Raw genomic sequence first — 41,154 nt, 5'->3', positions numbered from 1 at the left:
GTCTCCATGCGTTTGCCGCAGTCACGACAGCCAACACGTCTGAGCAAAACGCTGAGGCGCACTGCACGGCCGAGAATGGGCAAATCACGAACGACTCGCTCGCAATACTCGTGAGTGGTTGAACAGGGCTTTTGGCATCCACCACAGGAAGGGAATCGGGTGGTGTGGGGCGTCAGATCGATCTGTAGGGCATCGCCATCAGGCTTGATCGTGACGACAGAAAAGCCCTCCCAAAAAGGAAGGAAAGTATTAATATCGTGCATAAGAACGCCGGTTTTTTAGATGTGTTTGCTCGCACGAACATCATCAATCAAATCGGCGTTCTTGTTTCTGTGTTTCCCGGAATTCCGTGAAGAACCAAAAAAATGCCCCGCGCTTGGCGGGGCATTTTCATTCAGCGGCTGGCAATCACAGGCCGTCGAGCAGTGCCTTGTTGCGCACCGCGCCCTTGTCGGCGCTGGTGGCCAGCAGGGCGTAGGCTTTCAGGGCGGTGGTCACCTTGCGTGGGCGTTTTTCCGCTGGCTTCCAGCCTTTCTTGTCCTGCTCGACACGGCGCGCGGCCAGTTCTTCGTCGCTGACCAACAGATTGATCGAGCGGTTCGGAATGTCGATCAGCACCTTGTCGCCGTCCTGGACCAGGCCGATGGCGCCGCCCGCGGCGGCTTCCGGCGAAGCGTGGCCGATGGACAGGCCCGAGGTGCCGCCGGAGAAGCGGCCGTCGGTCAGCAGGGCGCAGGCTTTGCCCAGGCCCTTGGACTTCAGGTAGGAGGTCGGGTAGAGCATTTCCTGCATGCCCGGACCGCCTTTCGGACCTTCGTAGCGAATGATGACGATGTCGCCTTCTTTCACTTCGTCGGCGAGGATGCCGCGCACCGCGCTGTCCTGGCTTTCGAAGATCTTCGCGTTGCCTTCGAAGACGTGGATCGACTCGTCGACGCCGGCGGTCTTCACCACGCAGCCGTCCAGGGCGATGTTGCCGTACAGCACGGCCAGGCCGCCTTCTTTCGAGTAGGCGTGCTCGACGCTGCGAATGCAGCCGTGTTCACGGTCGTCGTCGAGGCTCGGCCAGCGGGTCGACTGGCTGAACGCGGTCTGGGTCGGGATGCCGGCCGGGCCTGCCTTGAAGAAGTGGTGCACCGCTTCGTCGTTGGTCTGGGTGATGTCCCACTTGGCGATGGCTTCTTCCATGCTGCGGCTGTGCACGGTCGGCAGGTCGGTGTGCAGCAGGCCGCCACGGGCCAGGGAACCGAGGATGCTGAAGATGCCGCCGGCGCGGTGCACGTCTTCCATGTGGTACTTCTGGATGTTCGGCGCCACCTTGCACAGCTGCGGCACGCTGCGGGACAGGCGGTCGATGTCGCGCAGGTCGAAATCGATCTCGGCTTCCTGGGCGGCGGCCAGCAGGTGCAGGATGGTGTTGGTCGAACCGCCCATGGCGATGTCAAGCATCATGGCGTTCTCGAACGCCTTGAAGTTGGCGATGTTGCGCGGCAGCACCGACTCGTCGTTCTCGCCGTAGTAGCGCTTGCACAGCTCGACGATGGTGCGGCCGGCCTGCAGGAACAGCTGCTCGCGGTCGCTGTGGGTGGCCAGGGTCGAACCGTTGCCCGGCAGGGCCAGGCCCAGGGCTTCGGTCAGGCAGTTCATCGAGTTGGCGGTGAACATGCCGGAGCACGAACCGCAGGTCGGGCAGGCGCTGCGCTCGTACTCGGCAACCTTCTCGTCAGAAGCGCTGGAGTCGGCGGCGATCACCATGGCGTCGACCAGGTCGAGGCCGTGGGAGGCGAGCTTGGTCTTGCCGGCTTCCATCGGGCCGCCGGAGACGAAGATCACCGGGATGTTCAGGCGCAGGGCGGCCATCAGCATGCCGGGGGTGATCTTGTCGCAGTTGGAGATGCAGACGATGGCGTCGGCGCAGTGGGCGTTGACCATGTATTCCACGGAGTCGGCGATGATCTCGCGGCTCGGCAGCGAATACAGCATGCCGTCGTGACCCATGGCGATGCCGTCATCCACGGCGATGGTGTTGAATTCCTTGGCCACGCCGCCGGCGCGTTCGATTTCGCGGGCGACCAGCTGGCCCAGGTCCTTGAGGTGCACGTGGCCCGGTACGAACTGGGTGAAGGAGTTGGCAATGGCGATGATCGGCTTCTTGAAGTCGTCATCTTTCATCCCCGTGGCACGCCACAGTGCGCGGGCGCCGGCCATGTTGCGGCCGTGGGTGGATGTTTTCGAGCGGTAATCAGGCATGGAGCACTCCGGGCGGCTAATCAGGTAACAAATGGGGAGTGAGCTTCTATTGACCTCTGGAACACTCAGAAATGGCCGTGTGTCCTGAAGCTGCCGATGACGCCGCGGGATCGCCGCGCGCCTCAGCCTGAGCTCATAAACCCGCCGGGGGATGACTGGCGATGAATCTCGCGATTCTACACCGCTGGCGCCAGGAAGGAATGCCGTGGCCGCTCTACGGCGTCGATTGCCTGGATATGGAAATGGGCAGCCGACGATCAGGGACTGGTTTAGACTCGCCGGCCTTCGATCACCTTCCAAATGGAGCTGGAATGTCCGCGACGCTGCGATCCTTGAGGTTCTACTTTTTTGTTGGCCTGGGGCAGGGCCTGCTGCTGATGTGGACCGTCCTTTACAGCGGCTTGTCCGGTGTCGCCATGGCCGCGCTGGCGGCTGCCCTGTTGATGGGCGGTGGGCTGCTGCAACTGCTGGCCGAGCAGCGACGCCAGCCGCGGACCTGGATCGCGATGCTGCTGGTGGCGTTGGGTGCGGTGGGGCTGGTGTGGGCCTGCAGTGGTCTGCCCTTCAGCCTTGGCGTGGGGGGCGGCGTGACAGCCGGCCTGCTGCTGATGACCCTGCTCGGTGCCACGCTGCTGCTGGGGCGTGACCATCTGTGGCGACGGCTGCTCGGCAACGGCGCCTGGGTGCTGCTGGCTCTGCCAATGCCCTGGCTGGCGCAGTGGCTGTTCAAGCTATGGATTCAGCACCGTCACCTCGACCCCTTCAAGAGCGGGTTGCTGTCCCTGGCGTTTTTTGCCGCGCCGACCCTCGCATTCTCCGGTGCCATGTTCCTCGGCTCTTTATGGCGCGCGCGCCGTCGGGCACAGGTCGCTTGAGCGCTGAGGCTTGGGTGAGGTGGTGGGGGCAATCGGTTTGGGCGCCCCTTGCCGCGTGGGGCAAGGGGCGTCCAGTCAGGCTCAGCTGTTAGGCAGCAGGCGGCAGGTGATGCTCTTGATGTAGCGGGTTTCCGGGATGGCCGGGTGCACCGGGTGGTCCGGGCCCTGGCCGCCGCGTTCCAGCAGCTGGATATTGCGGTCCAGGTGGCGGGCGCTGGTGAGCAGAATGTTCTGCAGGTCGTCTTCCGGCAGGTGCATCGAGCACGAAGCGCTGACCAGGATGCCGTCCTTGCTGAGCAGGCGCATGGCCTGTTCGTTCAGGCGGCGGTAGGCGCCTTCGCCGTTCTTCAGGTCTTTCTTGCGTTTGATGAAGGCGGGCGGGTCGGCCACGATCACGTCGAAACGCTCTTCGGCGGCCTTGAGTTCTTTCAGGGCCTCGAATACGTCGCCTTCGATGCAGGTGACTTTCTCGGCGATGCCGTTCAGGGCGGCGTTGCGTTCAACGCCATCGAGGGCGAAGCCCGAGGCATCGACACAGAACACTTCGCTGGCACCGAAGGCACCGGCCTGCACGCCCCAGCCGCCGATGTAGCTGAACAGGTCCAGCACGCGCTTGCCCTTGGCATAAGGCGCCAGGCGGGCGCGGTTCATACGGTGGTCGTAGAACCAGCCGGTTTTCTGGCCTTCCATCACCGGGGCCTCGAACTTCACGCCGTTCTCTTCCAGGGCGACCCACTCCGGCACCAGGCCGAACACGGTTTCCACGTAACGGTTGAGGCCTTCGGCGTCACGCGCGGCGGAGTCGTTCTTGAACAGGATGCCGCTGGGCTTGAGCACCTGGACCAGGGCGGCGATCACGTCGTCCTTGTGCTGTTCCATGGTCGCTGACGCCAGCTGCACCACGAGGATGTCGCCGAAGCGGTCGACCACCAGGCCCGGCAACAGGTCGGAATCGCCGTAGACCAGGCGGTAGAACGGCTTGTCGAACAGGCGCTCGCGCAGCGACAGGGCCACGTTCAGGCGGTGCACCAGCAGCGACTTGTCCAGCGCCAGCTTGGCGTCGCGCGACAGCAGGCGGGCGCAGATCAGGTTGTTCGGGCTCATGGCGACGACGCCCAGCGGCTTGCCGCCGGCGGCTTCCAGCACTGCCTGGTCGCCTGCCTTGAAGCCGTGGAGTGGGGTGGCGGCTACATCGATTTCGTTGCTGTAGACCCACAGGTGGCCGGCGCGCAGGCGGCGATCGGCGTTGGCTTTGAGGCGCAGGCTTGGCAGGGACATGACGTCGCTCCGGAAAAAAGAGCGGGAGTATAACGTGTTGCGCTCGCCGAGAGGCTGGCGAGTGGATATGCGGTGACAGGGCAGACCCGCCATGGATATCCCGCGCCTGGCCCGGCGTTGCCCCGAGGCGCCCGTTGTAAAGTTCCTGTCGGGTGGCCATGGGCGCCTTTTAAAGGGTTAGAATCGCCGCCTAGTCCAGAGTGCGTATCTATGTCCCAAGAGCTTTCCGCCGAACAGATTCAACAGGCCCTGCAAGGCATCAGCGTGCCGCCCCAACCGCAAATCATGGTGGATTTGCAGATGGAGCAGTACATGCCCGACCCTGACCTGGAAGTGATCGCGCGGCTGATCTCCCAGGACCCGGGCCTTTCCGGCGCCCTGCTGAAAATCGTCAACTCGCCGTATTACGGGCTGAGCAACAAGATCGCCTCGATCCAGCGCGCGGTGAACCTGTTGGGTAGCCGTTCGATCATCAACCTGATCAACGCGCAGTCGATCAAGGGCGAGATGAGCGACGAAACCATCGTCACCCTCAACCGCTTCTGGGACACCGCCCAGGATGTGGCGATGACCTGCCTGACCCTGGCCAAGCGCACCGGCTCGCAAGCGGTCGACGAAGCCTATGCCCTGGGGCTGTTCCACGATTGCGGCGTGCCGCTGATGCTCAAGCGCTTCCCCGACTACATGACGGTGCTGGAAGAGGCCTACGCCAGCGCGGGCCCCGAGAACCGGGTGGTGGACACGGAAAACCGTGTGTTCAATACCAACCACGCGGTGGTCGGTTACTACACGGCCAAGTCCTGGCGCCTGCCGGAGCATGTGACCAACGCCATCGCCAATCACCACAACGCCCTGGCGATCTTCAGCGACGAGTCTTCGCGCAACAGCCAGCTGAAGAACCTGCTGGCGATCCTGAAAATGGCCGAGCATATCTGCGCGTCCTACCGGGTGCTGGGCAATCAGGTCGATGATCATGAATGGAACAGCATCGGCCATCTGATCCTCGATTACGTCGGCCTGTCCGACTATGACTTCGAGAACCTCAAGGAAACCGTGCGCGAACTGGGCGCGCACTGATTCCCGACCACGTTATAGAGAACACGAGGCGCACATGCCTGAATTACCGGAAGTCGAAACCACCCGGCGCGGTATCGCGCCGCACCTGGAAGGGCAGCGCGTCAGCCGCGTGATCGTGCGCGAGCGGCGTCTGCGCTGGCCGATTCCGGAGGACCTCGATGTGCGCCTGTCCGGCCAGCAGATCGTCAAGGTCGAGCGCCGCGCCAAGTACCTGCTGATCAATGCCGAAGTCGGCACCCTGATCAGTCACCTGGGCATGTCGGGCAACTTGCGCCTGGTAGAGGTCGGCCTGCCGGCGGCCAAGCACGAGCATGTGGATATCGAGCTGGAGTCCGGCCTGGCCCTGCGCTACACCGACCCGCGGCGCTTTGGCGCGATGCTCTGGAGCCTCGATCCGCTCAATCACGAGCTGCTGATCCGCCTGGGGCCGGAGCCGCTGACCGACCTGTTCGACGGCGAGCGCCTGTATCAGCTGTCGCGGGGACGTTCGATGGCGGTCAAGCCGTTCATCATGGACAACGCGGTGGTGGTGGGGGTGGGCAATATCTACGCGACCGAAGCGCTGTTCGCCGCCGGCATCGACCCGCGTCGCGAAGCCAAGGGGATTTCCCGGGCGCGCTACCTGAAGCTGGCGATCGAGATCAAACGTATCCTGGCCGCGGCCATCGAGCGCGGCGGCACCACCCTGCGCGACTTTATCGGCGGCGACGGGCAGCCGGGCTATTTCCAGCAGGAACTGTTCGTCTACGGGCGTGGCGGGGAACACTGCAAGGTCTGTGGCACGGGGCTGCGCGAGATCAAGCTGGGGCAGCGTGCGAGCGTGTTCTGCCCTAAATGCCAGAGCTGAAAAGCATCGCGGGCAAGCCTCGCTCCTACAGAAGCAAAACCCTGTAGGGGCGAGCGGGCGGCGATCCGACTTGCCCGCGAAGGCGTCCAGCCAGGCGCTAAATTTCTCAAGCCTTGCCGGTGATCTTCCGGTACTTGGCCATCAACTCTTCTTCGGTCTCCGGGTGGGCCTCGTCCAGCGGGATGCAATCCACCGGGCAGACCTGCTGGCATTGCGGCTCGTCATAGTGGCCGACACATTGGGTGCACAGGTTCGGGTCGATCACGTAGATCTCTTCGCCTTGGGAAATCGCGGCGTTCGGGCACTCGGGTTCGCAGACGTCGCAGTTGATGCAATCGTCGGTGATGATCAGGGACATGGGGCACTCCGGCCAGGGCGGCGGGCCCAGGCATTTGAAAAACCAATGGCGCAATTGTGCCGCATTGGCGAGCGCAGTGCACGCGGGGCTCGATGGGAGGGGCGTTTGCAGGTCGACTGCGCGGGAGCTGGCGCAGGCTGCGCCAGCTCCCGCGGGGGTTATTTCTTGAAGCGCAGGGTCAGGGCGTCGGCCACGGCCGGATGCACGAACTTGCTGATATCGCCGCCCAATGCCGCGATTTCCCGGACCAGGGTCGAGGAAATGAACGAATAACGTTCAGACGGCGTGAGGAACAGGCTTTCCACGTCCGGCGCCAGTTGGCGGTTCATGTTGGCCAGCTGGAATTCGTATTCGAAGTCCGAAACCGCCCGCAGCCCCCGCAGGAAGACATTGGCGTTCTGCTCCTTGGCGAAATGCGCGAGCAGCGTGGAAAAACCGACGACTTCAACGTTCGGCAGATGCTTGGTGACCTCGCGAGCCAGTTCCACACGCTGTTCCAGGGGAAAAAGCGGGTTTTTCTTCGGGCTGGCGGCGACGGCGATGATCACATGATCGAACAGGCGCGAGGCGCGTTCGACCAGATCGCCATGGCCCTTGGTAATAGGGTCGAAGGTACCTGGGTACAACACTCGGTTCATCGCGTCGTCCTGGCGGGAGTCCGTTGGGGAGTCGGATGGTATCGCAGCCTTTCCGGTCGGCCAAGTCGCCTGTAACGGAAGAAAGCACTATAGACGACGAAAATAAGCGGCGTTTTCACCTGCTTTTCAGCCGTTCGGCCAGGGCCGTGGCCAGTTGCGCGGTCAGGCCGTAGACCGACAATTGCGGGTTGGCACCGATGCTGGTGGGGAACAGCGAACCGTCGTGGATCGACAGATTGGCCAGTTGGTGATGGCGGCCCAGGCTGTCGGCGACGGCGTTTTTCGGGTCTTCGCCCATGGCGCAACCGCCCATCACATGGGCGCTGCCCAGGCGGGTGCGGTACAGCGCAAGGTTCAGGCCGTCGATCAGGGTCCTGGCCTCGGCCAGGGTCTTCACGTAGCGGGCATCGCTGTGCATCGGCATGACCGCCTTGGCGCCGCCGGCGAACTGGATCTCCGCCATGCTGTGGAAGGCCCGGCGCACGCCGTCCCAGGCGTAGTCCGAGACCTGATAGTCGAGCACCGGCGAACCGTCGCCGCGCAGTTCCACGCTGCCGCCGCTGCTGTCCGGGTGAAAACCGTCGCGCAGCAGCGCGAGCATGGCGTGGGTGTGGGGCAACTGCTGCATGTTCAGCGCGCTTTGCGGGCCGAAACCGCCGAGCAGGGTGGCGGCCAGCGCCGGTTGCAGCGGTGGCACCTCGAGCTTGTAGGACATCTTGCCAGTGGCGCCGTCCTGCCACTGGAAATGATCGGAGTAGATCGACTGCGGCGCACCGTAGAACGGGTTGATCACCTGGTCGAACTGCCCGGCGGAGAAGTTCACCAGGTGCAGGAAGGTGCGTTTGCCCAGGCGTTTGTGCGGATCGGCCGCGTCGGAGCGCAGCAGCAGGGCCGGGCTGTTGATGCCGCCACCGGCCAGCACGTAGTGCCGGGCCTTGACCTTGATGGTGCGCCCGGTGGGCGCCACGCAGCGCTCGTCCATGGCCAGGCAGAGCAGGCTTTCGACCTGGTCGCCCTTGATCTGCAAGCGCTCGGCGCGGGCCAGGTACAGCAGCTCGCCGCCTTTCTCCAGGGTCGCGGGAATGGTGGTGACCATCATCGACTGCTTGGCGTTGGTCGGGCAGCCCATGCCGCAATAGCCAAGGTTCCAGCAGCCGCGCACGTTGCGCGGGATCACGTGCCAGCTGTAGCCGAGCTTCTCGCAGCCGATCCTGATCACGTCGTTGTTGGCGTTGGGCGGCATGATCCACGGAGCGACCCCCAGGCGCTGCTCCATTTTTTCGAACCAGGGCGCCATCTCGGCCGGGCTGTGGCCCTTGACGCCGTGCTCCTTGGCCCAGTGCTCCAGGGTCGGCTCGGGGGTACGGAAGCTGGAGGTCCAGTTGATCAGGGTGGTGCCACCGACCGCGCGGCCTTGCAGGATGGTGATGGCGCCATCCTTGCTCATGCGGCCGATGCCTTCCTGATAGAGGCTGGCGTAGGCCTGGTCCTCGAGCATCTTGAAGTCGTCGCTGGTCTTGAGCGGCCCTTCTTCGATCAGCAGCACCTTGTAGCCGGCGGCGCTGAGGATCTCGGCGCTGGTGCCGCCGCCCGCGCCGCTGCCGATGATGGCGACATCCGCTTCGAGGGTCAGGTCCTCCTGCAATTGCGAGCCGTTGTAGGTTTTCCAGCCTCGGGCCAGGCCTTCGCGAAACAGATCGGGTACGGGCATATCAGGCGTTCTCTAGTTGTTCTGTATTTCTGTAGCTGCTGCCGCAGACTGCGATCGGCTGCAAAGCAAGCCCCTGCGGGGCTTATTGCAGCCTGCGGCAGCGGCTACGGGTGTCAGATCCTGGGCGGCCCGGGATAACCGCAATGGGCCCAGGATTCGGGGCGGCTGTACCAGGCCATCATCACCAGTTGCAGCAGGGACGCGTGGCCCATGCGCAGCAGGCTGAGGGAGCTGTTTTCCCAGCGTTCGAGGAAGTGCCGGATGTCTTCGGCGCTGGCGTTTTCCCAACTGCCCCAGATGCCGGTCAGGGGGCCGCGGGTGATGCCCATGCCCAGCACGTCGAACAGCTGGCGGGTGAGCTTGAGCATCTCCGGCGACAAGTGGTCGAGGCTGTGATCCAGGCTGTTCAGGGTGGCGTCGAGCGCCGCCGGCAGCTTCTCGGCAGCCACGGCGCCGTCGAGCATGACCGGGATCAGCGCCCGCAGCACCGGCAGGTCACTGCTGCGCAATGCGGCAAAGCCGCTGGCCGCGGTGCCGGACGAGCAGCCGCTGAGGCTGGCGCCGAGGCCGGCGGTGGTCAGGAACGCGCTGGCGCACAGGCCGATTTTCAACAGGCCACGGCGCGACAGTACGGGTGCTGCAGGCAGGCTGGGAGTCATTATTGTTATTACCCGGCAATGGTCTGGTTAGCGGATGAACAGCTTCTGGATCAGCTTCTGGATCGGTTTGCCATAAGGCGGGTAGATCAGTCGCGCGGCATTCAGGCGCTGCTTGCTCAGTACACCCTTGGCTTTGCTGAAGGTCAGGAAACCCTCGTGACCGTGGTAATGGCCCATGCCCGAGTGGCCGATGCCGCCGAACGGCATGTCGTCCTGGGCGACGTGCAGCAGGGTGTCGTTGAGGCAGACCCCACCCGAGTGGGTTTCGTTGAGTACCCGCTCCTGCTCGGCTTTGTCGTAGCCGAAGTAGTAGAGCGCCAGGGGGCGAGGGCGCTGGTTGATATAGGCGAAGGCCTGGTCCAGGCCGGTGTAGGGCACGATCGGCAGGATCGGGCCGAAGATCTCGTCCTGCATCACCGTCATGTCGTCGCTGACATTGAGCATCAGGCTGTGGCCCATGCGCCGCTCCTGGTTCTCCTCGAACAGCGGGATCAGCAGCGCGCCCTTGCTGGTGGCGTCGCTGATGTAGCTGTTCAGGCGCGCCAGTTGCCGCGGGTTGATGATCGCCGTGTAGTCGGGGTTGTCGACCAGGGTCGGGAAGAAGCCCCGGACCACCTGGCGATAGGCGTCGACGAAGGCGCCGACGCGGTGTTCCGGGACCAGCACGTAGTCCGGGGCGACGCAGGTCTGGCCGGCGTTCATGGTCTTGCCGAAGGCGATGCGTTCGGCGGCGTCCTTGAGCGGCACGTCGTCGGAAACGATGGCCGGGGACTTGCCGCCCAGCTCCAGGGTCACCGGGGTCAGGTTTTCCGCCGCGGCGCGCATCACGTGCTTGCCGACGCTGGTGGCGCCGGTGAACAGCAGGTGATCGAAAGGCAGCCGGGAGAAGGCCACGCCCACGTCGGCTTCGCCCAGCACCACGGCGACCAGGTCCTCGGGGAACGCCTTGGCCAGCAGGCGCTTGAGCAGCAGGCCGGTGGCGGGGGTCGATTCGCTGAGCTTGAGCAATACCCGGTTGCCGGCGGCGAGCGCGCCGACCAGCGGGCCGATGGCCAGGAACAGCGGGTAGTTCCACGGCACGATCACCCCGACCACGCCCAATGGCTGGTAGACGACCTTGGCCGAGGCCGGCTGGAAGGCCACGCCGACTTTGCGCCGCGAAGGTTTCATCCAGCCCTTGAGGTGTTTGCTGGCGTAGTGGATACCCTGCAGGCTGGGCATGATTTCGGCGAGCAGGGTTTCGTCGGCGCTGCGATGGCTGAAGTCTTCGCTGATGGCCTCGATCAGGGCCTGGCGTTCGCTGTCGAGCAGGTCGCGCAGGCTCTTGAGCCATTGCTGGCGCTGGGCGGCCGGTGGCATGGGGTTGGCCGCGAAGGCCTGGCGCTGGACAGCGAACAGACGGTGGAGCTCATCCAGCTGCTGGTGGGCTTCCGGCAAGTAGGCGATTTCGGCAGACATGGGCGGCTCCGGTTTTTGTGGGTGGGAGATTTTTAGAGTTTATACTCTAAAATGTCAAATGAGATCCCGGGCCAGCTTTGATTTATCCCATCGGGGATAGGTCGTAAGATGCCGGGCAATGCCTTCTCGATTAAAGCCCACGCTCATGGCCCCACGCATAAAAACCCGCGAACGTATCGTCCAGAACAGCCTGGAGCTGTTCAACCAGCAAGGCGAACGCAGTGTCAGCACCAATCACATTGCCGCCCACATGGAGATTTCGCCGGGCAACCTGTATTACCACTTCCCCAACAAGCAGGCGATCATCGCCGTGCTGTTCTGCGAGTACGAAGCCCTGGTCGACAGCTTCCTGCGCCTGCCCCAGGGCCGCAGCGTGACCGTGGAAGACAAGCGCTATTACCTGCAGGAGTTGCTGGCCGCCATGTGGCGCTATCGCTTCCTGCACCGCGACCTGGAACACCTGCTCGACAGCGATGCCGAACTGGCCGCCCGTTACCGGCGTTTCTCCCAGCGCTGCCTGATCCACGGCACGGCGATCTACGAAGGTTTCGTCGAGGCCGGCATCCTGCGGATGGACAAGGTGCAGATCGAGTCCCTGACCCTCAATGCCTGGATCATCCTCACTTCCTGGGTGCGTTTTTTGTGCACCACCCGGGAAAACTCCGCGCACCTGAGCGAAGAAGCCATCAAGCGCGGTGTGTACCAGGTGCTGGTGCTGGAGGCCGGATTTGTCACCGACCACGCCCGGGAGGCGGTCGATGCGCTATACGACGAGTTTTACGTGCCCCTGGCGCAAGCCCTGGAAGAAGTGCAGTAGGATCTGGATCAAGTCATCGTTCAATTACTGGAGCCCGTCATGCCCATCGCGCAACTGATCAGTCCACAGCAATTGGCCGCTCGCCTGGAGCAGCCCGGGCTGGTGATTCTCGATTGTCGTTTTGCCCTGGAAGACCCAGATTACGGCCAGCGCAGTTATGCCAGCGGGCATCTGGCCGGCGCGCATTTTGCCGACCTGGAGCGTGATCTCAGTGGGCGGGTGGTCAAGGGCGTGACCGGGCGTCATCCGCTGCCCGAACCGGCGACGCTGATCGCGCGCCTGCAAGCCTGGGGCATCGACGCCGACAGCGACATCGTGCTCTACGACGACGGCCCCGGTGCCTATGCCGCCCGCGCCTGGTGGCTGTTGGCCTGGCTGGGCAAGCGCGACGGTGTGTTCATTCTCGATGGCGGCTTGAAAGCCTGGCACGCCGCGGGCCTGCCGTTGAGCCTGGATCCGCCGACCAATGTTCTCGGCCATTTCACGGGCCAGCCCGACAAAACCCTGCTGCTGAGTGCCGAGCAGCTGCAAAAACGCCTCGGCCAGCCGACCCTGACCCTGCTCGACGCCCGCGTCCAGCCACGCTTTCGCGGCGAGGTGGAGCCGATCGACCCGGTGGCCGGGCATATCCCCGGCGCGCAATGTGCGGCGTTCACCGACAACCTGGACAGCGACGGCCGTTTCCTGCCGGCCGATCAGCTCAAGAAGCGTTTTGCCGCGAAGCTGGGCGAGCGTGCGCCGACCGAACTGGTGGCGTACTGCGGCTCGGGCGTGACCGCCTGTCACAACCTGTTCGCCCTGTGCCTGGCCGGTTATCCCCTGGGCAAGTTGTATGCCGGCTCCTGGAGCGAATGGATCACCGATCCGCAGCGCGCGGTCGCCACGGGCGACTGAATCCCCTTACCGTAGGAGCGAAGCTGGCTCGCGATCCAGGCGCTGCGTTGTTTCTGCTGGACCGCGTCGCCTGAGACATTTTTCGCGAGCAAGCTTCGCTCCTACAGGGGACAGGTGCTGTTTCAGAGAAACTGGCGGGCGCTGCGATAGGCCGCCGGCCCCACGCCATAGACCTGCTTGAACTGCCGGCTCAGATGGCTCTGGTCGGCGAACCCCAATTGCGTCGCCACCTCCAGCGGCAGGCAACCGTCGCGCAGCAATGCCCGGGCCTGGGCGATGCGCTGTTGCATCAGCCAGGTGTGCGGCGGCATGCCGGTGGCGCGACGGAATACCCGGGCGAAATGAAACGGCGAGAGATTGACCGCCGCGGCCAGTTCTTCCAGGGACGGCGGGGCGGCCAGTTGCGCTTGCAGCAACTCCTTGGCCTGGACGATCGCCCGGTGTTCCCGCCCGGGTTTGCCCGGCGCCCTGACCCCGGCGTGACGCCGCAGCAGCAAGAGCATCATTTCCCGCCACAGGGTCTGTTGTTGCAGGGCGGTGGCCGGGCTTTCCAGTAATTGATGCAACTGGCAGAAGCCGCTGACCAGATCGGGGTCGCGATACAGCGTGGCGCCGAAGGCCGGCAGGCTGTCGGTGGGCAATTCCAGCTCGCCCAGCATGGCGAGGATTTGCGCGTTGTCCGGATAAAACGCCCGGTACAGCCAGCCGTCCTCGGTGCCTTTGTGGCCGGTGTGCAACTCGTCCGGGTTGATCAGCACCAGGGTGCCGCGCCCCGCCAGGTGCTCGGCGCCGCGATAACGGTAGCGCTGGGCGCCGTCCATGATCATGCCGATCACATAGCCGTCATGCACATGGGGCACGAAGCGATGCTCGATATAACGCGCGGCCAGCAACTCCACGCCGGCCAGGGGCGCGGTTTGCCAGAAACGGATCGATTCGCCCTGGCCGCTGTTCATCGCGGTTCACGCCCCAGGCCGGACAGCCACTGGGGAATGCGCCGTTCCAGGTAATAACCCGGCGTCTTCACCGAACCCTCGACAAAGCCGACGTGCCCACCCTTGGCCTGCAGCTCGAAGTGGGTGCTGCCGGACAGCTCGCGGGCTTCCGGCAGGCTGTGGGGGAATACGAAAGGATCGTCCGCGGCCTGGATGATCAGGGTTGGTGTGCGGATTTCCCCGAGGAAATAGCGGCTGGAGGCACGCCGGTAATAATCCTGGGCATCGGCAAAGCCATTCAGCGGCGCGGTGACCCGGCCGTCGAAGTCCCAGAAGGTGCGCAGCTTTTCCAGCGGCCCGAGCCGCTCCAGCACGGCCAGGCCCTCATGGCGCCCGTCGTGCTGGAACTGGCGCTGCTTGTCCTTGATGTAGGCAAGCATCTCGCGCATGAAATGCGCCTGGTAGACCTTGGAAAAGCCCTGGCCGATACGGTCGGCGCACTGGTCCAGGCGAAACGGCACCGATACCGCGACGGCGCCTTGCAGCTGGCTGGCGCTGCCGCTTTCCCCCAGGTGCTTGAGCAATACATTGCCGCCCAGCGAGTAGCCCACCGCGAACAGCGGGGCCAGCGGGCGCTTGCTGCGCAGGTGGTCGATGGCGGCGGCCAGGTCTTCGCTGGCGCCCGAGTGGTAGCTGCGCGGCAGCAGGTTCGGCTCGCCCGAGCAGCCGCGCCAGTTCAGCGCCGCGCTGGCCCAGCCCTGGTTCGCCAGGGCCTTTTGCAGGCCGGCCACGTAAGGCGAATTGGAAGAACCGGTCAGGCCGTGCAGCACCAGCACCAGGGGCGCGGTGGCGGTGTGCGGGCCGTGCCAGTCGAGATCGAGAAAGTCGCCGTCGTCGAGCCACAGGCGTTCGCGCTGGCGGTCGAGGTGAGTGGTCTTGCGCCACAGCGGGCCCCACAGGGTTTGCAGGTGCGGGTTGCCGAGGCCGAAGGCGGGAATGAAGCGATCTGACGGAGTAGGCACGGTGATTCTCGTAGCAGCGGTGCGCGTCCCCGGCGGGGCTGCGCACCTTTTCAGGCCAGTGGTTTAACCGGCGATCCCTGCCATACGTTGCCACAAGGCGTAGTACACCTGCCCGGATTTCTGCTCGCGGTGCAGGCGCCAGTTCGCCGGGAGGCCGAGGGTCGACGGCGCGGTTTCACTTTCGGTATAGACCCAGGCGTCGTCGGCCAGCCAGTCGCGTTCTTCCAGCAGGGCGCAGGCGGCCGGCAGCAGGTTCTGATGGAACGGCGGGTCGAGGAACACCAGGTCGAAACGGCTGGCCGGCTGGGTTTCCAGATAACGCAGGGCGTCGGCGGTCTGCACCTGGCCAACGGTGCAGCGCAGGGTGCCCAGGTGCTCGCGCAGGCGCGACACGGCCAGGTTGCTGGCATCCAGCGCCTGGCCCATGGCGGCGCCACGGGACAGGGCTTCGAGAAACAGCGCGCCGCTGCCGGCGAACAGGTCGAGCACCTTGGCCCCGGCGACATAAGGCGCCAGCCAGTTGAACAGGGTTTCGCGCACCCGGTCCGGAGTCGGGCGCAGGCCCGGCACATCGGGGAAGCTCAGGCGACGGCTGCGCCACTCGCCGCCGATGATGCGCAGTTGGCCCACACCGTTGTGCTGGTTGTGGACGGGTTTCTTGCTGGGACGCGATGGGCTGGCCATTAGTGCTCCGGAACCCCGAGCGGCTGCTCGGCGGGTTTGTCAGTAGGGGCCGGCAACGGCTTTTGCGGCACGGTCGGACCGGCGGTGACGACGACCATCTTGTCCGCGCTCAGGTGCTTGTTCAGTACGTCCCGGACCTGCTCCACGGTCAGGCTCTGGGACTGCTGCATGAAGTCTTCAAGATAGCTCAGCGGCAGGTTGTAGAAGCCGATGGCGCCCAGTTGGCCGACGATGTCGGCGTTGCTGGCGGTGGACAGCGGGAAGCTGCCGGCCAGCTCGCGCTTGGCGTCGTCGAGTTCCTTCTGGGTCGGGCCGGTCTTGAGGTAGTCGGCGAGCACGTCCTGCACCAGCTTGAGGGTGCCCTCGCTCATTTCGGCGCGGGTCTGCAGGTTGATCATGAACGGGCCACGGGCCTGCATCGGGCTGAAGCCGGAATAAACGCCGTAGGTCAGGCCGCGCTTCTCGCGCACTTCGCTCATCAGCCGGGTGCCAAAACCGCCGCCGCCAAGGATCTGGTTGCCCAGGGACAGCGCGGCGTAATCCGGGTCGTCACGATCGATGCCCAGTTGCGCCAGCAGCAGGCTGGTCTGGCTGGACGGGTATTCGATATGGCCGACGCTGGCCTGCGGCTCGGTCGGTTGCGGGATTTTCGCCAGCGCCGGGCCTTTGGGCAGGGCAGAGGAGATCTGTGCGGCAATCGCCTCGGCGTCGCTGCGCGACAGGTCGCCCACCAGGGCGATCACCACGTTGCCGGCGGCATAGGCCTTGGCGTGGAACGCCCGCAGCTGGGCCAGGCTGATCGGCGGTACGCTCTGCGCGGTGCCGTCGCTGGAATGGGCATACGGATGGCTGCCGTACAGGCGGTTCATCAGTTCCAGGCTCGCCAGCTTGCCGGGGTTCTGCTTCTGGTATTCGAAACCGGCAAGCATCTGGTTCTTGATGCGCGCCAGGGAGTCGGCCGGGAAGGTCGGCTTGCCGACGACATCGGCGAACAGTTGCAGGGCCGGCGTGCGCTTGTCCGGTGCGCTCAGGCTGCGCAGGGAGGCGATGGCCATGTCCTTGTAGGCACCGTTGCCGAAGTCGGCACCCAGGCCTTCGAAACCTTCGGCGATCGCGCCGACATCCTTGCCGGCCACGCCTTCGTTGAGCATGGCGTTGGTCAGCATCGCCAGGCCTGGCGCGTCGCCGTCCTGGCTGCTGCCGGCGGCAAAGGTCAGGCGCATGTCGAACATCGGCAGCTCATGGGCTTCGACGAACAGCACCTTGGCGCCTTCGGCGGTGCTCCAGGTCTTGATGTCGAGGCTGCGGCGGCTTGGGGCCTTGCCGTCGAGCTCGGCCAGGGATTGCAGCTTCTGGCTGCTCTTGGCCTTGTCCAGCGCCTGGCTGGCGTTGGATTCGTTCGCCCGCAGCAGATAAAGGCCGGCAGCGATGATCAGGGCCACGAGTGCCAGGCCGAGCAGGACCGGGCTGGCGCTTTTGCGCTTACTCATGAGCGGACTCCTCAGGCAATACGTGGGCAACGCTCAGGCGTTCGCGAGTGAAATAGGTACGAGCGGCCTTCTGGATGTCTTCAGGGGTCACGCTTTGCAGTTCGGCGAGTTCGGTGTCCATGAGCTTCCAGGACAGGCCGACGGTTTCCAGCTGGCCGATGGCGGTGGCCTGGCTGGTGATGGAGTCACGCTCGTAGACCAGACCGGCGATCACCTGGGCGCGCACGCGCTCCAGCTCTTCGGCGGTCGGCGGGGTGGTTTTCAGCTCTTCGAGCAAACGCCACAACCCGGCTTCGGCCTGGGCGATGGTTTTCTTCTTCTGGCTGTTGGGCATGGCCGAAAGCAGGAACAGGCTGTCACCGCGGGTGTAGGCGTCGAAGCTCGACGAACCGCCGGACACCAGCTCTTCGCCGCGCTCCAGGCGGGTCGGGATGCGGGCGCTGTAGCCGCCGTCGAGCAGCGCGGCGATCAGGCGCAGGGCATGCACCGAATGCTTGTCTTCGGCGGTGGCGATGCTCGGCACGTTGAAGGCCAGCATCACGCTCGGCAGCTGGGTCTTCACCCGCAGGGTGATCTGCCGCTCGCCGGGCTCGGCCAGTTCCAGGGGAATCTTCGCTGCGGGCACGGCGCGCTTGGGAATCGCGCCGAAATAACGTTGGGCCAGGGTTTTGACTTCGTCCGGGGTGACGTCGCCGACCACCACCAGGGTGGCGTTGTTCGGCACGTACCAGGACTCGTACCAGTGGCGCAGCTCCTCGACCTTCATCCGGTTGAGGTCGGCCATCCAGCCGATGGTCGGCGTGTGGTAGCCGCTGGCCGGGTAGGCCATCGCCTTGAAGCGTTCGAAGGCCTTGGACATCGGCTTGTCGTCGGTGCGCAGGCGGCGCTCTTCCTTGATCACTTCGATTTCGCGGCTGAACTCGTCCGGCGGCAGGCGCAGGCTGGCCATGCGATCGGCTTCCAGCTCGAAGGCCACGCCCAGGCGGTCACGGGCCAGCACCTGGTAATAGGCGGTGAAGTCGTCGCTGGTGAAGGCGTTCTCTTCGGCGCCCAGGTCGCGCAGGATCAGCGAGGCTTCGCCGGGGCCGACCTTTTCGCTGCCCTTGAACATCATGTGTTCCAGGGCGTGGGACAAACCGGTCTGGCCCGGGGTTTCGTAGCTGGAGCCGACTTTGTACCAGACCTGGGAGACCACGACCGGAGCCCGATGGTCTTCCCGGACCACGACCTTGAGGCCGTTGTCGAGGCTGAATTCGTGGGTGGGTTGTGGATCGGCAGCCAAGGCTGAAAGGGGCAGACAAACCGTACTGAGCAGCAGGCCTGCGGCGCGGCGGGCTAGAGCATTCATTCGTTTTTTAAACCTGTTGGACTGCCCGCTTGGTCTTAGCCTACGGGCGAGAGGTTGGGGCGTGTCATCAATCATTACCAGTACCGCGCCGGAGCCTGCCAGTGCGCAGGGCAAGGCGCGAGGAGTGTGGTTTGGTCATTCCAAATAAACTCCGAGCAACGCAGCCCTGCGCACTGGCAGGCCCGGCCCTCCGGGTGGCGCCTGAAAGCGGGCCATGCTGCGTTGCAGTCCTTGGAAAGGAAAACACATTTCCGGCGGACTGCGCCTTGCCTGGCCCGTTTTCAGGCGGCCACGCGGTACTGGTAATGATTGATGACACGCCCTAGGATACTGATCCGTTTTACTGGCGGCCACGCCTATCAGGCTCGCATGGATCAACGTGTGCTTGAGCAGGTTGTATGGGTTCCCGGCAAGAAGCGCTGTTTTATCGACTAGACTTCGACTTTTCGCCGATTTTGCCGTTTCAGTCCTTTAGTAAAATCGATCCTTGAGATGCCATTGGGCACCTCGACAAAATGTTGCGCGTGAACAAGCCGGCGGAAACGCAGTCTGTTCTGCATCGAATATTTATTTGCCGGTGCGCCTTGATGGCGCGTCGCTACCTTGAGATAGCCGTCCTCCATGTTTGGTTCCAACGACGACAAGAAGACCCCAGCCGCGGCTGGCGAAAAGAAAGGCCTGTTCGGATGGCTGCGCAAAAAGCCGCAGGAAACCGTCGTCGAACAGCCACAAGTCCCTGTCGAGCCTGCCCCGGCTCCCGCTCCCGTTATAGATCAAGCCCCGGTTGTCGAAGTCGCCGCTCCTGTGGTGTCGCCGATCGCCGAGCCGATCCTGCAGCCTGAACAGCCCGCGCCGGCGGTCGAACATGCTCCTGCGCCGGAACTGCCGCTGACCCCCGAGCACAAGCCCTGGCTGACCCTGCCGGTGGCGGAAGAGCCGGTGGCGCTGGTGGAAGACGAGCAGGCGCCGCACATCACCCCGCCGATTCCGGCCGCGACCGATGTGCAGCAAGCCGCCGAGCTGTTGGTGGCCGAGTTGGCACACAGCGAGCCAGCTGCGGCCCAGGCGCCGATCGAAGAGGAGGACGTGCCACAACCAGTGATCGCGGCCTTCGTGCAGCCCGAGCCTGTCCGAGCACCGGAGCCTGCCCCGGTTGTCGTTGCTCCAGTTGCTCCGGTCGCGGCGGTCGAAGTGCCTGCTGCCGTCGAGCCGCCCCGTGCCGAAGACAACAAGGTCGGCTTCTTCGCTCGCCTCAAGCAGGGCCTGTCCAAGACCAGCGCCAGCATTGGCGAAGGCATGGCCAGCCTGTTCCTGGGCAAGAAGACCATCGACGACGAGTTACTGGAAGATATCGAGACCCGCCTGCTGACCGCCGACGTGGGCGTGGAAGCCACCGCGGTGATCATCCGGAACCTGACCCAGAAGGTCGCGCGCAAGCAGCTGACCGACGTCGATGCGCTGTACAAGTCGCTGCAGGCCGAGCTGGCGAGCATGCTCAAGCCGGTGGAACAGCCGCTGCGGATCGCTTCGCAAACCAAGCCCTTCGTGATTCTGGTGGTGGGCGTCAACGGCGCCGGCAAGACCACCACCATCGGCAAGCTGGCCAAGAAGCTGCAGCTCGAAGGCAAGAAGGTCATGCTCGCCGCGGGCGACACCTTCCGCGCCGCAGCCGTGGAACAGCTGCAGGTCTGGGGCGAGCGCAACAAGATCCCGGTCATCGCCCAGCACACCGGCGCCGACTCGGCTTCGGTGATCTTCGACGCCGTGCAGGCCGCCAAGGCCCGTGGCATCGATGTGCTGATCGCCGACACCGCCGGCCGCCTGCACACCAAAGACAACCTGATGGAAGAGCTGAAGAAGGTCCGCCGGGTGATCGGCAAGCTCGACGCCGACGCGCCGCACGAAGTGTTGCTGGTGCTCGACGCCGGTACCGGCCAGAACGCCATCAACCAGGCCAAGCAGTTCAACCAGACGGTCGAGCTGACCGGCCTGGCCCTGACCAAGCTCGACGGCACCGCCAAGGGCGGGGTGATCTTCGCCCTGGCCAAGCAGTTCGGCCTGCCGATCCGCTACATCGGCGTCGGTGAGGGCATCGACGACCTGCGTACCTTTGAAGCCGAACCCTTTGTCCAGGCACTGTTTGCCGAGCGGGAGCGTTCATGATTCGTTTCGAACAGGTCGGTAAGCGTTATCCGAACGGCCATGTCGGCTTGCACGAGCTGAGTTTCCGGGTTCGTCGGGGCGAGTTTCTGTTCGTCACCGGTCATTCTGGCGCCGGCAAGTCCACGCTGCTGCGGTTGCTGCTGGCCATGGAGCGTCCAACCAGCGGCAAGCTGCTGTTGGCCGGTCAGGACCTGAGCACCATCAGCAATGCGCAGATTCCGTTCCTGCGGCGGCAGATCGGCGTGGTGTTCCAGAACCACCAGCTGCTGTTCGATCGCACCGTTTTCAACAATGTCGCCTTGCCGCTGCAGATCCTCGGCCTGTCCAAGGCCGAAATCGCCAAGCGCGTGGACTCGGCCCTGGAGCGCGTGGCGCTCTCGGACAAGACCGATCTCTACCCCGGCGACCTGTCCACCGGTCAGCAGCAGCGTGTCGGCATTGCCCGCGCCATCGTGCACCGCCCGGCCTTGCTGCTGGCGGACGAACCCACAGGTAACCTCGACCCGCGTCTGGCGGCGGAAATCATGGGCGTATTCGAAGATATCAACCGTCTGGGCACCAGCGTGCTGATCGCCAGTCACGACCTGGCGCTGATCGCGCGCATGCGCCACCGCATGCTGACCCTGCAACGCGGCCGATTGATCGGCGACGGGGAGGCTAGCGTATGAGTGCGACCCGCAGCCCTAAAGTGGCCGAACGCGTGGCTCCGAAAGCCCCGGATCAACCGCCGCAGAAGAAAAAACGCGACGAAGACGACGGTCCGGATTTCAGCACCCTGCTGCACGCCTGGATCGAAAGCCATCGCGCCAGCCTGCTCGACAGCCTGCATCGCCTGGGCAAGCAGCCGATCGGCAGTTTCTTCACCTGCCTGGTGATGGCCGTGGCCCTGAGCCTGCCGATGGGCTTATCGTTGTTGCTCAACAACGTCGAGCGCCTGGGTGGCTCCTGGCAGCGCGCGGCGCAGATTTCCCTGTACCTGGAGCTCGACGCCAGCGCCACCGAGGGCGAAAGCCTGAGTGAGCAGATCAAGGCCATGCCGGGCGTGGCGGATGCCGAGTTCATCAGCAAGGACAAGGCCCTGGACGAGTTCCAGCAGCAGTCCGGGCTGGGCGAGGCGCTCAAGGAGTTGCCGCAGAACCCGCTGCCGGGCGTGGTCCTGGTCACGCCGAACGAAGTGGACAAGGCAACCCTGGAAGCCTTGCGCCAGCGCCTGGCGGAAATGCCCAAGGTGCAGCAGGCGCAACTGGACCTGGTGTGGGTCGAGCGGCTGGCGGCGATCCTCAAGCTGGGCGACCGGTTTGTCTTCGGCCTGACGGTGTTGCTGGTTTCTGCATTACTTTTGGTGATAGGCAATACCATTCGTCTTCATATTGAAAACCGCCGCACCGAGATAGAAGTGATTAAACTCGTCGGCGGCACGGACAGTTATGTGCGGCGTCCCTTCCTTTATATGGGCGCCTTGTATGGCTTCGGTGCGGGGATTCTGTCCTGGGGCGTTCTGGCGTTCGGCCTCGACTGGCTGAACGACGCAGTAGTGGGGCTGGCCGGCTTGTACGGCAGTGATTTCGCCCTGGCTGGCGTACCGGTCGCCGATGGTCTATCACTCTTGCTTGGCGCGGTGTTGTTGGGGTATATCGGTGCGTGGATTGCGGTGGCCCGTCACTTGCGGGAGCTGGCGCCGAAATAGTGTCTTTTTGCTTGTATTGACCTTTTAGAATTTTTGGGAACTTGTTTTGTGGTTCCCGGTCAATTTTCAGCAGTGCTGAATAAGCACGAGTTATGTGAGTCGGAGGTTTTTTCGTATGACCACTTCTTTGCAACCTGCTTATGCCTTGGTCCCGGGTGCGAACCTGGAGGCCTATGTGCACACGGTGAACAGCATTCCATTGCTGACGCCCGAGCAGGAGCGTGAACTGGCCGAGAGTCTCTACTATGAGCAGGATCTTGAGGCGGCTCGGCAGATGGTGCTCGCCCACCTGCGTTTTGTCGTACATATCGCCCGTAGCTATTCCGGCTACGGTCTGGCCCAGGCCGACCTGATTCAGGAAGGCAACGTCGGCCTGATGAAGGCTGTAAAACGCTTCAATCCGGAAATGGGTGTGCGTCTGGTTTCGTTCGCCGTGCACTGGATCAAGGCGGAAATCCACGAGTTCATCCTGCGCAACTGGCGCATCGTGAAAGTCGCGACCACCAAGGCCCAGCGCAAGCTGTTCTTCAACCTGCGCAGCCAGAAGAAGCGCCTGGCCTGGTTGAACAACGAAGAAGTCCATCGTGTGGCGGAAAGCCTCGGTGTGGAGCCGCGCGAAGTGCGCGAGATGGAAAGCCGCCTGACCGGCCATGACATGGCCTTCGACCCAGCCGCCGAAGCGGATGACGACAGCGCCTTCCAATCGCCGGCCAACTACCTGGAAGACCACCGGTACGATCCGGCTCGTCAGCTGGAAGACGCCGACTGGACCGACAACTCCACCAGCAACCTGCACGAAGCGCTGGAAGTGCTGGACGACCGCAGCCGCGACATCCTCTACCAGCGCTGGCTGGCGGAAGAGAAAGCCACGCTGCATGACCTGGCGCAGAAGTACAACGTCTCGGCCGAGCGTATCCGTCAGCTCGAGAAGAGCGCGATGAACAAGCTCAAGCTATCGATTGCCGCGTAATACGCCACGCAATACAAAACGCCCCGATTCGATCGGGGCGTTTTTGTTTGTGGCGTTGGGGCGGCGCTGTCTGTAAGGGCGCTATCGCGAGCAAGCTTCGCGCCTACGGGGCCGCGCATTCTTCTGTAGGAGCGAAGCTTGCTCGCGATCAGATATTGAACGTCACTGCGCCCACAGCGCCTTGCGCGAATCGTTCAGGCCCAGCAGGTAGCTGTCGCCGCCCAACTGGCTCATCTGCCGGCGGATCCAGCCGGCCCGTTGCGCCACGTAGCTGCTCGGATGGCTGGCACTCCATACCCGCGGATTGGGCAGGACCGCGGCCAGCAGGCTGGCCTGCTGCCGCGACAGCGAGCCCGCGCTGACGCCGAAGTGATGCCGCGCTGCGGCCTCGGCACCAAATACGCCTTCGTCCCACTCGACGCTGTTGAGGTAGACCTCGAGAATCCGTTGCTTGGGCCAGAAGATCTCGATCAGCCCGGTGAACCAAGCCTCCAGCCCTTTACGCAGCCAGCTGCGTCCGGACCACAGGAACAGGTTTTTCGCCACCTGCTGGCTCAGGGTGCTGGCGCCACGAATCGAACCGCCGCGCTCGTTGTGGGCGAAGGCGGCCTGGATCGCGCCGAAGTCGAACCCCCAGTGTTCAGGGAACTTCTGGTCTTCACCGGCGATCACCGCCACCTTCAGGTCGTCGGAGATATCGTCCCAGGGTTTCCAGCTGCGTTGCAGGTCGATGGGTTCGCCGTCGACCCAGGATTCGACCTTGCGTTCGACCATCAAGGCCGTGCCCGGAGGCGGCACGACACGGAACACCAGCACCAGCAAAACGCTGCCGACGGCGAACCAGAGCAGGGCTTTAGAGAAACGACGGAAAAATAAACGCAGCATAGAGATGGCTTGGCCGAACCCGTTGAGCGCGCCATTATACAGGCCCGACCGACGATTCTGACTGGAGTTCCTCATGCTGCGTGGTTTCCTGATGCTGGCCGCCTTTTTCGGCTTTACCGGCGTTGCCCTGGGCGCATTCGCTGCCCATGGCCTGAAAAATCGCCTGAGCGCGGAATACCTGGCGATTTTCCATACCGGCGTCACTTACCAGCTGGTGCACACCCTGGCGCTGCTGGGCGTGGCGCTGCTGGCCACGCAGATCCCCGGCCGCCTGGTGACCTGGGCCGGCGCTTCGTTCGCCATCGGCATCCTGCTGTTTTCCGGCAGCCTCTACCTGCTGACCCTGACCGGTTTCAGCAAGCTGGGCATTGTCACCCCGTTCGGTGGGCTGGCCTTCCTGATCGGCTGGTTATGCCTGGGTCTTGCCGCCTGGCGCTTGCAGCTGACCGCTTGACGCTTGTAGCTGACCTTTAGGTCATGATCGGGCTAGAATGCTGGCCCCTAAAAATGATGGCGGCATCCGGCATGCGCATTCAGTTGAACGGCGAATCCTTTGAACTGCCCGACGGCGAAACCGTTGCGGCCCTGCTGACCCGTCTGGACCTGACCGGACGCCGGATCGCGGTCGAACTCAACCTGGATATCGTCCCGCGCAGCCTGCACGCCGAGACCACCCTCAACGAGGGCGATCAGGTCGAAGTAGTCCACGCCATCGGCGGCGGCTAGCCAAACACCGTGAAAACTACTGCAGGCTTCGCGCGCAATACTGCGTTAAAAACAGGCTCGGAATGCTCATTTACAGCCAGTAAAGTCGGGTGCGACTCCAACCGTTCCTCGCCTGTTTTTGCCTTGTCTTGCCTTCGCTCGCTACGTTTTCACGGCGTTTGGTCTAATAAAGCATTCTGCAAGAACCTCACCCCAACAGAGGATTTCCGATGAGCAACGTTCGCAGCGACAAGCCTTTCGTTCTGGCCGGTCGTACTTACCAGTCGCGTTTGCTGGTAGGCACCGGCAAGTACCGTGACATGGAAGAAACCCGCCTGGCCATCGAAGCCTCGGGTGCCGAGATCGTCACCGTCGCCGTGCGCCGGACCAATATCGGGCAGAACCCGGGCGAACCGAACCTGCTGGATATCCTGCCGCCGGACCGTTACACCATCCTGCCGAACACCGCCGGCTGCTATGACGCGGTCGAAGCCGTGCGCACCTGCCGCCTGGCCCGTGAACTGCTCGACGGCCACAACCTGGTGAAGCTGGAAGTGCTGGCCGACCAGAAAACCCTGTTCCCCAACGTGCTGGAAACCCTTAAGGCCGCCGAAGTGCTGGTCAAGGAAGGTTTCGACGTGATGGTGTACACCAGCGATGACCCGATCATCGCCCGCCAACTGGCGGAAATGGGCTGCATCGCGGTCATGCCGCTGGCCGGCCTGATCGGTACTGGCCTGGGGATCTGCAACCCGTACAACCTGCAGATCATCCTCGAAGAAGCCAAGGTCCCGGTGCTGGTGGATGCCGGTGTCGGCACTGCCTCCGACGCCACCATCGCCATGGAGCTGGGCTGCGAAGCGGTGCTGATGAACTCGGCCATCGCCCATGCGCAACAACCGGTGCTGATGGCCGAAGCCATGAAGCACGCCATTGTGGCAGGCCGCCTGGCGTACCTCGCCGGCCGCATGCCGAAGAAACTCTATGCCAGCGCCTCCTCGCCGCTGGATGGTCTGATCAAGTAAGAGCCATTGATGACTGAATCAAACGACACGCCAATCCAGCCGGAAGCCGGCGACGAGCGCCAACACCGCCGCATCAAGAGTTTCGTGATGCGCGCCGGGCGCATGACCGAAGGCCAGCAGCGCGGCCTGGAGCAGGGCGCGCCGCTGTATGTGCTGCCGCTGGCCGACGCGCCGGTGGATTTCGATCAGGTGTTTGGCCGATCGGCGCCACGTTCCCTGGAAATCGGCTTCGGCATGGGCCACTCGCTGCTGGAAATGGCCGCGGCCGCGCCGGAGCAGGATTTCATTGGTGTGGAAGTGCACCGTCCGGGTGTCGGCGCGCTGCTCAACGGCGTGCTGACCCAGGGCCTGACCAACCTGCGGGTCTACGATTGCGATGCGATCGAAGTGCTCAACCGCTGCATCGCCGATAACAGCCTGGATCGCCTGATGCTGTTTTTCCCCGATCCGTGGCACAAGAGCCGTCACCACAAGCGTCGTATCGTTCAGGCGTCCTTCGCCGAGCTGGTGCGCAGCAAGCTGAAGGTCGGCGGCATCCTGCATATGGCCACCGACTGGGAGCCTTATGCCGAGTACATGCTGGAAGTGATGAATGTCGCGCCGGGTTACCGCAACCTGGCCGAAGACGGCAAGTGCGTGCCGCGCCCGGCCGAGCGCCCGATCACCAAGTTCGAGCGCCGCGGCGAGCGCCTGGGCCATGGTGTGTGGGATCTGAAGTTCGAAAAACAGTCCTAAGCATCACGCAATACCTCCTACAGTCGTTTTTGGGATGCATTCAAGATTGGTGGCGATCCGCCGAAAGCTCTACGTCCCCCACTTGTAAAGGAAGACGAGTCTTGAAAGCCATTTTCGCCTGTACGCTGGTTCTGGGTTTATTGTTTTGCGCAGCCTGCGAACGGGTAGTCACCCCTGAGGAATACTTTGCAAGTGCGCAGAGAACGGCGGTAAAGATCGAGCGGGAAGCCAATGAGCGCATCAGGCGAGAGGCCGCCGGGGAAACGCTCGAATATACCCCGGAGCAATTGCGCGTTGCAGAGGGCGATATTGAAGCGCTTGCCGATAATTTGAAGCACGCATCGGATGGCGGACACAGGCTGGCAACGTACATGCTGGCCAGTCTGCAGGACAATCCGATGTTCTCTGAGCGAACCCGCCTGGAGACTTGCGGCCTGTACCAGAAAGCCATGGATCAAGGGTTACTGGCTGCCGCGGTGGGTTACTACCATTTATGCGACAAAGCCTATGAACGGTTTGATTTGCACAACGCCGATCATTTGAAATTCCTGCGGTCGCTGGAACAGTTGTTGAGCAAATCCGACGCTCATGCTGGCGATTATCCGCTTCAGGCCAAGCGCTCCCTGTGTTTCCTGGACGAAAGGGCGCCGCAAACGCAGCAAGGTGTGGCGGCGGCCATGCGCGCCCGCGCTGTCGCGTTGATGTTGTCAGAAGAACAATATCGGGCTGAAGCCAATTACATTCTTGCGCTGACACGGGTAAACGCCAGCGACCGGCACGACAGTCAGAGCATTGTGTATCTGGATAACGCTGAAGCGCTGGGCTGCCAGGACTATTACGGGTTCAGCGCGATGATCCGCCATGAGGTCAAATCCAGCGTTAAATAGATGACCCCTGTGGGCGGGAAGCGTGGCGTCCATATTCATTTTGGGTTGTTTTCGGTTTATCGACGGTCGGCGACGACGCCGATCAGCACCAGCACCACCAGCAGCACCGGCGCCAGGCTGTAGTTGTTGAACTGGCTCAGTCCGCGGACGATCCACGGCGTGGCGTAGATCAGCGCTGCGCCGCTGCCGATCATGCACAGCAGCGCCATCATCGGTACGCGCAGGGCGCCGGCGAGGCCGCCCAGGCGCGCTTCGACCCAGCCTTTGATATCGGCGCCGAACAGCACCAACAGGCAGCCGACCAGGGCCAGGGAGATTTCTGAAAGGTTGCTGCGACTCCAGCGGGACACGGTAGCGAGCAGGTCGAGTATCAAATCCATTCGTTTTCCCTTAGGGCTGAAATCAGCTCAGAAATTTCTGCAGCAAGTCATTGAGGAAGAGTTGGCCGCGCGGGGTGGCCGCCAGGCGTGACGGTTCGACCTGCAACAGGCCGCTTTGTTCGGCGTCGCGGCGACCTTCGGCGAGGCTTTCCAGGGGCAGCCCGGTGCGCTCCGGGTACAGCCGGGCCTCGACGCCTTCGGTCAGGCGCAGGGCGTTCATCAAGAACTCGAACGGCAGTTCTTCGTTGCTCAGGTCCTTTTCGCCGGCCTTGAAGTTTTTCGCCGGGTTGAGGTAGTCCTTGGGCAGGCGGGTCTTCCAGGTGCGCACGATGCGCCCGTCCGGATGGCTGAGCTTGCCGTGGGCGCCGGCGCCGATGCCGATGAAGTCGCCGAAGCTCCAGTAATTGAGGTTGTGCCGGGCCGCCCGGCCGGGCTGGGCATAGGCCGAGACTTCGTACTGGGCGTAGCCGTGTTCGGCCAAAAGCGCCTGGCCGGCTTCCTGGATATCCCACAGGGTGTCGTCTTCCGGCAGCGTCGGCGGCTGGTTCCAGAACACCGTATTGGGCTCCAGGGTCAGCTGGTACCAGGACAGGTGGGTCGGTTTCATGGCGATGGCCTGGCGCAGGTCGCCCAGGGCATCGTCCAGGGACTGATCCGGCAGGCCGTGCATCAGGTCCAGGTTGAAGTTGTCGAACCCGGCCTGGCGCGCCATGCCGGCGGCGCGGACCGCTTCGTCGCCGTTGTGGATGCGGCCCAGGGCCTTGAGCTTGTCTTCCTGGAAGCTCTGGATGCCGATCGACAGGCGATTGATGCCCAGGGCGCGATAGGCAGTGAACTTCTCCTGCTCGAAGGTCCCGGGGTTGGCTTCCAGGGTGATCTCGATGTCGTGGGCGAACGGGATGCGTTGCTCCACGCCTTTGAGCAGCCGGCCCAGGGCCTGGGCGCTGAACAGGCTCGGCGTGCCGCCGCCGAAGAAGATCGAACTCAGCTCGCGGCCGTAGACGGCGGGCAGGTCCTGGTCGAGGTCGGCCAGCAGGGCGTCGACGTATTCTTCTTCCGGCAGCACCGGGCTGGCGGCGTGGGAGTTGAAGTCGCAGTAAGGGCATTTGCGTACACACCACGGGATGTGGATGTACAGCGCCAGGGGCGGCAACTGGGGCAGGGCCGCCCGGGGCGTTTGCGCACCGCCGAGAATCAGCGGTTGCGCGGACGAATCAATGGTCATTGCAGGCTCAAGCGTTGCCGCAGAAGGGCCATGGCGCGGGCGCGATGGCTGAGTTGGTTCTTTTGGATCGGGTCCAGTTCGGCGCTGGAGCAGTTGCGCTCCGGCACCCAGAACAGCGGGTCGTAGCCGAAACCGTGCTCACCGCTGGCCGCCGTGAGAATGCGTCCGTGCCACAGGCCTTCGCAGAGGATCGGCAGCGGATCCTCGGCATGCCGCACCAGTGCCAGCACGCAGACGAATTGCGCGCCGCGCTCGGCCTCGGGGACGTCCTTCAGGGCGCCCAGCAGCTTGGCGTTGTTCGCCGCGTCGCCCTGGCCGTCGGCGTAACGCGCCGAGTAGATGCCCGGCGCGCCGCCGAGGAAGTCCACCGCCAGGCCCGAATCGTCCGCCAGCGCCGGCAGGCCGGAAATGCGCGAAGCGTTGCGGGCCTTGAGGATGGCGTTCTCGACGAACGACAGGCCGGTTTCTTCCGGCTCGACGCTGCTGAACTCGCCGATCGAGCGCAGGTGCACCGAGTCGCCGAGCATGGCCTGGAGTTCCTTGAGTTTGCCGGCGTTATGGCTGGCCAGTACGAGTTGGGTAAAAGTCATCATTCGCCGGGGAAAAGCTCTTGGTTGAAATTGATGGTGTTGATCGTGTCGCCGGTCTGCACCTTGATTTCGAAGGTGCGGGTTTCCTGCTGTTCCACCGGGTATTGGGCGATGTAGTAGATCGCGCCCTGTTCGGTGACCTGCTTGAATTTCAGCGGCACCGATTGGCTGGTCAGGTCCTTGACGGTCCCGGTGACCTGGGCGACCAGCGGTTTGCCGGCCTTGAGCACGGAAACGTTGATCACGCCCTGGTTCTTGCTGCGCACCAGCTCCGCGGCCTTGGCGATATCCGGTTGCAGGAAGGTGGAGTTGAAGGTGTTGTAGTGCACGGTCACGTCACCGAACACTTCCTGGCGCTCGCCCTTGATGGGCTCGGCGGCCATCGCCGACGCGCTCAGGCACGCTGCCAATAGAAAAGTAACCAAGCGACCCATGATCGTTCTCCTTGCTTTGAACCTGGTTTATACCGCGATCTGGTGATCCTGCAGGCCGGGGCTGCTGACGCGGTAGATGCCGATCTCACCTAACAGATTAGGCCATAGCTTACTGGCCCACCCGTGGCGGTGCTGTTGATCCACCGCAAGGCGATCGATGACCTTGGCTTCACGTTCGCGGCAAAGCTCTTCGAAGTCCTCGAAGGTGCAGAAGTGGATGTTCGGCGTGTTGTACCAGGTGTACGGCAGGAATTCGGAGACCGGCATCCGCCCCTTGCTGGCCAGGTACCAGCGGCAGCGCCAGTGGCCGAAGTTGGGGAAGGTGATGATGCACTGGCGGCCGACCCGCAGCATTTCGTCGAGGATCCGGTCCGGGTAGTGCACGGCCTGCAGGGCCTGGGTCATGACCACGATATCGAAGCTGTTGCTGGCGAAGTTGCCCAGGCCCTTGTCCAGGTCCTGCTCGATGACGTTGATGCCCTTGGCCACGCACTCGGCGATGTTGTCCGGGTCGTTTTCCAGGCCATAACCGGTGACCTGCTTGTGATCGCGCAGCCAGCTCAGCAGTTCGCCATTGCCGCAACCGAGGTCGAGCACGCGGCTGCCGGCGGGGATCCATTCCTGGATGATTTCCAGATCAGCTCTCATGGCTTGTTCACACCGTAATTCGGTTCATGTAATTACCGAACGCCTGCAAGTAGCGCGGGATCGGAATCAGGAAGGCGTCGTGGCCCTGTGGCGCATCGATTTCCAGGTAGCTGACGTCCTTGCGCGCGGCCATCAGGGCGTCCACCAGCTCCCGCGAGCGGGCCGGGGAGAAGCGCCAGTCGGTGGTGAAGGACATCACGCAGAATTTGGCCTTGGCGCCTTCGAAGGTTTTCGCCAGGTTATCGTCGAAGTTCGCCGCCGGATCGAAGTAATCCAGGGCCTTGGTCATCAGCAGGTAGGTGTTGGCGTCGAACCGCCCGGAGAACTCCTCGCCCTGATAACGCAGGTAGCTTTCGACCTGGAACTCGACGCTGTGGAAGTCGTAGTTGAGCTTTTCGCTCTTCAGGCCACGGCCGAATTTCTCGCCCATGGAGTCGTCGGACAGGTAGGTGATGTGTCCGACCATCCGCGCCAGCATCAGCCCGCGCTTGGGGATCACGCCCTGTTCCTGGAACGAACCGCCGTGGAATTCGGGGTCGGTGAGGATGGCCTGGCGCGCCACTTCGTTGAAGGCGATGTTCTGCGCCGACAGCTTGGGCGCCGAGGCGATGGCCAGGCAATGGCGCACCCGGTCCGGGTAGGTGATGGTCCATTGCAGGGCCTGCATGCCGCCCAGGCTGCCGCCGATCACGGCGGCCCACTGGTGGATGCCGATCCGGTCGGCCAGGCGTGCCTGGCTGTGCACCCAGTCTTCCACAGTCAGCACCGGGAAATCGGCGCCGAACGGCTTGCCGGTGTCCGGGTTGATGCTGCTCGGGCCGGTGGAGCCGTTGCAGCCGCCGAGGTTGTTCAGGCTGACGACGAAGAACTTGTTGGTGTCGATCGGCTTGCCCGGGCCGATGCAGCTGTCCCACCAACCCGGCTTGCGGTCGTCGGGGCTGTGGTAGCCGGCGGCGTGATGGTGGCCGGACAGGGCGTGGCAGATCAGCACGGCATTGCTCGCCGTGGCGTTCAGCTGGCCGTAAGTCTCAAAGATCAGATCATAGGCTGGCAGGGAGCGACCGCAGGCCAGGGCCAGGGGCTCGCTGAAGTGCGCCACTTGCGGCGTCACCAGACCAACGGAATCGGCGGGAAAGGCAGTTGGCATCGACCCTGCTCTCGTTTAAATGAGGCGTAAGTCTAAAGACCGCTGCCCCCAGCGGCAAGCAAAGGCCGGGGCTGATTTCATTGCATTGCCAAGCGGGCCATTTATCGCGAGCAAGCTCGCTCCTACAGGGGCTGCGGTGACCTTGTAGGAGCGAGCTTGCTCGCGAAACAGGCTCAGGTCTGGCGCGTCAGGCCAGGCAGATCCGGCAGCTTCTTCGGCGCGTTGATCCGCACCCGTTTCTGCCGGTTCAGCTCGCCGCTGATCAGGCTGACCTGGCTCTTGGACACGCCGAACGCCTTGGCCAGGAACGCCATCAGGTAGGCGTTGGCCTTGCCCTCCACTGGCGGCGCGGTGAGGCGGATCTTCAGGCGCTCGCCATGCAGCCCGGCGAAGTCATCGCTACGGGCCGCAGGTTGCAGGTGACACTCCAGGATCAGGTCGTCGCCGTCCCAGCGAAAGTAGCTCATCACAGAGGCCGGGTCAGATCAGCAGGCGCAGGATTTCCGGCATCATGGTCATCGCTGCCAGGTTGTTGATCACCAGCATGTCGATCAGCTTGAGCACCATGAACGCCAGGATCGGCGAGATATCCAGGCCGCCCATGCTCGGCAGGATGCGGCGGAACGGCGCCAGGGCCGGCTCGCAGATCTGGTTGACCAGTTCGGCGCCCGGGTTATGGCTGCCCGGGGCGACCCAGGAAAGGATCACGCTGATAATCAGGGCGAAGAAGAAAATCTTCATGAACAGCGCGGTCACGCCAATGATCGACCAGATCAGCAGCTGCACCGGGTTGCCGGTGGTGCCGTAGGTCAGCAGCAGGGTCAGGGCCATCAGCAGCAGTTGCACGACGATCGCCAGGATCAGCGACGACATGTCCAGGCCGAACAGGCTCGGGATGACCCGGCGCATCGGCTTGAGCAGCGGCTGGGTGGCGCGCACGGCGAACTGGCACAGCGGGTTGTAGAAGTCGGCGCGTACCAGTTGCAGCACGAAGCGCAGCAGCACGATCAGCAGGTACAGGCTGCCCAGGGTTTGCAGCACGTACACCGCCGCAGTGTTCAATCCAATCATCATTGGCTCCTTATTGGCCCAGTTGTTCGGCCATCTCGGCCGAGCGGTGCGCGGCGGCACCCAATGCTTTTTCCACCAGGGCTTCGAAGCCGCTGGCCTGGAACGACTTGATCGCCGCTTCCGTGGTGCCGGCCGGCGAGGTCACGCGGCGGCGCAGTTCGGCCGCGTCGACGTCGCTGGACACCGCCATGTGCGCCGCGCCCAGCGCGGTCTGCAGGGTCAGTTGCCGGGCGGTTTCCCGTGGCAGGCCGAGCTTCTCGCCGGCGGCGGTCATGGCTTCGATCAGCAGGAAGAAATACGCCGGGCCGCTGCCGGACACCGCGGTCACCGCGTCCAGTTGCTGCTCCTGTTCCAGCCACAGGACGATGCCCACAGCCGACAGCAGCTCTTGCGCCTGCTGGCGTTGCTCCGCGCTCACCGCAGCGGTGGCGTACAGGCCGCTGGCGCCCTGGCGCAGCAGGGCCGGGGTGTTGGGCATGCAGCGCACAATCGGCTGCTCGCCGAGCCATGTGTTCATGCTGGCGCAGGTGATGCCGGCGGCGATGGAGACGATCAGCTGGTGCGGCTTCAGGCTGGGGCGCAGGGCTTCGCACACGGCCTTCATGGCCTGTGGCTTGACCGCCAGCACCACCACGTCGACGCCGTCGATGGCTTCGGCGTTGTCGGCGAACAGTTCAATGCCGTGCTCGGCCTGGACCTTGGCGCGGGTTTCGGCGCCCGGGTCGCTGGCGCGGATCTGGCTGGCGTCCAGGCCCTTGGCGCGCAGGCCGCCGATCAGGCTGGCAGCCATGTTGCCGGCGCCGATAAAGGCGATACGAGTCTTGCTCATGACAGGTCCTTATTCAGAGGTGGGGCCGCCACGGTCATGGCTGGCCATAATCGCGAGCGCCAAACAGGGCGGTACCGATACGTACCCAGGTGGCGCCTTGGGCGATGGCCGCTTCGAGGTCGTGGCTCATGCCCATGGAAAGTGTGTCGGTTGGCAGGTCCAGGCTGGCGTGCAGGTTTTCGTTCAGGCGGCGTACGGCCGCGAAGGCGGCGCCCTGGGCGGCACGATCTTCGGTCGGCTCGGGAATCGCCATCAGCCCGCGCAGTTTCAGGCGCGGCAAGGCGCTGATGGCGTTGGCCAGGGCGGGCAGGTCGGCCGGCGTGCAGCCAGACTTGCTGGCCTCGCCGCTGACATTGACCTGAATGCAGATGTTCAACGGCGGCAAGTCGGCCGGGCGTTGCTCGGACAGGCGTTGAGCGATTTTCAAGCGATCCACGGAATGCACCCAGGCGAAGTTCTCGGCGATAGCTCGCGTCTTGTTCGACTGAATGGGGCCGATGAAGTGCCAACTCAAGGGCAGGTCGCCGAGTTCCGCCTGTTTGCCCAGGGCTTCCTGCAGGTAGTTCTCGCCGAAGTCGCGCAGGCCGGCGGCATAGGCTTCACGCAGCGCCGCGGCGGGCTTGGTCTTGCTCACGGCCAGCAGATGGATACTGCTTTCGTCACGTTGCGAGGCCTGCGCCGCGGCACGGATCCGTGCGCTAACCAGGGCGATGTTGTCTGCTATCGTGGACATTCGATGTACGCCAGCGGGTCTTGGGTTCGCGGCATTCTACTGGAATTGGGGAACGCTATGGATATCACTGAGTTGCTGGCCTTCAGCGTCAAACAGGGCGCTTCGGACCTGCACCTCTCGGCCGGTTTGCCGCCGATGATTCGCATCGACGGCGATATTCGCCGGATCAACCTGCCGGTGCTGGAGGCGCAACAGGTGCACGAGCTGATCCTGGCCAGCATGACGGACCCGCAGCGGGCCGAGTTCAAGGCCGCGCTGGAGATCGACTTTTCCTTCGCGGTACCGGGCCTGGCGCGCTTTCGGGTCAATGCCTTCAACCATCAGCGCGGCGCTGGCGCGGTCTTTCGCAGCATTCCGGCCAAAGTGCCGAGCCTGGACGAACTGGGCATGGGCGAGGTGTTTCGCCGCATCAGCGAAGTGCCCCGCGGCCTGGTGCTGGTGACCGGGCCGACCGGTTCGGGCAAGTCGACCACCCTGGCGGCGATGATCGATCACCTGAACCAGAGTCGGCACCAGCACATCCTCACCATCGAGGACCCCATCGAGTTCATCCACGAATCGAAGAAGTGCCTGATCAACCAGCGCGAGGTGCATCGCGACACCCACAGCTTCTCCACGGCGCTGCGTTCGGCCCTGCGCGAGGACCCGGATGTGATCCTGGTCGGCGAGATGCGCGACCTGGAAACCATTCGCCTGGCGTTGACCGCCGCGGAGACCGGGCATCTGGTGTTCGGTACCCTGCACACCACCTCGGCGGCGAAAACCGTGGACCGGGTGGTGGATGTGTTTCCGGCCGAGGAGAAGGCGATGGTCCGCTCCATGCTCTCCGAATCGCTGCAGGCGGTGATTTCCCAGGCGCTGGTGAAGCGGATCGGCGGAGGCCGGGTAGCGGCCCACGAGATCATGCTGGGCAGCGCGGCGATCCGTAACCTGATCCGCGAGGACAAGGTGGCGCAGATGTATTCGGCGATCCAGACCGGCGGGGCGCAGGGGATGCAGACCCTGGACATGAGCCTGAAGGCGCTGGTGGATGCCGGGCTGGTCAGCCGGGAGCACGCCCGGGAGAAGGCGCGGGCGCCGGAGAGTATTTGAGGGAGAGGTATCGGGGCGGCAAATGCAATCGCGAGCCATCGAGCATGGCTGCTCGATGGCTCGCGATCAGGGAAAGCGGATCAGCGCTGGACGATGCGCAGGGTGTTCTGCTCTTTTGGCAGGACCCGCTTGGCCACTACGTAGTTCTTGTCCCAGTACGGCTTCTTCAGGGTATCGATGGTCACCGACTTGCCGCGGCGCGGCGCGTGGATGAAACGATCGTTGCCCAGGTAGATGGCGACGTGGTTGACCCGGCGGCTCTTGAGGTTGAAGAACAGCAGGTCGCCAGGCTTGAGGTCCTTGCGCTCGACTTTCTGCCCGTGACCGCTGGCCATGGCATTGGAGGTGCGCGGCAGATCGACGGCGGCGACGTCGTTGAACGCGTATTTCACCAGGCCGCTGCAGTCGAAGCCTTTGCTTGGGCTGCTGCCGCCCCAACGGTAAGGGGTACCCAGTACGTTGACGGCACGGCTGAGCACGGTGCTGCTCTGCTTGGCCGCCATCTGCGGCACCGGCTTGCTGCTGACGCTGCTCAGGTGAGTCGGGCGTTTGACCGACAGCTTGTTCTTGGAGCTGTTCTTGCTGACTTGGGTAACGTGGGCTTTTGGAGTGAAGCCGTTCACGTTGGGAAGACGTTGCTCACGATTGGTGGCGTGGGCGGCCAGTGGCATCAATAGGCAAATGGTTAGCCATGTCTTGAAAAATGGACGCATTAGGCAAGGCTCATATGGGTTAGCGCGCAACTTTATAACAGCTTTTTTGTCACTTCTCAGGCCGTTGGTCGATTCAACCTGGAGGTCAAATTCGCTGAAGAGGCGGCAAATTGACGCAATTGTCCGACAGAAGTCAGGCAGTACAAGGGTTTCACGGCAGCGACCTTAACATTTGCCACACGTCGGCTGCCTGTAAAAAAGTCACAAAGAATTAAAGAAAATTTATCTATTGCGTGGAACGAGGTACTCAATGAACACCTATCGCCCGGACGGTTCGACCCATGACACCCACAGCAAGGTGATCGGTTACCTGTTGTGGATTTTCGGTTTTACCGGCTCTCACCGCTTCTATTACGGCAAGCCGATTACCGGGACTATCTGGTTTTTCACCCTGGGCTTGCTGGGTATCGGTTGGCTGATCGACCTGTTCCTGATCCCGGCCATGGACCGCGAGGCCGACCTGCGTTTTACCCCGGGACCGATCGAGTACAGCGTCGCCTGGATCCTGCTGACCTTTCTCGGGATCTTTGGCGTGCACCGTATGTATCAGGGCAAATGGATCAGCGGCCTGCTGTACCTGCTGACTGGCGGGGTGTTCTTTCTGGGGGTCTTGTACGACTTCTGGACACTGAACGACCAGGTGTCGTTGCGTAACGCGCAGCGGCGTTGAATGCAGGAGCGCTATCGCGAGCAAGCTCGCTCCTACAGAAGAAGTACGGCGCCCATGTGGCCTGTGCCGTACCTGTAGGAGCGAGCTTGCTCGCGATCATGGCCGTCAGCCCTTGTGGCTGATCCGCCCATCCACCAGGGTGTAGCGCACCACGCCCGGCAGGCTATGGCCGAGGAACGGGCAGTTCTCGCCTTTCGACAGCCAGTGTTCGCCGGCCACGGTGGACGTGCTCGGGTCGAACAGCACCAGGTCCGCCGGAGCGCCCACCGCCAGCTTGCCGGCTGGCAGGCGCAGGGCGTCGGCCGGGCCGCTGCTCAGGCGTGCCAGCAGGGTCGGCAGGTCGAGCAGGCCGTCTTCCACCAGGGTCATGGCCAGCGGCAGCAGCAGCTCGACGCTGCTGATGCCTGGTTCGGTGGCGCCGAAAGGCGCCAGCTTGGCATCGCGTTCATGGGGCTGGTGATGGCTGGAAATGGCCTGGACCACCCCGGACTTCACCGCTTCACGCAGGCCTTCGCGGTCGGCGCGCGAGCGCAGCGGCGGCTGTACGTGATAGAGGCTGGAGAAGTCGATCAGCGCGTCATCGGTGAGGATCAGCTGGTACAGCGCTACATCGGCGGTCACCGGCAGGCCACGGGCCTGGGCCTGGGCGATCAGGGCCACGCCGCGGGCGCTGGTCAGCTGGCTGAAGTGGGCGCGCACGCCGCTTTGCTCCACCAGCAGCAGGTCGCGGGCCAGGGCCACGGTTTCCGCGGTTTCCGGAATGCCCGGCAGGCCGAGGAAGCTGGCGGTGGCGCCTTCGTGGGCCAGGCCGCCTTCGGCCAGGTCGCGGTCCTGGGAGTGGAAAATCACCGTCAGGTCGAAGGTCGCCGCGTATTCCAGCGCCCGGCACAGGGTGCGGGCGCTGCGGAAGCCCTCCAGGCCGTTGCCGAAGGCCACGCAGCCGGCATCGCGCAGGGCGATCAGCTCGGCCAGCTGTTCGCCGTCCAGGCCTTTGCTCAGGGCGCCGATCGGGAACACCTTGGTATTGCCGGCTTCGCGGGCGCGATCGAGGATCAGCTCGGCCACCGCCGAGGTGTCCAGCACCGGCTTGGTGCGCGGCGGGCAGCACAGGCTGGTGACGCCACCGGCCGCGGCGGCGCGGGTTTCGCTGGCGATGGTGCCTTTGCGGCTGTAGCCCGGCTCGCGCAGGGAGACGTTCAGGTCCACCAGCCCGGGCGCGGCCACCAGGCCCTTGGCGTCGAGGCTTTCGACCGCGCTGAAACCGGCCGGGGCGGCGCCGATGGCGACGATCTTGCCGGCTTCCAGATGGATATCGCTGACTTGATCCAGGCCGCTGCTTGGATCGATGACACGGGCGCCGAGAATGCTGAGCTTCACTGGGCGTTCTCCTGCTCGAATTGTCGCTGGGCGGTCTGCCCGCTCATGGCCATGGACAGTACGGCCATGCGTACCGCGATGCCGTAGGTCACCTGGTTGAGGATCACCGAGTGCGGACCGTCGGCCACCGCCGATTCGATCTCCACGCCGCGGTTGATCGGCCCCGGGTGCATGACGATGGCGTCCGGCTTGGCGCCGGCCAGGCGCGCGGTGGTCAGGCCGAACAGGCGGTAGAACTCGCCCTCGCTCGGCAGCAGGCCGCCCTGCATGCGCTCACGCTGCAGGCGCAGCATGATCACCACGTCGACGTCTTTCAGGCCTTCGGCCATGTCGGTGTAGACCTTCACCCCGTATTGCTCGATGCCGATCGGCAGCAGGGTCTTTGGCGCGATCACGCGGATGTCCGGGCAACCCAGGGTTTTCAGGGCCAGCATGTTCGAGCGCGCGACCCGCGAGTGCAGGATGTCGCCGACGATGGCCACCGAGAGGTTTTCGAAACCGCCCTTGTGCCGACGGATGGTGAGCATGTCGAGCATGCCCTGGGTCGGGTGGGCGTGCCGGCCGTCGCCGCCGTTGATGATCGCCACCTGCGGGCACACATGTTCGGCGATGAAGTGCGCGGCGCCGGAGTCGCCGTGGCGCACGACGAACATGTCGGCGGCCATGGCTTCGAGGTTGCGCAGGGTATCGAGCAGGGTTTCACCCTTGCTGGCCGAGGAGGTGGATACGTTGAGCGTGATCACGTCCGCCGACAGGCGCTGGGCCGCCAGTTCGAAGGTGGTGCGGGTGCGGGTGGAGTTTTCGAAGAACACGTTGCACACGGTCTTGCCGCGCAGCAAAGGGACTTTCTTCACCGCCCGGGCGCCGACTTCGAGGAAGGAGTCGGCGGTGTCGAGGATTTCCGTCAGCAGCTCGCGACGCAGACCGTCGAGCGAGAGGAAATGGCGCAGCTGGCCCTGATCGTTGAGCTGCAGCGGGCGCTTGGCGTCTAGAGGCGTCATCGCAATGGACTCTTTAGAGGGGCGAATTAAAGGGCGAGGTCTTGAAGCTCGAGTTGAAGCGGCGCAGGACCGGACAATTTTACCCGCTCGTGGGCGGCCAGCGACAGGGTGGCACCGACCACGTTCGGGCGAATCGGCAGCTCGGCGGCGTCCAGGTCCAGCAGGCAGACCAGGGTCACACTGGCCGGGCGGCCGTAGTCGAACAGCTCGTTGAGGGCGGCGCGGATGGTGCGGCCGCTCATCAGCACGTCGTCGATCAGGATCAGGTGCTGGCCTTCGATCTCGAACGGCAGCTCGGAAGGGCGCACCTGCGGGTGCAGGCCGTTCTGGCTGAAGTCGTCGCGGTAGAAGGACACATCCAGGGTGCCCAGCGGCGCGTCGCTGCCCAGTTCGGCGAGCAGGGCCTGGGCAACCCAGACGCCGCCGGTACGGATGCCGATATAGCGGGGCTCGCTGATGGCGCGTTGTTCCAGGTGGGCGGTGAGACGCACGGCCATCTGGCTGATCAGTTCGGCGGGATTGGGCAGGCTCATGATTGCTCCTTCGTGGGCCCGCGCCTGGTTGCGTGCAGCGAGGCGCAGGGTCTTACGGCTGGTGTTGTGGCCAGGAGGCGCGTGGCCGGGGGGTGGCCACGCATCTTCAGGATTCGGCGTTTCAGTTGTTCAACAGCGCTGCGTTTTCGTCGAGCCAGCCTTGCAGCAGCAGGGCGGCGGCGATGGCGTCGACCGGGTTGTCGCGGTAACTGCCTTTCTGGCCGCCCCGGGCCAGGCGTTCGCCCTTGGCCTCGAAGGTGGTCAGGCGTTCGTCATGGGTATAGAAGGGCAGGTTGTAGCGACCATTGAGGCGCCGGGCGAATTTCTCGGCGCGCACGCACATCTCGCTCGGGGTGCCGTCCATGTTCAATGGCAGGCCGACCACCACCGCGTCCGGCTTCCATTCCTTGATCAGGGCTTCGACCTGGTTCCAGTCCGGTACGCCGTTCTGCGCCTTCAGGGTGCACAGCTCGCGGGCCTGGCCGGTGATGGCCTGGCCAACCGCCACGCCAATCTGCTTGGTGCCGTAGTCGAACCCGAGGATCAGTTGCAGGGCCATCAGGCGTGGCCCGCCTGGCTGGTCAGCAGGGCGAGGTTGATGCCCAGGTGCTTGGCCGCCGCTTCCAGGCGCAGCTCGCTGCTGGTGTTGAACAGGATGTCGGCGTCGAACGGACAGGTCAGCCAGGCGTTGTCCGCCAGCTCGGCTTCCAGCTGCCCGGCTTCCCAGCCGGCATAACCGAGGGCGATCAGGCTTTTGGCCGGGCCGACGCCATCGGCGATGGCGAACAGCACGTCCTGGGACGTCGACAGCGACAGGCCATCCAGCTCGACCGTGGCCTGGAAGGTCGGGCCGCTGGGGTGCAGGACAAAACCGCGATCGGTCTGCACCGGGCCACCGATGAAGATCGGCACATGCTGGCAGAGCGCTGGCGGGTCGATCTCGGGGCGCAATTGCTCGAGGATGTCGGCGAGGTTCAGGTCCTGCGGACGATTGACCACCAACCCCATGGCGCCATTGGCATTGTGCTCGACGATGTAGGTCAAGGTGTGCGCAAAGTTCGGGTCGGCCATGTGCGGCATGGCGATCAGGAAGTGATGCTTGAGGTAGCTGGGGCTGACGTTTTTCATGAGCGCTAGTGTGGCGGTGGAGGGGCGAACTGACAAGCTGGGGATGCGCAGCACCGGGCATTTTGGTCGGCCTTTTGCAGCTGTGTCGGCATCGGCGCTGTTTCGCGAGGGTATGTTGCGCACGGTCCAGCGCCTGCTGCCGGACGCGCGGATCGAACAGGCCGGCGACCTGGACACCGTACTCG

46 protein-coding genes and 1 pseudogene are annotated in these 41,154 nt (G+C 63.9%); 17 read left to right on the top strand and 30 right to left on the bottom strand.

The features are described 5' to 3' along the window. Positions 1-263, bottom strand: a 263-nt coding sequence (locus PVZ78_RS31215; RefSeq protein WP_273828319.1) for a transposase family protein, incomplete at its 3' end; no start/stop codon positions are given. 145 nt (positions 264-408) lie between these two features. Continuing rightward, positions 409-2,250: a dihydroxy-acid dehydratase gene (gene ilvD, locus PVZ78_RS31210; RefSeq protein WP_038636062.1), complete on the bottom strand. Its 1,842-nt coding sequence runs from the start codon at positions 2,248-2,250 to the stop codon at positions 409-411. Between the two features lie 311 nt (positions 2,251-2,561). Between ilvD and PVZ78_RS31205 the strand changes: the two genes are divergently transcribed. After that, positions 2,562-3,125 carry a hypothetical protein gene (locus PVZ78_RS31205; protein WP_051423567.1) on the top strand — a complete coding sequence of 188 codons (564 nt, stop codon included), beginning with the start codon at positions 2,562-2,564 and terminating at the stop codon, positions 3,123-3,125. A gap of 81 nt (positions 3,126-3,206) precedes the next feature. On the opposite strand, the gene PVZ78_RS31200 is transcribed toward PVZ78_RS31205, so the two are convergent. After that, on the bottom strand, positions 3,207-4,403 hold the full coding sequence (locus tag PVZ78_RS31200; protein WP_007921262.1) for a class I SAM-dependent rRNA methyltransferase: 1,197 nt from the start codon (positions 4,401-4,403) through the stop codon (positions 3,207-3,209). Positions 4,404-4,667: 264 nt separating this feature from the next. Between PVZ78_RS31200 and PVZ78_RS31195 the strand changes: the two genes are divergently transcribed. Both PVZ78_RS31195 and mutM read left to right on the top strand, forming a co-directional pair. Further along, complete coding sequence (locus PVZ78_RS31195; protein ID WP_164485217.1) at positions 4,668-5,480, top strand: HDOD domain-containing protein; 813 nt, start codon at positions 4,668-4,670, stop codon at positions 5,478-5,480. A 34-nt stretch (positions 5,481-5,514) separates the two neighbouring features. After that, positions 5,515-6,327, top strand: a complete 813-nt coding sequence (gene mutM, locus PVZ78_RS31190; RefSeq protein WP_007921258.1) for a bifunctional DNA-formamidopyrimidine glycosylase/DNA-(apurinic or apyrimidinic site) lyase — start codon at positions 5,515-5,517, stop codon at positions 6,325-6,327. Between the two features lie 106 nt (positions 6,328-6,433). Here mutM and PVZ78_RS31185 read toward each other — a convergent pair whose 3' ends face one another. The 5 genes from PVZ78_RS31185 to PVZ78_RS31165 all read right to left on the bottom strand — a co-directional run bounded on the left by PVZ78_RS31185 (position 6,434) and on the right by PVZ78_RS31165 (position 11,151). Beyond that, positions 6,434-6,685: a YfhL family 4Fe-4S dicluster ferredoxin gene (locus tag PVZ78_RS31185; RefSeq protein ID WP_007921257.1), complete on the bottom strand. Its 252-nt coding sequence runs from the start codon at positions 6,683-6,685 to the stop codon at positions 6,434-6,436. Positions 6,686-6,843: 158 nt separating this feature from the next. Further along, positions 6,844-7,323 (bottom strand): pantetheine-phosphate adenylyltransferase, encoded by a 480-nt coding sequence (gene coaD / locus PVZ78_RS31180; RefSeq protein WP_003229157.1) that lies wholly within the window; start codon positions 7,321-7,323, stop codon positions 6,844-6,846. A 115-nt stretch (positions 7,324-7,438) separates the two neighbouring features. Beyond that, positions 7,439-9,034: a GMC family oxidoreductase gene (locus tag PVZ78_RS31175; protein ID WP_273829782.1), complete on the bottom strand. Its 1,596-nt coding sequence runs from the start codon at positions 9,032-9,034 to the stop codon at positions 7,439-7,441. Between the two features lie 113 nt (positions 9,035-9,147). After that, positions 9,148-9,693, bottom strand: a complete 546-nt coding sequence (locus PVZ78_RS31170) for a twin-arginine translocation pathway signal protein (protein ID WP_273829781.1) — start codon at positions 9,691-9,693, stop codon at positions 9,148-9,150. A gap of 27 nt (positions 9,694-9,720) precedes the next feature. Next, positions 9,721-11,151, bottom strand: coding sequence for a coniferyl aldehyde dehydrogenase (locus PVZ78_RS31165; protein WP_028683542.1), 1,431 nt, complete (start codon positions 11,149-11,151; stop codon positions 9,721-9,723). Between the two features lie 145 nt (positions 11,152-11,296). Between PVZ78_RS31165 and PVZ78_RS31160 the strand changes: the two genes are divergently transcribed. Beyond that, on the top strand, positions 11,297-11,968 hold the full coding sequence (locus PVZ78_RS31160; RefSeq protein WP_038575050.1) for a TetR/AcrR family transcriptional regulator: 672 nt from the start codon (positions 11,297-11,299) through the stop codon (positions 11,966-11,968). Between the two features lie 39 nt (positions 11,969-12,007). Then, a complete protein-coding gene (locus PVZ78_RS31155) occupies positions 12,008-12,862 on the top strand; it encodes a sulfurtransferase (protein WP_273829780.1) in 855 nt (284 codons plus the stop codon). 122 nt (positions 12,863-12,984) lie between these two features. Here the strand turns inward: PVZ78_RS31155 and PVZ78_RS31150 are convergent, their stop codons facing one another. From PVZ78_RS31150 to PVZ78_RS31130, 5 genes are all read right to left on the bottom strand, one after another. After that, on the bottom strand, positions 12,985-13,818 hold the full coding sequence (locus PVZ78_RS31150; protein ID WP_110175765.1) for an AraC family transcriptional regulator: 834 nt from the start codon (positions 13,816-13,818) through the stop codon (positions 12,985-12,987). After that, positions 13,815-14,819: a hydrolase gene (locus PVZ78_RS31145; RefSeq protein ID WP_009051330.1), complete on the bottom strand. Its 1,005-nt coding sequence runs from the start codon at positions 14,817-14,819 to the stop codon at positions 13,815-13,817. Before PVZ78_RS31145 ends, PVZ78_RS31150 begins: the two co-directional genes overlap by 4 nt. Positions 14,820-14,882: 63 nt before the next feature. Beyond that, a complete protein-coding gene (gene rsmD / locus PVZ78_RS31140; RefSeq protein ID WP_103331443.1) occupies positions 14,883-15,503 on the bottom strand; it encodes a 16S rRNA (guanine(966)-N(2))-methyltransferase RsmD in 621 nt (206 codons plus the stop codon). Next, on the bottom strand, positions 15,503-16,993 hold the full coding sequence (locus PVZ78_RS31135; RefSeq protein ID WP_009051329.1) for a M16 family metallopeptidase: 1,491 nt from the start codon (positions 16,991-16,993) through the stop codon (positions 15,503-15,505). Before PVZ78_RS31135 ends, rsmD begins: the two co-directional genes overlap by 1 nt. Further along, positions 16,986-18,341 (bottom strand): M16 family metallopeptidase, encoded by a 1,356-nt coding sequence (locus PVZ78_RS31130; RefSeq protein WP_009051328.1) that lies wholly within the window; start codon positions 18,339-18,341, stop codon positions 16,986-16,988. The genes PVZ78_RS31135 and PVZ78_RS31130 overlap by 8 nt, the downstream gene beginning before the upstream one ends. 621 nt (positions 18,342-18,962) lie before the next feature. Here PVZ78_RS31130 and ftsY point away from each other — a divergent pair. The 4 genes from ftsY (at position 18,963) to rpoH (ending at position 23,161) form a co-directional block, all read left to right on the top strand. Beyond that, the gene (gene ftsY, locus PVZ78_RS31125) at positions 18,963-20,504 is read left to right on the top strand and encodes a signal recognition particle-docking protein FtsY (RefSeq protein WP_273829779.1); all 1,542 of its coding nucleotides are present in this window, start codon (positions 18,963-18,965) and stop codon (positions 20,502-20,504) included. Beyond that, entirely contained in the window at positions 20,501-21,172 is a 672-nt protein-coding gene (gene ftsE / locus PVZ78_RS31120) for a cell division ATP-binding protein FtsE (protein WP_009051326.1), read from the top strand. Before ftsY ends, ftsE begins: the two co-directional genes overlap by 4 nt. Further along, on the top strand, positions 21,169-22,191 hold the full coding sequence (gene ftsX / locus PVZ78_RS31115) for a permease-like cell division protein FtsX (RefSeq protein ID WP_273829778.1): 1,023 nt from the start codon (positions 21,169-21,171) through the stop codon (positions 22,189-22,191). Before ftsE ends, ftsX begins: the two co-directional genes overlap by 4 nt. Positions 22,192-22,306: 115 nt before the next feature. Further along, the gene (rpoH, locus tag PVZ78_RS31110) at positions 22,307-23,161 is read left to right on the top strand and encodes an RNA polymerase sigma factor RpoH (RefSeq protein ID WP_007921212.1); all 855 of its coding nucleotides are present in this window, start codon (positions 22,307-22,309) and stop codon (positions 23,159-23,161) included. Positions 23,162-23,323: 162 nt separating this feature from the next. On the opposite strand, the gene mtgA is transcribed toward rpoH, so the two are convergent. After that, the gene (mtgA, locus tag PVZ78_RS31105; RefSeq protein WP_101284229.1) at positions 23,324-24,046 is read right to left on the bottom strand and encodes a monofunctional biosynthetic peptidoglycan transglycosylase; all 723 of its coding nucleotides are present in this window, start codon (positions 24,044-24,046) and stop codon (positions 23,324-23,326) included. 73 nt (positions 24,047-24,119) lie between these two features. On the opposite strand from mtgA, the gene PVZ78_RS31100 reads away from it, so the two are divergent. From PVZ78_RS31100 to PVZ78_RS31080, 5 genes are all read left to right on the top strand, one after another. Continuing rightward, positions 24,120-24,500, top strand: coding sequence for a DUF423 domain-containing protein (locus PVZ78_RS31100; protein ID WP_009051323.1), 381 nt, complete (start codon positions 24,120-24,122; stop codon positions 24,498-24,500). Between the two features lie 71 nt (positions 24,501-24,571). Continuing rightward, positions 24,572-24,772, top strand: coding sequence for a sulfur carrier protein ThiS (gene thiS / locus PVZ78_RS31095; RefSeq protein ID WP_016704841.1), 201 nt, complete (start codon positions 24,572-24,574; stop codon positions 24,770-24,772). 209 nt (positions 24,773-24,981) lie between these two features. Beyond that, positions 24,982-25,776, top strand: a complete 795-nt coding sequence (locus tag PVZ78_RS31090; protein WP_007921204.1) for a thiazole synthase — start codon at positions 24,982-24,984, stop codon at positions 25,774-25,776. Between the two features lie 9 nt (positions 25,777-25,785). Continuing rightward, a complete protein-coding gene (gene trmB / locus PVZ78_RS31085) occupies positions 25,786-26,511 on the top strand; it encodes a tRNA (guanosine(46)-N7)-methyltransferase TrmB (protein WP_053262989.1) in 726 nt (241 codons plus the stop codon). A 101-nt stretch (positions 26,512-26,612) separates the two neighbouring features. Further along, positions 26,613-27,398 carry a hypothetical protein gene (locus tag PVZ78_RS31080; protein ID WP_124355496.1) on the top strand — a complete coding sequence of 262 codons (786 nt, stop codon included), beginning with the start codon at positions 26,613-26,615 and terminating at the stop codon, positions 27,396-27,398. A 56-nt stretch (positions 27,399-27,454) separates the two neighbouring features. Here the strand turns inward: PVZ78_RS31080 and PVZ78_RS31075 are convergent, their stop codons facing one another. The 10 genes from PVZ78_RS31075 to PVZ78_RS31030 form a co-directional block, all read right to left on the bottom strand. Then, positions 27,455-27,778, bottom strand: a complete 324-nt coding sequence (locus PVZ78_RS31075; protein ID WP_007921199.1) for a DUF3392 domain-containing protein — start codon at positions 27,776-27,778, stop codon at positions 27,455-27,457. Positions 27,779-27,800: 22 nt separating this feature from the next. Continuing rightward, positions 27,801-29,003: a radical SAM family heme chaperone HemW gene (gene hemW / locus PVZ78_RS31070; protein WP_028683553.1), complete on the bottom strand. Its 1,203-nt coding sequence runs from the start codon at positions 29,001-29,003 to the stop codon at positions 27,801-27,803. Then, positions 29,000-29,596: an RdgB/HAM1 family non-canonical purine NTP pyrophosphatase gene (rdgB, locus tag PVZ78_RS31065; RefSeq protein ID WP_041984937.1), complete on the bottom strand. Its 597-nt coding sequence runs from the start codon at positions 29,594-29,596 to the stop codon at positions 29,000-29,002. The genes hemW and rdgB overlap by 4 nt, the downstream gene beginning before the upstream one ends. Then, on the bottom strand, positions 29,593-30,027 hold the full coding sequence (locus PVZ78_RS31060) for a DUF4426 domain-containing protein (RefSeq protein ID WP_028683555.1): 435 nt from the start codon (positions 30,025-30,027) through the stop codon (positions 29,593-29,595). Before PVZ78_RS31060 ends, rdgB begins: the two co-directional genes overlap by 4 nt. A gap of 27 nt (positions 30,028-30,054) precedes the next feature. Next, the gene (metW, locus tag PVZ78_RS31055) at positions 30,055-30,675 is read right to left on the bottom strand and encodes a methionine biosynthesis protein MetW (protein ID WP_007921185.1); all 621 of its coding nucleotides are present in this window, start codon (positions 30,673-30,675) and stop codon (positions 30,055-30,057) included. A 7-nt stretch (positions 30,676-30,682) separates the two neighbouring features. After that, on the bottom strand, positions 30,683-31,822 hold the full coding sequence (gene metX / locus PVZ78_RS31050) for a homoserine O-succinyltransferase MetX (protein WP_009051317.1): 1,140 nt from the start codon (positions 31,820-31,822) through the stop codon (positions 30,683-30,685). A gap of 173 nt (positions 31,823-31,995) precedes the next feature. Continuing rightward, complete coding sequence (locus tag PVZ78_RS31045; RefSeq protein WP_028683556.1) at positions 31,996-32,289, bottom strand: DUF167 domain-containing protein; 294 nt, start codon at positions 32,287-32,289, stop codon at positions 31,996-31,998. A gap of 13 nt (positions 32,290-32,302) precedes the next feature. After that, positions 32,303-32,893, bottom strand: coding sequence for a YggT family protein (locus PVZ78_RS31040; RefSeq protein ID WP_009051315.1), 591 nt, complete (start codon positions 32,891-32,893; stop codon positions 32,303-32,305). A gap of 10 nt (positions 32,894-32,903) precedes the next feature. After that, complete coding sequence (proC, locus tag PVZ78_RS31035; protein ID WP_009051314.1) at positions 32,904-33,722, bottom strand: pyrroline-5-carboxylate reductase; 819 nt, start codon at positions 33,720-33,722, stop codon at positions 32,904-32,906. 34 nt (positions 33,723-33,756) lie between these two features. After that, the gene (locus PVZ78_RS31030) at positions 33,757-34,455 is read right to left on the bottom strand and encodes a YggS family pyridoxal phosphate-dependent enzyme (RefSeq protein WP_273829777.1); all 699 of its coding nucleotides are present in this window, start codon (positions 34,453-34,455) and stop codon (positions 33,757-33,759) included. Between the two features lie 57 nt (positions 34,456-34,512). On the opposite strand from PVZ78_RS31030, the gene PVZ78_RS31025 reads away from it, so the two are divergent. Further along, positions 34,513-35,547 carry a type IV pilus twitching motility protein PilT gene (locus PVZ78_RS31025; RefSeq protein ID WP_053270126.1) on the top strand — a complete coding sequence of 345 codons (1,035 nt, stop codon included), beginning with the start codon at positions 34,513-34,515 and terminating at the stop codon, positions 35,545-35,547. Positions 35,548-35,627: 80 nt separating this feature from the next. Here PVZ78_RS31025 and PVZ78_RS31020 read toward each other — a convergent pair whose 3' ends face one another. Further along, entirely contained in the window at positions 35,628-36,260 is a 633-nt protein-coding gene (locus PVZ78_RS31020) for a C40 family peptidase (protein ID WP_009046022.1), read from the bottom strand. A gap of 250 nt (positions 36,261-36,510) precedes the next feature. Between PVZ78_RS31020 and PVZ78_RS31015 the strand changes: the two genes are divergently transcribed. Then, positions 36,511-36,930, top strand: coding sequence for an NINE protein (locus PVZ78_RS31015; RefSeq protein ID WP_009051311.1), 420 nt, complete (start codon positions 36,511-36,513; stop codon positions 36,928-36,930). Between the two features lie 105 nt (positions 36,931-37,035). On the opposite strand, the gene PVZ78_RS31010 is transcribed toward PVZ78_RS31015, so the two are convergent. The 5 genes from PVZ78_RS31010 to PVZ78_RS30990 form a co-directional block, all read right to left on the bottom strand. Beyond that, positions 37,036-38,307 (bottom strand): dihydroorotase, encoded by a 1,272-nt coding sequence (locus PVZ78_RS31010; protein WP_028683559.1) that lies wholly within the window; start codon positions 38,305-38,307, stop codon positions 37,036-37,038. Next, on the bottom strand, positions 38,304-39,308 hold the full coding sequence (locus PVZ78_RS31005) for an aspartate carbamoyltransferase catalytic subunit (RefSeq protein WP_007929978.1): 1,005 nt from the start codon (positions 39,306-39,308) through the stop codon (positions 38,304-38,306). Before PVZ78_RS31005 ends, PVZ78_RS31010 begins: the two co-directional genes overlap by 4 nt. Before the next feature lie 26 nt (positions 39,309-39,334). Next, positions 39,335-39,841, bottom strand: coding sequence for a bifunctional pyr operon transcriptional regulator/uracil phosphoribosyltransferase PyrR (gene pyrR / locus PVZ78_RS31000; protein ID WP_007929976.1), 507 nt, complete (start codon positions 39,839-39,841; stop codon positions 39,335-39,337). Positions 39,842-39,962: 121 nt separating this feature from the next. Further along, positions 39,963-40,400: a Holliday junction resolvase RuvX gene (ruvX, locus tag PVZ78_RS30995; protein WP_028683560.1), complete on the bottom strand. Its 438-nt coding sequence runs from the start codon at positions 40,398-40,400 to the stop codon at positions 39,963-39,965. After that, positions 40,400-40,969, bottom strand: a complete 570-nt coding sequence (locus tag PVZ78_RS30990; RefSeq protein ID WP_007929972.1) for a YqgE/AlgH family protein — start codon at positions 40,967-40,969, stop codon at positions 40,400-40,402. Before PVZ78_RS30990 ends, ruvX begins: the two co-directional genes overlap by 1 nt. 43 nt (positions 40,970-41,012) lie before the next feature. Here PVZ78_RS30990 and PVZ78_RS30985 point away from each other — a divergent pair. After that, positions 41,013-41,154: pseudogene (locus PVZ78_RS30985) on the top strand (hypothetical protein); the annotation flags it as partial.

This window comes from Pseudomonas sp. SBT1-2, assembly GCF_028640875.1.
GTDB lineage: Bacteria > Pseudomonadota > Gammaproteobacteria > Pseudomonadales > Pseudomonadaceae > Aquipseudomonas > Aquipseudomonas chlororaphis_I.
Note: the sequence above shows the minus strand (reverse complement) of the source record. Positions and strands in the feature narration are given on the sequence as shown.

What these genes read in the sequence shown, in the direction of transcription:
- ilvD (WP_038636062.1), bottom strand. Translation starts at nt 2,250, where the DNA reads ATGCCTGATTACCGCTCGAAAACATCCACCCACGGCCGCAACATGGCC.
- PVZ78_RS31205 (WP_051423567.1), top strand. Translation starts at nt 2,562, where the DNA reads ATGTCCGCGACGCTGCGATCCTTGAGGTTCTACTTTTTTGTTGGCCTG.
- PVZ78_RS31200 (WP_007921262.1), bottom strand. Translation starts at nt 4,403, where the DNA reads ATGTCCCTGCCAAGCCTGCGCCTCAAAGCCAACGCCGATCGCCGCCTG.
- mutM (WP_007921258.1), top strand. Translation starts at nt 5,515, where the DNA reads ATGCCTGAATTACCGGAAGTCGAAACCACCCGGCGCGGTATCGCGCCG.
- PVZ78_RS31185 (WP_007921257.1), bottom strand. Translation starts at nt 6,685, where the DNA reads ATGTCCCTGATCATCACCGACGATTGCATCAACTGCGACGTCTGCGAA.
- coaD (WP_003229157.1), bottom strand. Translation starts at nt 7,323, where the DNA reads ATGAACCGAGTGTTGTACCCAGGTACCTTCGACCCTATTACCAAGGGC.
- PVZ78_RS31175 (WP_273829782.1), bottom strand. Translation starts at nt 9,034, where the DNA reads ATGCCCGTACCCGATCTGTTTCGCGAAGGCCTGGCCCGAGGCTGGAAA.
- PVZ78_RS31170 (WP_273829781.1), bottom strand. Translation starts at nt 9,693, where the DNA reads ATGACTCCCAGCCTGCCTGCAGCACCCGTACTGTCGCGCCGTGGCCTG.
- PVZ78_RS31165 (WP_028683542.1), bottom strand. Translation starts at nt 11,151, where the DNA reads ATGTCTGCCGAAATCGCCTACTTGCCGGAAGCCCACCAGCAGCTGGAT.
- PVZ78_RS31160 (WP_038575050.1), top strand. Translation starts at nt 11,297, where the DNA reads ATGGCCCCACGCATAAAAACCCGCGAACGTATCGTCCAGAACAGCCTG.
- PVZ78_RS31155 (WP_273829780.1), top strand. Translation starts at nt 12,008, where the DNA reads ATGCCCATCGCGCAACTGATCAGTCCACAGCAATTGGCCGCTCGCCTG.
- PVZ78_RS31150 (WP_110175765.1), bottom strand. Translation starts at nt 13,818, where the DNA reads ATGAACAGCGGCCAGGGCGAATCGATCCGTTTCTGGCAAACCGCGCCC.
- rsmD (WP_103331443.1), bottom strand. Translation starts at nt 15,503, where the DNA reads ATGGCCAGCCCATCGCGTCCCAGCAAGAAACCCGTCCACAACCAGCAC.
- PVZ78_RS31135 (WP_009051329.1), bottom strand. Translation starts at nt 16,993, where the DNA reads ATGAGTAAGCGCAAAAGCGCCAGCCCGGTCCTGCTCGGCCTGGCACTC.
- PVZ78_RS31130 (WP_009051328.1), bottom strand. Translation starts at nt 18,341, where the DNA reads ATGAATGCTCTAGCCCGCCGCGCCGCAGGCCTGCTGCTCAGTACGGTT.
- ftsY (WP_273829779.1), top strand. Translation starts at nt 18,963, where the DNA reads ATGTTTGGTTCCAACGACGACAAGAAGACCCCAGCCGCGGCTGGCGAA.
- ftsE (WP_009051326.1), top strand. Translation starts at nt 20,501, where the DNA reads ATGATTCGTTTCGAACAGGTCGGTAAGCGTTATCCGAACGGCCATGTC.
- ftsX (WP_273829778.1), top strand. Translation starts at nt 21,169, where the DNA reads ATGAGTGCGACCCGCAGCCCTAAAGTGGCCGAACGCGTGGCTCCGAAA.
- rpoH (WP_007921212.1), top strand. Translation starts at nt 22,307, where the DNA reads ATGACCACTTCTTTGCAACCTGCTTATGCCTTGGTCCCGGGTGCGAAC.
- mtgA (WP_101284229.1), bottom strand. Translation starts at nt 24,046, where the DNA reads ATGCTGCGTTTATTTTTCCGTCGTTTCTCTAAAGCCCTGCTCTGGTTC.
- PVZ78_RS31100 (WP_009051323.1), top strand. Translation starts at nt 24,120, where the DNA reads ATGCTGCGTGGTTTCCTGATGCTGGCCGCCTTTTTCGGCTTTACCGGC.
- thiS (WP_016704841.1), top strand. Translation starts at nt 24,572, where the DNA reads ATGCGCATTCAGTTGAACGGCGAATCCTTTGAACTGCCCGACGGCGAA.
- PVZ78_RS31090 (WP_007921204.1), top strand. Translation starts at nt 24,982, where the DNA reads ATGAGCAACGTTCGCAGCGACAAGCCTTTCGTTCTGGCCGGTCGTACT.
- trmB (WP_053262989.1), top strand. Translation starts at nt 25,786, where the DNA reads ATGACTGAATCAAACGACACGCCAATCCAGCCGGAAGCCGGCGACGAG.
- PVZ78_RS31075 (WP_007921199.1), bottom strand. Translation starts at nt 27,778, where the DNA reads ATGGATTTGATACTCGACCTGCTCGCTACCGTGTCCCGCTGGAGTCGC.
- hemW (WP_028683553.1), bottom strand. Translation starts at nt 29,003, where the DNA reads ATGACCATTGATTCGTCCGCGCAACCGCTGATTCTCGGCGGTGCGCAA.
- rdgB (WP_041984937.1), bottom strand. Translation starts at nt 29,596, where the DNA reads ATGATGACTTTTACCCAACTCGTACTGGCCAGCCATAACGCCGGCAAA.
- PVZ78_RS31060 (WP_028683555.1), bottom strand. Translation starts at nt 30,027, where the DNA reads ATGGGTCGCTTGGTTACTTTTCTATTGGCAGCGTGCCTGAGCGCGTCG.
- metW (WP_007921185.1), bottom strand. Translation starts at nt 30,675, where the DNA reads ATGAGAGCTGATCTGGAAATCATCCAGGAATGGATCCCCGCCGGCAGC.
- metX (WP_009051317.1), bottom strand. Translation starts at nt 31,822, where the DNA reads ATGCCAACTGCCTTTCCCGCCGATTCCGTTGGTCTGGTGACGCCGCAA.
- PVZ78_RS31045 (WP_028683556.1), bottom strand. Translation starts at nt 32,289, where the DNA reads ATGAGCTACTTTCGCTGGGACGGCGACGACCTGATCCTGGAGTGTCAC.
- PVZ78_RS31040 (WP_009051315.1), bottom strand. Translation starts at nt 32,893, where the DNA reads ATGATTGGATTGAACACTGCGGCGGTGTACGTGCTGCAAACCCTGGGC.
- proC (WP_009051314.1), bottom strand. Translation starts at nt 33,722, where the DNA reads ATGAGCAAGACTCGTATCGCCTTTATCGGCGCCGGCAACATGGCTGCC.
- PVZ78_RS31030 (WP_273829777.1), bottom strand. Translation starts at nt 34,455, where the DNA reads ATGTCCACGATAGCAGACAACATCGCCCTGGTTAGCGCACGGATCCGT.
- PVZ78_RS31025 (WP_053270126.1), top strand. Translation starts at nt 34,513, where the DNA reads ATGGATATCACTGAGTTGCTGGCCTTCAGCGTCAAACAGGGCGCTTCG.
- PVZ78_RS31020 (WP_009046022.1), bottom strand. Translation starts at nt 36,260, where the DNA reads ATGCGTCCATTTTTCAAGACATGGCTAACCATTTGCCTATTGATGCCA.
- PVZ78_RS31015 (WP_009051311.1), top strand. Translation starts at nt 36,511, where the DNA reads ATGAACACCTATCGCCCGGACGGTTCGACCCATGACACCCACAGCAAG.
- PVZ78_RS31005 (WP_007929978.1), bottom strand. Translation starts at nt 39,308, where the DNA reads ATGACGCCTCTAGACGCCAAGCGCCCGCTGCAGCTCAACGATCAGGGC.
- pyrR (WP_007929976.1), bottom strand. Translation starts at nt 39,841, where the DNA reads ATGAGCCTGCCCAATCCCGCCGAACTGATCAGCCAGATGGCCGTGCGT.
- ruvX (WP_028683560.1), bottom strand. Translation starts at nt 40,400, where the DNA reads ATGGCCCTGCAACTGATCCTCGGGTTCGACTACGGCACCAAGCAGATT.
- PVZ78_RS30990 (WP_007929972.1), bottom strand. Translation starts at nt 40,969, where the DNA reads ATGAAAAACGTCAGCCCCAGCTACCTCAAGCATCACTTCCTGATCGCC.